The organism is Herbiconiux flava (assembly GCF_013409865.1).
GTDB classification, from domain to species: domain Bacteria; phylum Actinomycetota; class Actinomycetes; order Actinomycetales; family Microbacteriaceae; genus Herbiconiux; species Herbiconiux flava.
In genome coordinates, this window is record NZ_JACCBM010000001.1 from 2240172 (window position 1) to 2297842 (window position 57671).

Here is a 57671-nt window from a genome sequence, read left to right on the forward strand (position 1 = left end):
GTACGTACCGGCGTCCAGGCCCGCCCAGCAGCCATCGCCTATGCGGCCTACCTAGGGCACCTGGCCGGCGGTCGCGGCCTCGGTGTCCTCGATAGCCCGTGGTCGCGTATCCTCGGCATCGCGCCTAATTGTTCCCTGGATGCGCTGCGCAACGCGCATACGCAGGGACTGCTCGACCTGCTAGTAGCCGGCAACGTGGTTGACGTGTCGTTCCCTGCCGTGGGTGGTGTGGCATGAGCCGTATCTCCGATCTCGTCGACGCCTATAGAGCCGAGTTGTCTCTAACGTGGAAAGACAAAGTTTCCGGTGGCGAGCGCGTCTGGATGCTTGTCTACCCGCCGGACCTAGAGCGTCAAATACGGCACTCGCTGCCGAACTTGGGGCTGGCGACGACCCAGGCAGGTCATAACTGGATCGTGCTCGATGTGAGCGACGACTTCGGGCACTGGTTGTCGTCACACCGGCACGCGCGGGCGTTCTATGAGGAGCCGAGTGACCTCACACAGTCGATCCTCGATCAGTTCGAGACGAAACTTGTCGCGCGCATCCGCCAGACACTTCAAGCGGCTCCCGCGGGCGCCGTCGTATCGCTGGTCGGTATTGGCTCGATCTACCCGTTCTTGCGTGCGTCGAGCGTGATCAAGTCTGTCGATTCTGCTGTCGCCGGCCGCCTCCTCGTTCTCTTCCCGGGACTTCACGACCCGGAGACTCACTCATTCCGCTTGCTCGACGCGCGCGACGGGTTCAACTACCGTGCCCGCGTCATCGATCCTCTGAAGGACCTCACGTGACGATCAACAATGACCTGTTTATTCGGCCCCCGCTGAGCTTCGAGATTCCGAACGACGGTGTCACCAACGTCGATCGTCCAGAGGACTCCAACCAGTGGGATGTCCTCAAGTACGAGCTCGAGAGTTTCGTCTGGGAGGGTGAGTACGAGCACGGCCTTCAGCGCATCCTTGACTCGTACGTCGGCCACCGGGACAGGACGACGCAGCCTGCCGTGTGGGTCTCGGGATTCTACGGCAGCGGCAAGTCCCACCTCGTCCGTGTGCTTCAGCACTTGTGGGCAGACACTTGCTTCCCGAACGGTGCTACTGCGCGAGGCCTGACCTACATCCCGCGGGGCATACAGGACCAGCTGACCGAGCTGACCACGCTCGGCCGCCGGGATGGCGCCTCCCCCTGGGCAGCCGCAGGTGCGCTCGACCGGAGCGGCGACACACTCAATTCGGTGTTCCTCTCCATCATCCTCGGGGCGGCCGGGCTGCCTACGCGAGTCGCGCCCGCTCAAGTGGCTCTCTGGCTGGCGGGCAACGGGCATCTCGTCGCCGTCCGCGATCACATCACGGACAACGGTGGGGACCTCATCGAAGAACTTGGCGAGTACAACCTCAGCACGAAGCTTGCGAACGCCATCCTCGCCTCCGACACGGAGTTCGCCACATCAGCCAAGGATGTGCGTGCCGCGCTTCGGAGTCAGTTCCCGCCGGACACGCGGTCGTTCTCCACTGACGAGACCGTCGCGCTGCTCAAGAAGATTCTTGAATACGTCGGCGATGGTCATATCCCGCCGTCGTTGATCGTCCTCGACGAGGTGCAGCAGTACATCAGTGGGGACGGTGGCCGCGCGATGGAGGTGCAGAACCTCGTCGAGTCGGTGTCCCGTGAACTCGATGGTCGCGTGCTGCTCGTCGCCACGGGCCAGCAGGAGTTGACGGCGGACTCCACACTCCAGAAGATCCAGGACCGTTTCACCGTCAAAGTTGTGCTCAAGAATCAAGATGTCGACGCCGTCGTCCGTCGTGTGCTGCTGAGTAAGGAGCCTGCGAAGAAGCCGGGTCTCGAAGGCGCCCTCGCGTCGGTCGCTGGGCAGATTTCCCGGCAGCTCGTCGGAAGTAAGATTCAGCACACCGCGGAGGACGACAAGAACCTGACCGAGGACTATCCGCTGCTTCCTGTTCGGCGTCGATTCTGGGAGAGCGTGCTCCGCCAGGCCGACGCCGGCCGCGCCGGACAGCTGCGCTCCCAGCTCCGGATCGTGCATGAGGCGAACCGGAAGGTTGCGCCTGAGCCACTGGGCACCGTGGTTGGTGCGGACTTTCTTTACTCCCAGAAGAATGAGGACTTGAACGGCGCAGGGCTTCTCCTCAAGGAGACGCAGACTCTAATCCATGAACAGCGACAGAAGAACGCCCTGCGTGGTCGCGTCCTCGGCCTGATCCATCTCATCGGTCTTCTCCCGACCTCGGGGCACGGGGACATCGGCGTGCGCGCCTCGGCGGACCATCTCGTCGACCTGCTCGTCGAAAATCTCGCCCATGATGGCGACAGGCTTCGGCAAGAAGTGCCTGCCGTGCTCGAGGTGCTCGCATCAGAGGGCATTATCCAGCAGGACGGCGAGGAGTTCCGTCTTCAGACGAAGGCGGGCCGCGATTGGGACGAGGCGTTCCGCAGGCACCACGCCCAGGTCACCGACAGCGAGGTGAGCACCGAGCGCGATGCGCTGTTGCTCTCAGAGGTCGGTCGGTCTCTGCCCGCTTCGATCCAGCAGGGGCGCGCCAGAGAATCGCGCAAGCTTGCCCTGCACGCCGATGCGTCGCTCCCGCCCGACTCCGAGGCGATCCCGGTGTGGCTCCGCTCAGAGTGGGACGAAGGAATCACTGCTAAGCAGTTCGATGAGGCCGCCCGCAGCCTTGGCGTCGACTCGCCGATCATCCTCGTCCATGTTCCGCGGCTCCAGGCCCCCGCATTCGCAGCGGTGGTCCGCAACAAGCTCGCTGCACAGCGAGTGATTGACCAGCAGGGCATTCCTCAAGACGATGAGGGCAAGCAAGCCAGAAGTGCGATGCAGACCCGCCTCAATCGCGCGACGGACCAGGTGGACGCCCATGTCCGCAGCGTCACATCCAAAGCAAACGTTCTCCTCGGCGGCGGGACCGCACCCAGCGGAGTTAGCCTGCGCGAACGCATTGAAGCTGGCGCGCAGGACGCCGCGACGCGGCTCTTCCCGCGGTTCGCCGAGGCAGATGACAATCGCTGGCCGCAGGTGATCGCCAGGGTCAAGAGCGGGTCGGCGGCTGATGCACTTAAAGCCGTCCATCACGACGCCGACCCCGAGCAGCATCGCGTTATCAAAGAGGTGCTCAGCCGCATCGGCTCGGCTGGCACCTCCGCGAACGACGTCGAGAAGGCGGTCACTTCCAAACCGCTCGGCTGGCCGAGGGACGCGCTCATGGCTGCCCTCGGTGTGCTCCTTGACACCGGGGTGATTCGAGCGACGCTCAATGGCAGTGAAGCAACAACTACCGACGTACTGAAGCAGACCCGCCTCGGCAATGTGCAGCTCCGCCGTGAAGTAACAGTTCTCAAGCCTGCCGAGAAGATTCAGGCGCGCCAAGTGCTGAGCACCCTCGGGTTCCCGACCGACAACGATGGACTCGTCTCGGCGGTCGAGCAGGCCGTGAAGTCGCTCGATCAGCGCGCGAAGGATGTGAGCGGACCGGCGCCGCTCCCGGACATCAGCGTCCCGAGCAACATCCAGGTCATCATCAGCAGTTCCGGCAACGATCGAGTGCACGCTTTACTAGGCGCGAAAGATGAACTCACTAGTTTCAGCGACAGGCTCGGGGAGCTTGAGGACCGCAGCAAGAGCCGAACCACAGCCTTGGCGCTCGCTCGCTCGCTCGCTACCTCCTCTGCCGGATTAGAGACCGCGATGACCGTACGGGACCGCCTCGACGCACTGGTCTCAAGCCGTGATCTACTCGCCGACGCCGACCCTGTCGCCCCGATCGTCAAGGACCTGGCCGACGCGCTTCGTGACGCGATCCACTCAGCAGCGGGTGCGTTGAGGGACGCCCGCAAGCAGGCTGTCGAAAGCCTCGAAGCGCAGTCTGTATGGAAGCCGCTTGAACAGGAGCAACGCGCGTCGCTCCTCGCGGACCATCACCTCACTGCAGAGCCGGAGCCCAAATTGGCTGATCCATCGGCTGTACTGGCGGCGGCGCAGGCGCGACCTCTGCAAGGGTGGACCGCCGAACTGGACGCGATCCCGCAGCGTGCGTCTCGCGCTCTGGAAGCGGCCATGCGGCTGACGACCCCTGCGGCGAAGACCGTCACGGTCACCGTCTCGACTGCGAGCCTGAGCAGCTCGGACGAGGTCGAGCGGTACATCGACGAACTACGGTCGCAGCTTCTCGAAGCCCTGAGCAGCAATGACACCGTCGTGGTGAAGGGCTAATCATGACCGAAGCCACGATTACGGTCCTAAATTCCGACCAACGGCGCTTCCTCGATGCCCAGACGCAACGTGCCCGCGAGGCGGCACAGCGCGCAGCCGAGGATGCCTTGCGCGCACTCGCGGTCGGTGAGCCGAGCCGGCCTGCCTACCTGAGCGAGGAGCAGAACGGGCTTCGCCTGGCGCTTCGCGACAAGGGCCGGCAACTCGGCGACGACACGTCGCGAGCGGGCGCGCCCCTCACAAACCTTGTTCATGACGTCGCATATGAGCAATGGCACCGCTTGCTGTTTGCTCGCTTCCTGGAGGTCAACGGACTCCTGCGGCACGCCGAGTACCGCGACATCCCGCTGTCGTTGGAGGACTGCGCCGATTTCGCGCCCGACCTCGACGAGCCCGACGCGTGGGCCGTTGCCGCTCGCTTCGCCTCGGAGATCCTGCCCGGTGTTTTTCGCCTGACCGACCCTGCGGTACAGGTACGATTCGCGGCTGAGCATCGGAACGCGCTGGAGCGTTTGTTGTTAGAGATCCCCGCTGAGGTGTTCACGACTGAAGACGCGCTCGGCTGGGTGTATCAGTTTTGGCAGACGGCCGAGAAGAAGCGGGTGAACGACTCCGGGGTCAAGATTGGTGGCGCCGATTTGTCTCCAGTCACGCAATTGTTCACCGAGAATTACATGGTCCGATTCTTACTGGAGAACTCGCTCGGCGCTTGGTGGGTCGCACGGCACCCCGAGTCGCCCCTGGTCGCCTCGTGGGAGTATCTGCGTCATAACGACGACGGCACACCTGCCGCGGGCTCGTTCAGCGACTGGCCCGAGCGCGCCGCCGACGTGACCGTCATGGACCCTTGTTGCGGCTCCGGTCACTTCCTCATCGCCTTGTTCGGGATGCTCTGGCGCATGCGCGCCGAGGAGGAAGGGATCACCCCGGCCGAGGCACAAGACGCCGTCCTCCGTGACAACCTCCACGGCCTGGAACTAGACCCACGCTGCACCCAGATAGCGACGTTCAACATTGCACTCGAAGCGTGGAAGCAAGGCGGGTTCCGCGAGCTTCCAACACCCCAAGTGGCATGTTCGGGAGTACCCATTCGTGCTTCGCGTGCTGAATGGGAGTCTCTCGCCGGTGAAGACGATGAGCTTCGGAAGGTCATGACTCACCTTCACGGTTTGTTCCGGGATGCAGATTCGCTCGGCTCGCTAATCGACCCGCGACCGGCTATCGAGCGCGATGGTGGGCTCTTTGGCCGAGACCTCAGCGTTGGAGTCGAATGGGACAAAACACGCACACTCCTGTCAGAGGCGCTCCTGGCTGAGTCGGGTATTCCCGCCGTCCTGGGGAACGCGGCCGAAGATGTTGTGAACGCAGCGGGCATGCTGGGACGCGACTACGTACTTGTCGCAACGAACCCGCCCTTCCTATCAGCTAGTCGCCAATCTGAAGCACTCAAGGAGTTCACCAAGTCTGTAGACGGTCCGGCCAGCGGCAATCTCGCTTACACGATGTGGCGTCGGTGGAGTGGGTGCGGGACTGCGTTCGTCTTGCCGCAGAATTGGCGCTTCCAAGTCAGCTACTCCACTTTAAGGAAGGAGATTCTGAGGCGGGGTGCTCGTCATTTAGTGAGTGCTCTCGGCGTCAACGGTTTCTCGACGAGCATGTGGGATTTCAATACAGACCTAGTCATATCAACTCCTGCCCGCGTTCGTTCGCTGGCGGGAATTGATGCCGGTCGTGGGGCGAGCCCCACGGAGGTCGGTGACTTCCTGCGACAAGGTCCTCTGGTCTCGGTCTCGGCCGACAGCCAGATCGAGAACCCCGATCATCGAATCACGCTAACGTCGATCAATCGATCCGCTCTCTTGGCAGCACTCGCCACCTCCTCGCAAGGCGTGACTACGGGGGATAATTCTCAGTTCATTCGCAAGATGTGGGAAATTCAACTCCCTCACTCAGAGTTCCGCCCGATCCAGAGTTCGGTTAGCGGAACAGCTCACTTTGCTGGCCGAGATCAGCTCATCTGGTGGCAGCAAGAGGGCGCTGCGCTGATCGGAAACCCTCAGGCCCGAATTCAGGGGAGCGCAGTTTGGGGTAAGCGAGGAATAGCGGTCTCGCAGATGGGCAGTCTGCCAGTGACGCTCTACACGGGCGAGATATTTGACATGAACGCGGCGGTTGTAGTCCCACACGATGAATCCGATCTGCCGGCATTGTGGGCGTATCTATCCAGCGCGGAATACAAGCGCGACGTTCGAGCAGTGGATTCAAAGCTCAATGTGACCAACGCGACGCTCGTGAAAGTGGCATTCGATCGTGATCGTTGGCAGGGCGCGGCAACCCAGGCTGGGCCGCTACCGCAGGCCTACACGGATGACCCAACGCAGTGGTTATTCAATGGGCACCCTGTCGGTTCACCCCAGCCGCTCCAGGTCGCTGTTGCCCGCGTGCTCGGATATCGCTGGCCCAGGCAGAAACCAGATGAGCTTGATCAGTTCGCTGACAGTGACGGAATCGCCGCTTTGCAGTCGCTGCCCAACGAACCAGACCTCGCCACTCGCTTGCGCGAGCTGCTCCTAACTGCCCATGGCGCGGATTGGTCGAGCAAATTTGAAAGGAAGCTTGTCACTGACGCCGGGGGAAAAAGCGGACGGCTGGAGGATTGGCTCCGCGACTCGTTCTTCGCTCAGCATGTCAAGGTCTTCGGCAACCGGCCGTTTCTGTGGCACATCTGGGATGGACGCAAGGACGGGTTCTCTGCGTTCGTTAACTACCACAAGCTCGACCGGCGGACGCTGGAGAAGTTGACCTTTACTTCGCTCGGCGCGTGGATCGACCGGCAGAAGCACGAGGCTCGCGCAGAGCGTGCAGGTGCCGATGCACGCCTGGGCGCCGCTGAGGATCTTCAGCGCAGGCTGAAGCTCATCCTTGAAGGCGCGCCCCCGTATGACATCTATGTGCGGTGGAAGCCCATGGCCGAGCAATCGATTGGCTGGGAACCGGACTTTGACGATGGTGTGCGGCTCAACATCCGGCCGTTCGTGACCGCCGACGTGCTCCGGTCGAGGGTGAACGTTCATTGGCGAAAGGACCGCGGGACGAACCCCGACGGGTCCGAACGCCATAACGACCTGCACCCGACACTCGATGAGCGCCGTGTAGCCCGGAAAGCTGCGGAGGCAGCCGAATGACGCTCGTCCGTGCCGTGGTCGCCAAAGCCCTGCGTGATGTCGCAGTTTTCAACGCGGGTGCAAACTCCGCTCCTGCGACCGTGCTGTGGGCCGACCCCGAGCGCACATGGGAGCCGGTCATCCGCTGCCTCCAGGAGGCGGTGCCCATTCTCGTTCTCGGCGAGTATGACCCCGACTCTGCCGAGGGCCCGGCACTCTGGCTTCGAGCCGTTCTTGCCTCACCTGAGTCAGCGAAGCTACCGTCTCATCTTGCCGAACGCGATGAGCGCAACCCGTGGGTGATCTATCTGCCTGGTTTCAGCCGAAGTTCCGTGGCCGAGGCATCGGTTCTCAATGACTCACTCGCACCGCTCGCCGAGATCGTGATCCGCTCCAACTGGTGGCCCTCGGCCCACGGCCAGTCGCCGTGGACGCCGCACTCATTCCTCTCGTCAAAGCAGGGTGTCGGCCTAGACATTGCTGGTGACGCCGCGACAAAGGCGGCACTCACGCAGGTGCTGGACAAGTTCCTTCTCGAGGACATCGATGACCTCAAGCGCATGGGGCGTCTCGACTCGTCGCGCCTGCACCACCTCGTGCTCAATGACTCGGTGCGCACGCTCCTTGAATGGATGGATGATCCGAGCACCGTGCGAAGCTCACTCGAGGGCGCGCGATGGCAGGCGCTCATTGCCTCCTGCAAGTCCGTCTACGGCTTCAGCCCTGAGAAGGACGGCGCGCTCATTGCGGCCAGCAAGCTCGGAAGCCGGGCTGGCGAGTGGAGTGCGGTTTGGCAGCGGTTCGCGGAGAATTCCGCCCGCTATCCGAACATCGCCAAGCTCCTCGATCAGGCACGCCCCTCTGTCGTGCCGCTATTTGGAGACACCGACCCGCATCCTGACTCGTGGCCCTCATGGAATCGCGACCAGGAGGAGGCCTTGCGGACTGCACTCGGTGCGCTCGCGACTCACCCGAACCCGGGCGATCGGGTCAAGGGCCTCGCTGCGGCACATGCGGCGCGGGAAGACAACGTCTGGGCGGCCCTCGGGCAAGCGCCGCTCGCACGGGCCGTAGGCCACCTCGCCGAACTGGCAGACCGCGCTGCGACCGCTAAACCTGCGACAGACCTCAAGAGTCAGGTCGCCTGGTACGGCGATGAGGGCCACATGATTGACGACCTCGCTCTGCGAGCGATCGCGGCAGCAAAGACCGCGCAAGACCGCGCCGCAGTGACCACTGCGCTTGGCGCGCTCTACGACCCCTGGGTCGACGAGTCGGCGCGGGGCTTCCAGAAGGCGGCAGTGACCAACTATCACGGGCGAACCGGCCTCGACGTCGGAGCGGGAACTGCCGTCGTCTACGTCGACGCGCTCCGCTTCGACCTGGCTACACGCGTGGCTCGGCGGCTATCACCACTCGAGGCTGCCGTAGAGACTCGGTTGGCTGCGTTCCCCAGCGTGACTCCGACCGGGCAGCCGGCGGTAGCCCCCATCGCTATGACCATGGGCGGCGGCACCTCCTTCGACGCGGCCGACGACCAGGGCCGATCCCTTAAGGGCGCGGTCCTGCGCTCGGCACTCGCGAGTGCTGGTGTTCAGTTCCTCGATTGGGACGCCGCCGAGGTCGGAGATCCGACCGGAAAGGCGTGGACACAGACGAACTCGATCGACTCGCTCGGTCATTCTCAAGGACATGCGCTCGCGGACCTCGTCGATCGGCAGCTCGACCTCGTTGCAGAGCGCGTCCGCGGGCTGCTCGACGCGGGGTGGCGGAAGGTTGTCATGGTCACCGATCACGGGTTCCTATTGCCCGGCCGGGCAGCGCAGAAAGTCACCTTGCCGTTGCAAGTCACGGAAGGAGACGCGGCACGCAAGCCTCGTGTGGCGAGATTGAAGGCTGCAGCGGCGCGCCCGGACTTTCCCATTCTGACCTGGACCTGGGATTCGTCTGTCGATATGGTCAGCGCGCCGGGAACCTCAGCGTTCGAGGCGGGTCGCCTTTACGAGCATGGCGGCTTGAGCCTTCAAGAGTGTGTGATTCCTGTGGTGACAGTGACGACCGGCGAGGCGGCCGGTGCGCCCGTTCAGATCGATGCTGTCCGGTGGACCGGACAGCGATGCCGCCTGGACTACAGCCCTGCGGAGGCCGCCGTTGTCGCAGAGATCCGAATGCGCCCCGCCGAACCGTTGAGTCTGGTGGGCGGCCCAAAGTCGCCCGTGGAAGCGGGCGAGGTCAAAGTACTTGTCGATGAGGAGCTAGCCTCCGCGGGTGCTGTCGCGTGGATCATGCTTCTAGACCCAAACGGGAAGGTTCTGGCCCAAGCGCAAACCACGGTTGGAGGCGCAGGATGAGCGAGGCAATCACGCTGGATGAGATTGACGAAACCGCGGCATCTACCTTTGAAGGCTACGTCGTCCGCAAAGATCTCGCGCAGCAATTCAAAGGCGCTTACCCCGTGCCTACGTACGTGGGGGAATTTCTCATCGGGCGCTACTGCGCCACCACCGATCCCGAAGAGATCGAAGAGGGACTTCAGGTTGTGCGACGTCTGCTCGCCGACCGCACCGTGCGCGCAGGCGAGGAGGAGCTGTTCAAGTCGCGCGCTCGCGAGCGCATGACGATCAAACTCATCGACCTCGTAAAGGCTCGGCTCGACGCAAAGTCGAACGCCTACGTCGCCGAATTGCCGAGCCTTGGACTGCGCGACGTGCGCATCGACGACGCCGTCGTCCGCGACAACGAGCGAATGCTCACCGGTGGCTTTTACGCCGAGATTGACCTGTTCTACGACGCTGCGATCGCGGATGAGAAGAACGGCAAGCCCTTCGCTATCGGCTCACTGCGCCCTATTCAGCTCTCAACGCGCGACTCACTCTCGCGGCTGGCCGAAGGACGCTCGCGGTTCACGACTCAGCAGTGGAAGCACCTGCTGCTTCGATCGGTGGGATTCGAGCCCGCGCAGCTCAGCGACCGCGCGCAGGACGTGCTGCTACTTCGGATGGTTCCGTTCGTGCAAAGAAACTTCAACATGGTGGAGTTGGGACCGCGTGGCACTGGTAAGTCGCACCTCTTCCAGCAGGTATCCCCGTATGCGCATCTGATCTCAGGCGGCAAAGCGACCGTCGCCCGCATGTTCGTAAACAACGCGACTGGGCAGCGCGGACTCGTCGCGCAGTACGACGTGGTTTGCTTCGACGAGGTCTCCGGCGTCTCCTTCGATCAGAAGGACGGCGTCAACATTATGAAGGGTTACATGGAGTCGGGCGAGTTCTCCCGCGGCCGGGAGTCCATCCGTGCTGACGGCTCGATCGTGCTTGTCGGCAACTTCGATGTTGATGTCGCTCATCAGCAGCGCATCGGCCACCTGCTCTCGCCCCTGCCACCGGAAATGCGCGACGACACCGCGTTTATGGACCGCATCCACGCTTACCTGCCCGGCTGGGACGTACCTAAGCTCAATCCCACGTACTTCACCCACCACTTCGGACTGGTGAGCGACTTCCTCTCAGAGTGCTGGTCGCGACTCCGAGACCAATCGCGGCTTACGTCGGTCCAAGGGCGTGTGACCTACTCCGACGCACTGTCTGGCCGTGACCTCTCAGCGGTGAACAAGACCATCGACGGGTTGCTGAAGTTACTGTACCCCGACGCGGAATCTGCCATCTCAGACGAAGACCTCGAATGGGCAGTGCGAATAGCGCTGGAATCCCGTCGTCGAGTCAAAGAACAGCAGCGGCGTATCGGTGCCGCCGAGTTCCGAAACACCCAGTTCGGCTACCGCCTAGGCGAGGGCGTCGAGCGATTCGTCTCTACCCCCGAGCTGGCGAGTCCGGACTCGATCGGCATCGACCCGCTGCCCCCGGGTCAGGTCTGGGCGATCTCCGAAGGGAGCGGTGATGCGGGCCCTGGGCTTTACCGGATCGAAGCGGCCGACACGCCTGGATCGGGCGCACGTGGGCTCCTCAACCAGGCCGCGCCTGCCACGCTCCGCGAGAGCTTCAAGGTCGCCGAACAGAACATCGTCGCCCAGGCGAGACAACTCGTGGGCGACCGTGATCCCCGTGAGCACAACCTCACGGCTCAGGTCCGGGCCTTCGACGCCGCCAAGACCGGAGCTGGGCTTGGGCTACCGATTCTCCTCGCACTTGCCTCCGCGATGCTTCAACGGTCGGTGCGTGGTGGGCTAATTGCGGTCGGCAACTTGTCGCTCGGCGGCGGGGTCGAGACGGTGCTGAACGCCGCGGCGCTCGCCGAGCACGCCATGGAGAAGGGCGCCTCCGCACTGCTTCTGCCGGTGTCCGCACGTCGTCAGCTCCTGGATGTCAGTGACGAAGTCGCTACGAGAGTCTCGTTCATGTTTTACAACGACGCCCAACATGCGCTCCTCAAAGCCCTCGGTGAGTGATATGTCTTGTCCGGGCGCCTGCCGTCGGGGCTACCGACGTGCGTGGTCTTCGCGAGCGACTTTCCAAGCGTCATAGTGGGCGGACGTGTGCCATGCATCCTCGCCCTGCGCACCGGTTCGTTCTAGCATCATTCCCCCGCCATGTTGCTGCTTCGAGCACAGTGAAGTCCTTGGACACCCTTGTCTTGTAGGCATTTTGGGGCGCCACCCCTTTTAGTGTCGCCCGGCGCGCAGTGGCGCAAAGAGCGGGGTACATGTCGCTCGATAAGGATCCATGTCCGCTCGTCGCTAGGCTGCGAGTAGCTATCTCGATCCCAAGAATCACGGCAACGACTGCCCACAAGTCGGGCAGAGATCGTCGTCCGCGAGAGGCGTTCCCCAGCGTGGCGCATTGAGTTCAAACTCCGCGGCTAAAGCCGAGACATCTCGTTGAATCGAAATCCGGTACACATCCACTCGCGCCGCGTCATTCAGGTCGATTTGACCAAATGGATTGGCGGAAGCCAGCGTCGCAGCGATCGCTCGACTTATACCGGACGTGAGGTCGTAGATGTGCTTCAGCAGCGCCTGCGCTTTCGGTTCGAACGTTGAGTAAGGGCGCGTGATCTGTCGACCTGCTGCATCAGTGCCTCGCGCGATTAGTCGTCGGAGATCCTTCATCGTCGACAGCATGTCTGACCAATTGCCCTCGACTCCTCGAGAGTCATGTAAGGCCGGCCGATCGAAGTGGCGGAGGATCTCCTTGACCTCTTCCTTATCGTTGTGCAGATTCAGGCCCTCGACGGTTGTGAGTCCGTGAAAAACTCGCTCGACAGCGTCGAGTTGCCCGCTGGCGAGATTGCGTACGTCCAGTCCAAGGAGAAGCGAGTAAGTCTTCACCGTCACATCTTTGTCGAGCCGAAGCACTTGAGTTCCCATAGATGGTTTCGCGCATTCGAGACCAACGATGTGAAGTTCCGTGACGTTTTCGAGAGGACTCCCCGCTTTGGTGCGCTCAGATTTGAAGAGCGCGATGGTGCCTTCGACCTTCGCTTTACTAACTGCTCTCGTCGCCTGCACCGCAAGAGTCCGATTCGGGTTGAGGTGGTCAACAGCCTTGAGATTCGGGTAGTCGGCGTTAGCATTTCGCAGCGCCAAGCCGAAAGCCGCGTTCAGCGATTGCTGGATTACTGTCTCGCAATAGTCCGCCAACAGATGCCCATTCGCGTACATGGTCTTGGTTTGATATCGCAGTATGGATTCGTACCTGAAAATGCGGCTTCGCGTCTCGACGTCGTTCATCTCCTGAGCATATTGTCGGAAGTCCGCCCACGAGCTACGTGTGCAACGAGCTCTTCAATGTGCCGCTGAGCCGGCTGAACGTGTGATGCGCACTCCAACCGCCTCTTCGCGGCATCCAGCGGCGACGGGCTCGACTAGGTCGTCGACGATGCACCGACGTGCGTGAGGCGCGCTCACCAGAGTTCGCACCGGTGTCGCGCAAAAAATCGGTCGGGAGCGCATCCGCCTGGGCCGCCGAAGCCGCCTCGAAGCGGCGACGGATCTCGGCCACGATCGCCTCGGCCTCGGCCTCGGCCTCGGCCTCGGCCTTGATGCGGTTCGTGCGCAGCTCTTTGCCCCTGCCTGAGCGGTTGAAGGTGCCGTTCACCCGTGCCATCGTGAACCCGTAGCCGTCGCGTGACTCGAGTTCGGCCGACCTCAGCGGCGCCGGGAACGACGAGAGCCGGCTCTCGTAGTAGTGGTAATTGCTGAACGAGATGAGCGACTCGTCCTGACTGCGGTAGTGCCACGACAGCCACTTGCTCGGCTCCTGCGCCTGCACGCACTCCGAGAGGATCGACTCCTCGTCTTGCACCACGACGGCCTCGAGCTCGACCTCGTCGTCGGCATCGAGCGCCGTCTCGCCGAAGCTGGTGGGCGGCATCTGCTTGCAGTCACCGACCACCACGACCGAATCGGCGCGACCCATTGCACCCATGGCATCCGCCACCCGCGTCTGCGATTGAAGGTCACGGTGCGGTTCAGGTCATCAAAGTGTCGTTTGGAGCCCCCACCGTGATGCCGGCTTGAAAGCTACTCGAACTGATCTACCACGTAGACGTTGCGGAGGGGGATGATCGAGCGCCAGCGGTTCGCAAACTTCTCATAGTTGGCGAGAACGAGGTCGATGACCTCGTCGCCATCGATGAGGCGGAGGTCTTGACGGTTTCGTTCCAGTGCTTTTGCCTCTCGGCTGTAGGACCCGAGGCTGACAAACAAGCCGAGCTCCCCGCGAGCGAGCGTGCCCGTGAGCTGGTTCACCTCTGGGGAGCCAATCGTGCCTGTCAGGTGTTTGCATTGCACCTTGATGACGGGCGGTTCGAGACCGAAGGGATCACGGTGAGCGATCACGTCGACACCGCCGTCATTTGAGTATTGGGTGGTGCGTGCCTGGTACCCGACGGCGCGCAGGAGCTCGGCGACGAATTCTTCGAAATCTCTATGACTCATTCCACGCAGAATCCGATCAGTGACGAAGTCCCTGGTGTAGTTCTCGATGCGATCGGCGTCGGGCGTATCGTCCGCTCTGCGCACCGCCTGCTCTGGTTCCTCGCTTTGGCGAGTGACCAGTTGCTGTACCGCTTCCGCGGAATCAGATGCGACGAAAGTGCGGAACTCGTCTTCGTAGTTCCTCACGCGGAAGAGTGTGACGGCGGAGCCGATCTCGTAAAGAGCGTCCTTCGAGAACACGGAACGGGGCACGGCGTCCCTAATCCACCGCACGCCGACGCGGTGTTTGTGGTCTGAGGCAGATGCATCCCAGTAATACCCGGACGTAACTTCGCCGAACGCTAACGTGCGGTCAGCCTTGCGCGGCGCAATGATCAGGTCTCCAGGCGAAATCTCCTCAGCGAATCGGTGGAGTATGCCGGCCCAGATCGGTAGGGCGCCCTCTTTCGCCTCAGGGTAGGACTCTCGAAGTAGCGCCTTCAGGTCAGATCGTTCGAGCGAGATTGTTCGTAGATCTGGGATGAGATTCCAACCGATACTGACAAAACCGCCCGCGATGAGGTCCAGTGAAGTGTCATTGTGAATGCCCCAGGTCGCCGGCATGTGATGATTCCCTTCGCGCGAGCGGCTCGATTCTCGAGCGATCCTTTCGACATTAGTAGACCCACCCATCCCGACGGGCGAGAGTTGTCGGTGGTGACTAGCACATACCCAGAACGGGGCGGAGATGCGCGAGCAAGCTGAGAAGTGTTCCGCCTGGCGGGACGCAAGACGGAACTCGCGAGGTTTGCCTCCCGTTCGGAAACGAGAGTGAGACGACAATGCGTAGATCTGTTGGACCGAGGGCGACGGTTAGCGCGGTCTGAAGATCGCGCCGGATCGCGGGCTTCGCGCGTACCACCCGCGCGCAGCGTTGGGGCGGGCCGCCCGGCGTGCGTGGGCCTCCGCACAGTCGGCTCGGGCTCGGTCGGCCCGCTCGAGGAACGCGGCCTCTGCCGCGGTGTTCGTGGCCGGGTGCTCGCTGCGGAGCAGAGCGACCGCCTGAGGGTCTTCGAAGGAACGGTACTCGCCGGCGAAGAGAGGGCCGAGCTCTTCGGAGACCGCGCGGGCCAGTTCGAGGCCGCGCGCACTGAAGTCGTGCAGAGATGCCTCGGGGCGCCAGTGGAAGTCGGGTCGAGGGTGGCGTAGTACTGGCCCTCCCAGTCCTCGAGGAGCGCGATGAAATCCGGGGTCAGCCGGGTCGCGGCGTAGGCGAGTGGCTCGCTGAACCAGATGACTGAGCTGGCGTAGTCCGGTAACACGCGCACCATATCCGTCGCGTAGACATTGGGCGCCTCATTTCATGGCCCACACTCTGCGTCGTGCCCCACCTCGAGGGTCGGCGTGACCGCGACGACGCGGGCGCCGGCGTTGCGGGTCAGGGGTCACGCTAGGCGTCGTCTCGGCGGGCGGTACCGCGCACGCCGTGATCCTCATCGCGCGGCTCCGACGCGGCGGAGTCGATGTTCTGCACCGCCCAGTCGGCGAGGGCGATCGCGTGGGGGAGCAGGGTGCGGGCCTTCGGGGTGAGCTCGTACTCGACGCGGGGTGGCACCTCGGGGTAGGAGGTCCGGGTCACGAGGCCGTCTTCGGCGAGGTGGCCGAGGGTGCGGGTGAGCATCCGTTGCGAGATGCCCGGGACGGTCCGCTGGAGGTCGGTGAAGCGCAGGCGGGTGTCGTGGAGGGTGGCGATCACGAGCAGGGACCACTTGTCGGCGACGCGGTCGAGCAGGGCACGGATGGCTCGGCCCTGGTCGCCTCGGATCAGGCAGACCTTCTCGTAGTCCGACATCCGCTCGCCCCTTCGTTACACGCGTGTGCCTTTTGTAAGGCGGATCGAAAGCGCCCATGCTTGCGATGCTTACTGATCGTAACCATTGGAAGAGGTTCGCCATGTTTATCGCCTACTGGATCGTCGCCGGGCTGCTGGCCGTGTTCTACGTGTACTCCGGTGGGATCAAGGCGGTGCGGTCGAAGGAGGCATTGCGGCCGATGATGGGGTGGGTCGACGACATGCCGTTCGGTGTCGTGCGGGCTATCGGTGTTGTTGAGGTGCTCGGGGCAGTCGGGCTAATTGTGCCGCCACTTCTCGCGGTCGCGCCATGGCTCGCCTTTGCCGCAGCTGTCGGGCTCGTTCTCGTGCAGGTGGGGGCGGGGGTCGTGCACCTTCGGCGTGGGGAGAACGTGTGGATGAATGTGGCGCTCGCCGTGGTCGCGGGAGTAGTGGTGTGGCTGGCGACGGTCTGGCTCTGAGGCGCGGTCGTCGTTGATCGCTCCCTAACCGTTTGCCAAGCGATTTCGCGCAATGCTGTCAGGCGCGCTCGTATCGGGTACATTTCGGGCGATGACATGCCGTTTGGCGAGTGCGCGAACAGCGCGGCTAGGGCGCAGGATTGCCCGGATCATTGCCGTTCACGCCGACTTCACCACGTGCATCTAAGTGACGGGCCAGGACCGATGCGCCGATCAGAACCAGTCCGAGGGTCATGCAGATCTCGCGAACGATCAGGGCGATGGCGCCGGCGATCACGTTCGGGACTTCGGCCGATTGAAAGATCACCGTCAACCATCCGTCCGTGACGAGTGCAAGGGCAACGCCTATCGCTGCGAGCACGACGCCCGTGACGAAGATCTGACGAGATGTCAGCCGGGGAGGCATAAGCGATCCGTTCGGTTTGTATTGCTAGCTCCAAAGTCGCTACACAACGGCTCCAGCCCTCGGGCCACGGCTGAAAGACCAGATGCGATGGCCAGATCATGCGGACGCGGCGGGCGGGATTTGGTTGGTGTGGTCATCGTTGACTCTTCGGCTGGCTGGTAGCCGGTCTCCGCCGGCGAACAATGAGCAGGGTATGCGCCTGAGGAGTATTCAGCAAGAGGGAGATGGTGGCACCTTCGGGCTGGGTAGCAATTACTCACGTGGGGGTCGGCGGTCCCGGAGGCAGCCTGAAGGTACCCCTCGTTCGGGGGTGAAGTTATTGGTAAGAGTGAAGGGAACGAAGTCATGAAGTCCAAAATCCTCTCGATGACCGTCGTCGTCGTTACTGCCCTCGGTGCACCACTGGCGTTGACATCGACTGCTTCAGCCCAATTGATGCCCGATGAGAGTACGCAGCCTCTCAATGTCTGTGACGGCAACACACTCTCGACGGTCGATCACGACGGCGAGCAGCTGAGTGACGAGGCGCTTGACCTGGCGCTGCGGCAGGTCCGTCAGCTCTGCGATGCCGGTGTCGGATCGGCGATCTCGATCGACGAGTACATCGACTCGGTAGAACGCGATGCTCAACTCACCGACGACTACGCGAACGTGGTTGCGCAGATCAACACCAGGCCGGGCAACATGGGCATCAGTGCTTACGCGAATTCCATCCCGCTCGACAAATTGAGGAAGGAGCTGTCGTGTATCTACCGGATGCAACCGGTGACGGGGCCTTCTACGTCGTGGGAGAGCTGCGGGTCGGAGTCCACCAGCACCGGCACATATCTCACCACCCGCGGCAACGACTTCTGCCCGGTGCCGGGCACGCGCTGGGAGGCTGTCGCAGACCTGTACGTGAACGGATCGCTGAAGCAGAGCGACGGCGCGATCGCTGTGGCTCTGTGATGCTCGACCGTGTGGAGAGACGGCGATGAGGGGTGTGCCAGAGCTGATCGTGGTTCAGAGGAGAGCGGCTCTGCCCAGCGGCGCGGCCTATTTGCTGTCCTTCGTCGAACTGTGGCCCGGTCAGACCGTCGTGCGGTTCGTCGGTCTCGGCGCCGGCGCAGAACGCGAACTCAGAGGGCTGCGCTTGACGCTCACCGACGACACCGGCGCGGAGTACGCCTGGCGGGCGACCTCGTCGGGCGGCATGGTGCTGCCGGATGAGGTGAGCGTGGGGTTTCACGGCCCACTGGCCGAGGCCGCCGACTGGATCGTCATCAGTGATCCGGGTGGGGCCATTGATGAGCGCATAGCGCTCGACCGACGGCCTATCTAAACGAACTGATTTACCCCACCTCGTACGCCGGTGGCGCCTCGTCGCCCTCCGTTCAGGACGCCGACTGGATGATGCCTGCTTCGGCGCGGCGGAGGCGGCCGTTCTCGACGCCCCACTCGAGGGCTGCGTCAAGGCGGGTGCTGATCGCCTCGGTCATCCGGCGGCCGCCGAAGACTACGAAGGCCTCGCGCTTCAGGTCGGGCTCGGCCAGGCCCGCTGATGCTTCCGCGACGATTGCCATGGCGTTGGCGATCTCGATGAGGGAGACGTGGTCGGGGGAGCGGCCGTCGCCCTGCTGGGATGAGCGGGCGCCGCGCCAGGTCGTCGGGTCGATCTCGGTCGGCCAGGCGAAGGGCTCCGTCGAGTGGGTCGTCATCTCGGCGGGGACGTGGCGGAGGATTGCCGCGGCACGGGACTGGGCGACCTTGTTCAAGTCGAAGGCTGCCGCCACGAGTTTCGCGAGGCGCACCAGGTGCACCGGGCCCTCGGTCGTCACGATCTCGCGGATGACGGCCTCGACGGCTCGGGCGGCGTCCTGGCGGGGGAGCGCGTCGAGGACGGCGATCGAGCCGACGCGGCGCGGCACCCAGGGCGTGTAGTGGGAGAGGAGGTCGTCGGCGGTCGACGCCGGTGCCGCCGTCGCGATCGACCGGAGGAATAGGCCTCGCTCGGCGTCGGCGATCGGGGTCGACGGCGCGACGGAATCGGGCTCGGCGTCGTCGATCTCAAGGTCGTCCTCGAGCGCCTGCTCGACCATCGAGTCGACGCGGGCGACCTCTGCGTCGTCGTGAGCCGCAGACAAGGCGTCAGCGATCGCCAGCTCCAGGCGGTCGAGCACCGCCTCGCGGGCGTGCAGCCACTCCGGGAGCCAGACGCGTTCGACCGCCGGCCAGTGCATCAGGTTCTTCAGCACCTCCGTGGGGAGGCCGTCGCGGTCGGCGACCGTGCGGCGGGCCCTCCAGGAGTCGCCGTCGAGGAGGACCGCGAGGAGGGGGCGGTCGGGGGTCGCGGCCGGCGCGACGCTGAGGTCGACACGGAAGTCGGAGAGGCCGACGTCGGTCTTGACGGCCAGGCCGCGCATCCGCAATTCTGCAGCGATGTCGTCACGGTGGCGGTCGAAGATCGCCGTGCGGCGCGGGTCGGCCTCGAGGGCGTCGGAGCCGCGGGAGGCCATCTCGAGGTAGGACTTCAGGTGCTTCACGCCCACCGAGCTGGTCTGCTCGGCGCGGAGTTCGGAGGGATCGAAGCTCGCGAACAGGAGCACCTGGCGGCGGGCCCGGGTGACCGCCACGTTGAGGCGGCGCTCGCCGCCGGCGCGCTGCAGGGGGCCGAAGTTCAACGGCAGGAAGCCCTTGTCGTTCACGCTGAAGGCGATCGAGAAGAGGATGGCGTCGCGCTCGTCGCCCTGCACGTTCTCGAGGTTCTTCACGAACAGGCCCTCGCTGTCGTGGTCGAGCGCCTTCAGGATGCGCTCGTCGCCGGTGTCGCGCAGCAGGTTCTCGGTGAAGTCGCGCTGCTGGGCGTTGAACGTGACCACGCCGAGCGACGGGGCCTCGAACTCGGCCAGGGGCACGTCCGCCTGGGCGCGCGAGGCGGCGTCGAAGCGACGGCGGATCTCGGCCACGATCGCCTCGGCCTCGATGCGGTTGGTGCGCAGCTCCTTGCCCTTGCCGGCGCGGTTGAAGACGCCGTTCACGCGCACCATCGAGACACCGTAGCCATCGAGTGCGTCGCGCTCGGTCGAGCGGAGGGGCGCCGGGAACGACGAGAGGCGGCTCTCGTAGTAGTGGTGGTTGCTGAAGGTGATGAGCGACTCGTCCTGGCTGCGGTAGTGCCACGACAGCCACTTGCTCGGCACCTGCGACTGCACGCACTCCGAGAGGATCGACTCCTCGTCGGCCACGGCGACCGCCTCGGCCGAGAGCTCGAGCTCGTCGTCGGCGTCGATGGCCGCCTCGCCGAAGCTGGTCGGCGGCATCTGCTTGCTGTCGCCCACCACGACGACGGAGCCGGCGCGGCCCATGGCGCCCACCGCATCCGCCACCCGGATCTGCGAGGCCTCGTCGAAGACCACGATGTCGAACAGGCCCGGCTTCGCGGGGAAGAAGCGAGCGACCGACTCGGGCGACATCAGCGTGATCGGCAGGATCTGGGTGATCAGCTCGCCGAAGGTGTCGAGCAGGGTGCGCACGCTCATCCCGCCCCGCTGCCGCTCGAGCTGGCGACGCAGCAGGCCCACCTGGCCGGCCGGCGCGCTCGAATCGAAACGCCTCAGGGCCAGCACGTGCGCCGGGATGGCGTTCGGTAGCTCGGCGCGAATGGCCAGCGCACTCGTGGTGAAGCGCTCGATCGAGCGGTTGTGGGCGGTGGGGTCGAAGTCGGCCAGGCCGGTGCTCTGCTCGCGCTCGTCGACGGATGCCGCCGCGAGACCCTTCTCGAACGACAGGCGGGCGTCGTCGGCTGAGAGGTCGCCGGTTTCCAGAGCGCTTACCGCGTCGGTCAGGCTGCGGCGGCGGAGCGGTTCGAGGGCTCGGGAGAAGGCGAGCCAGCGGTCGAGGGCGACCGGGGTGGGGGAGTCGACGGCGCGGCCGGGGCGGGTGGCGGCCCAGGCATCGAAGAAGCCGCGGTGGGTGGGGGTGGCTGTCGGCTCGCTCGGCTCGTGTGCTGTCGCCCAAGCGGCGAGGCCGTTCGCCGTCGTGTGCGCTGCGGTGATGAGGTCGCCCCAGGCGGTGCTCAGTGCCGACAGGGCTGCTGAACGATTCGCTTCGGGTGCAGTGGTCTCGTAGAGACGGCGGCTCTCGGTGGTGAACGGGTCGGCCTGGTCGCCCGGGCGCACGCCGATGGTCGAGCCGACCCAGCGCAGCCAGGCGATCTGGGTGCGGGCCGCGTCGGCGTCGCTCGGGCGGAGCGGGTTCCAGTCGGTGGCGAGGTGCACGCCGGGCAGTTGCTGCACGGTGGCTCGGAGTGCGTTCAAGTGCTCGGCCGAGGCGGCGATCTGGCCGGTGAGAGTCGAGAGCTGCTTGAGGTCGACCGCATCCGGGGTCTTCAGCACCGGGGCGAGGCGGGCCGCGACCGCGCGGCGGCGCTTCTTGCGGCCGAAGAAGCCCGACTGGTCGGCGGCCAGCGCCTCGGCGTGGATGCCCGCCGCGTCGAGCGCGATCGCCTCGGGCTGCGCCTGCTGCAGCCAGGGCGGCGGGGTCTGCGCCAGGGTGGCGAGCTGGTCGAGGACGGACTGGGCGTGCTGATTCCAGGGGCTCGTCGTGTCCCGGGCGGCGTCGATCACAGCGAGCGGCTCGCGCTGGTAGCCGTCGATGCGCGACCAGTCGGCGAGCTGCTCGGGGGTCTGCGCCAGGTCGATGAACTCGGGGGCGTTTCCAGCGTTGACGGCCGCTGCGATCGCGCTGTCGAACGTCTTCGCCGCGGCGTGCGTGGCGGCCGCGTCGATCGGCGCCTCCGGCCGGTCGACCACGAAGCCCCACGGGTTCACCCGCTGCGGCCGCACGTAGTCGGCCGTCTCGGGCAGATCGCGCAGCGCGGTGCGGATCGCGTCGAAGTCCTCGGGCGAGCCGCTCGCGACCAGCGACGCCGGCACCGGCAGCGCGGGCACGAAGGCGTCGGCCGCCAGCTCGCTCGTGCGCGCCGAATAGAGGGAGAGCCCCGCCGGGTTGCTCTCATGCAGCCGGTCGGCGTAGCGGGAGAGCGTGCGGCGGTTCGAGTTCGCGATCTCGAGGTTCGTCGTGAGCGCGGCGCCGTCGGTCGTCACCCGGTGCTCGAGCGCCGACTTGATCTGCGCGCGCACCGCCGTGGGCCGCGCGCCCTTGTCGTGCAGGTCGAGTGAGAACGGGCCGAGGCCGATCTCCTCGAGGCGGCGCTGCACCACGCTGAGGGCCGCGCGCTTCTCGGCGACGAACAGCACGCGCTTGCCGTCAGTGAGCGCCTTCGCCAGCAGGTTCGTGATGGTCTGCGACTTGCCCGTTCCGGGAGGGCCCTCGAGCACGAAGGTGCGGCCCTGCGCGGCCTCGGCGACGGCCTCGAGCTGCGACGAGTCGGCCGGCACCGGGCACTGCGCGCTCAGGGCGTCGAGGTCGACGGTGCCCTCGGCCGCGGGCGGCACCGGGTCGGAGAAGGCCGCGGTCGGCGTCTCGATTAGGTGCTTCACGAGGGGGTTGGCGGCGAGCGACTCCCAGTTCTCGTCGAGGTCCTTCCAGAGCCGGAACTTCGCGAACTGGAGGATGCCCAGATTCACGGTGTCGTCGACCCGGAAGGGCAGTCCGGCATCCAGAACCGCCTGCCGCGTCGCGGTGAACGCGGCCTGCAAGTCGATGCCCGCGCCATCCTGAACAGGCTCGGCCAGCCCCGGGATGCTCAGATCGAACGCCTGGCCCAGCTTCTCGAGCAGGCAGTAGTTGGGGGTGGACGCGCCCGACTCGTCGAGCGTGAGCCGGTAGAGCGAGCCGCGGTTGGCCGTCGTCAGCGTGACCGGCACGAGGATGAGCGGCGACCGCAGCTCGCGGTCGTTGAACGTCCAGTGCAGCATGCCGAAGGCGAGGTAGAGGTTGTTGGCGCCGGTCTCCTCGACGATCGTCTTCGCCTTGTAGGCGAGGTAGCGCAGCTTCGTGGCGTACGACTCGTCGGTGATGTCGATGTACGCCTCCTTGCGGTCGGCGAGCAGCTGCGCGCGCGTCTCGTCGGGCAGCTCGCGCCCGTACTGGATCTTGCGCTCGCGATCGACGGCGCTGACCGTGTTCGAGGGTCGCAGAGACAGCTGCAGCCCCGAGCTGATCTGGTCCTCGAGCTGCGCGAGGGAGCCGCTCGGCACGGCGAGCGAGTAGCCGGCGCGGTCGGTGAAGTTGATCAGCCGGTTGCGCAGGCTCAGGTCGAGCAGCGAGTTCTTCCACTGCGCCACGCGGGGTGGGGCGGATGCTCGCCCCGCCCCCTCACCGCCGATCGCCGTCGTCGCGCGGCCGTCGCGCGTCGCCACCCGCGGGGCCACCCGGTACTCGGTGACGACTACGGCGCCGTCGGCGTCGACCGAGCGGGACGGCAGCGGGAAGATGCTCGCCGACCGTGCCGCGCCCACGTCGACGGCGCCGATGAACGTGCTCGGCGCGCCCTCGACGCGCGCTCTCGCGGCGCTCTTCGCGGCGCTCATGGCCGTCTCGGAGTCGCCGGCTCGCTGGTCGGTGACGGCCGTCGTCTCGATCAGGACGATCTGGCCGAGCGCCACGCGGTTGATCAGGTCGGCGGGCTCGAAGTCGACCACCGAGCCCAGCTCGCTGTTGTGGCGCCAGTAGCCGAGCAGGGCGTGGCCGTCGAAGATCCACAGCGTCGAGTTGATGCCCGCCTGCTCGAGGGCGGCGGCGAGCACCACCGTCGTGTCGAGGCAGGTGCCGACCCGGCCCTCGAGTACCTCGGCCGGGGTGCGCACCTTCTGACCGGTGCCCGCCCAGCTGGCGGGCGGTTCGGCGTAGCGGATGCCTCGTTCTCGCATGGCTTCGAAGATCGCCGCGACCGTCGCATCCACCCGGCTCGGATCATCGAGCTGGTAGCCGGTCATGCTGCGGTCGCCCGTGGCCTGCTCGAGCAGCTCACCGGCCTCGTGCAGGAGCGGCTGGATCACGGCGGCGTTCGGCTGCACGTAGGCGGGGAGCAGCTCCATGCCGAGCTGCACCGGGGTGGTGCGCCATTGGGAGGCGGCGAGGACGTCGACGTCTGCGGCTGCCTGGGCGATCAGGGTGCCGTCGGCGTCGCTCAGGCGGGCGGTGATGCGGCCGGGGCGTTGCTCGTCGACGGCGAGCATCCGGGCGGGGTCGAGGTGGAGGGTTCGCTCGTCGAGGGTGATGGTGGCGTGCTCGGCCAGGTCGATCAGCGTGGTGCTCGGGGCGCCGAGGGAGCCGAAGGCGTCGGTGGCCTCGATCTCGAGGGTGGCGCCGCGGCGGGCGGGGCCGTCGTTCGTGATGGTGACGGCTTCTAGCGCGGAGAGGCGGGCGTTGGCTTGGGCGTAGCTGACGACGCCGGCGGTCGTGAGTTCGAGCCTCGCTGTTGCTGCTGTTGCTGCTGCTGTTGCTGCTGTTGGCGTCACTGGCGCCGTCGCCGTCGTCTCGCGCTCGTCGGCGCCTTCGGGCGCACGGGTGACTTCAGGGTTGTTGCTGTCCATCGAGCTGCTCCCGGCGCTTCACGGCGATCGAGCGCGCAGCGCCCGCCCGCCTCGTCACTGCGTCAGACGAGCATACTTCCGGCCGCTGAATCGGCCGCACGGGGCGGGTCCGCTCAGGTCCTCTCCGAGGGTGCGATCGAGAGCCGCTTGATTTCGGTCATCGCCCGATCGCGCTCGTGCGCATCCGCTCGAGTGACCACCTTGTCGAACATCGCGACGAGGGGCTCGAGGTCGTCGTCGTCGGATCCCGCACGAGCGGCCGCGTGATTCTCCTCGCCGTGGACCGGTCGCCAGTCGAGCTGCCAGCCGGCTTCGAGGGCGATGCGGTTCCAGAAGATCCGTTGCGTCCTGCCGTTGCCCTCTCTAAACGCGTGGATGTAGTTGATCTTCTCGTAGTGGAACGCGAGCCGCTGTATGAAATCGTCGCGCCCAAGCCTTTTCAGGTGCTGCTCCTCCGCCAGTTCGCCGAAGCAGATCTCAGCAGCGCGCTCGATGTAGCCGACCGGTAGGAAGAACTGTGCGCCTGGCACGTCTTTTCGAACATCGACCGAGCGGACTTGGCCGGCCCAGTCGAAGACGTCCTGGAACAGGTGCCGATGAATCGCCTTGAACTCGCGGAGATCATTCGTGGGCCTGACCGGATTGTCCAGCAGCTCTACCGCGCGAGCGAACGAGAGATCGGCCTCGGCTTCGGCCAGGTCGGTAGCGGTGACAGCCCCGACGAGGTTGCAGAGGACGGTTGAGCCGGGTATCAGGTACGGGTCGATGAAGTCAGGAGAGGCCATAACGGGCACGGACACGGTCGACGAGTTCGCTCGAGTCGATCACGCCGGCTACATACGAATCAGCATCAGCCCGGGTGCTGTCACTCACTGTCAGGCCCTCGATCTCGGCGCTGTGAATCGCCGCTTCGACTTGCTGTGCTCGCGTTTCAGTGATGGTCATCGAGATCCTCCTGATGAGCGATTCTATGTGTCGCGTCCGACATCCGGCGTGAGCATGACCCCCGAACTGGTGGAAGCGGTGGCAAAGCGATCGGCGGCAGGGTTGTATCCCGCTCAATGGTGAACAGATGTAGGAAAGCCGCTCGTGCCAGAACGATATGTAGTCGATCCGAAATCAGGCGAAGAGATCCTTCTGGCAGACGGTGAGTCGCCGACGGCGGGCCTCCGCCGCCGGCAGATCGAGAAGATCGAGGAAGCTCGTTCGGACCTGGCGAGGCGAGCGGCGACAGCTCGCGCAAAGCCACTCGCGGCGCAACCTCCGGGCACAGGGTCGACCAAAGCTGGCAAGCCGGTACAGACAGCAGATGAGGCCGCCGCTCGCTCACGTCGGATCAGACTAGGGCTCATCGCGGGTGGCGTGGTGTTGGTCCTCGGCATCGCCGCGATCGCCACGACCTCGGCGGTTTCCGCCGGCATCCGGGAACAGGAAGCTGCCGCTGCCGAGCAAGTGAGGATTGAGCGGTTGGCAGAGCAGGAGGCCGAGGATGCCGCGGCAGACAAGAAGGCAGAGGAGCAGGCGCTGGCTGATGCCCTAGCCAGCGGGCGAGAGCAACTCGACTCCTCACGTGACTTCGCGACCGCGTCGGCTGCCTATGCAACTGACGCGCAGAAGGCTGACCTCGAAGCGAGTCGCGCAGGCCTCGAGGAAGCGATGGATGCGAAGGTGAGGGCCGATATCGTTGTCGCACTGGAGAGTGTGAAGGCCAGCGTCAAGCTCATCGGCACGGCCGAGGAAGCTGCAGCCCGCCAAGCTGCCGAAGCGCAGAAAGGGGTGGACGATCAGTACCTCTTGGCCGCTCAAGCGGCCGGTGCCAGCGTGACCGATCGCGAATCCGCCCTTCGCAGTGCCCATTCGTACTGCGATTCGCTCACGTCCGGCGATCAGACGTTCGAGGTGCTCGTCGCGACCATTCACAGCCGTCAGAGGAACGACGCGGCGATCTCGTCCTACTGCCCGCAATTCGCTGATGCTGCCGGGGTCGCATCTCAGGTGTTCAGCATCGGCTCGAAGGTGGTGGGAGCTGACATAGCCGAGGGGACCTACACCACGTTGAAGAAGGGTGTGAAGGACTGCTATTGGGAGCGATCTGACGGTGGGGGAGAGATCATTGACAACAGCTTCATCAGCTTCGCGCCCGACGGCGTCTCGGTGACCGTGCACAACGGTGAAGGCTTCACGACGAGTGGCTGCGGTCTCTGGATCCTGCAGTGACTCCTCTGGGACCACGGCGGCCGGCGGCGGAGGGCGCGAATCGTTCGGCCGCGAAGAGCGCGATGAGGAGCGCCACCACGCCGGCCAGCGCAGCGAGTGGCGCGAGCATCCCGAGCACTGGAACGACGGCGACGAAGAGCGTCGCGATCGCCAAGCGCGCGACGTTCCAGGTGCCGAGCAGACGGCGGGCGAAGGCCGCGGTGCCGGCGAGGTAGCAGGCTGCTCCTCCGCCGAGGGCGGCGGCGCCGAAGAGGCCGAGGGGGTCGGGGGTCTCGATGTGGGCCATCGCGACCTCGAGGCCGAGCGCGGCGAGCACGATGCCGGCGACCAGGAGGAGGTGGAGATAGGTGTACGCGGCCGTTGCCGTTCGTCCGCGGTCGGTGGCGGGGACGACCAGGAGGGCGTGCTCGGCCTCGCCGCTCAGGCGGGTGAAGTAGGCCCACCAGAGGGCGATGCAGATCAGCATCGACAGGATGACGCCGCCGAGGATGCCGACGCTGATCGGCTCGGTCGCCGCCCCGGTGCCGATGCCGAGGATCGACTCGCCGAGGGCGAGGATGACGATCAGGCCGTGCCGCTCGGTGAAGTGGGCCGTCGAGCGCACGGGCCAGGCGACGCCGACGCTGGTCTTGGCCGAGACGATGGGCTCGATCGCGACGGCGGCGATCGTGAGCCAGAGCTGCCAGGTCCCGCCGAGGAGGGCGCCGACGACGAGCAGCGCTCCCGACGGGATGACGGAGAGCGTGACCGTGAGGAGGGTGCGCCGACGCAGTGACGGCTCGGCGAGCCAGACGAAGACGATCGCGTGGGTCATCCGGGCGACGAGGTAGGCGCCGACGAAGACGAGGGGGCCGACGAGGCCGTCGGGCGGGTCGTCGTAGGCCTCCAGCACCACGAGGCCGGCGACGAACATCGCCGTCATGCCGACGATCATCGCCACGCGCACCACGCCCCGGTCGGCGTGGGCGATGTTGGTGAGCCAGCCGTACGACGTCCAGGCCCACCACAGCAGCGCGAGGATGACCAGCGCCTGCAGGATGCCGAGCGCGTCGTGCTGCTGCGCCATCAGCCGGCTGAGCTGGGTGAAGGCGAACACGAAGGCGAGGTCGAAGAAGAGCTCGAGGGTGGTGACGCGGTCGCCTTCGCGGCTGGTGACGGCGGCAGTTGCGAACCGGGCGCTCACAGCGCGTAGCCGCCGGTCGCGAGGATGTCCTCGCCGGTGATCCAGGCCGAGTCGTCGGAGACCAGGAACGCGATGACCTTCCCGATGTCGGCCGGCTCGCCGATGCGGCCGAACGCGGTCTTGGCGGCGAGCCCGTCGATCACCTCGGGGAATCGCTCGAAGGCGTTGTCGCCGAGACGGGTGCGGGTCGGGCCGGGCGAGACCGAGTTCACGCGGATCGCCCGGCCGCTCAGCTCCTTCGCGAGGTAGCGGGTGGCGGTGGCGAGCCCGCCCTTCATCGCCGCGTACCCCGAGTAGCCGGGTTCGGTGTCGCCCGGCCGCACCGCGCTGCTGGAGGTGTTCACGATCGCGCCGCCGTGCTCGATCAGGGGCAGGAGGGCCTGGGTGAGGAAGTACGGGCCGCGCAGCAGCACGCGGTAGTAGGCGTCGAGGGCGTCCTCGGTCATCTCCTCGAAGGCCAGGCCGCCGCCGAAGCCGGCGTTGTTCACCAGGGCGTGGATGCTCGTAGCGCCCCATTCGCTGCTCAGCACCCTCGTGAGGGCGGTCGTAAACGCGGGGAAGGTGTCGGTGCGGCCGATGTCGAGGGGGAGCGCGACGGCGGTGCCGCCGGCCTCGCGGATCTCCTCGACGGTTCGCTCGGCACCCTCGGGGCGGGCGTTGTAGGTGACGACGACGCCCATTCCGCGGGCGGCGATCTCGATGGCGGCGCCGCGTCCGATGCCGGAGCTCGCTCCGGTGACGACGACGATCTTCTGGTTGCTGGTCTGTTCGCTCATACCTTCAGCCAAGCGCCGGCGGCTCGCTGCGGGTTAGGGGATTCCGCTCGACTCCTTGCACAGAACTGCTGCGCACGCCACAAATGGATGCCCTGAGCCGCCGTTGCTGCTTCACTCGTCTCATGTCGTTCGACGAGTTCCGCAGCCTCGTGGCGCAGCATGCCCCTGGCGGCATCACCCCGACCGCCATCCCCGGCGTGCTCGTGTCTCGGATGGACGACGGGGGCGCGCAGGACGAGTCCACGACCGGCACTATCCTCGCGATCGTGGCGCAGGGCACCAAGCGCATCTCCGTCGGAGGGACGGTGCACGACTACGGCGCAGGCCAGTACCTCGTCGCCTCGGTCGACCTCCCCGTTTCGGGGCACTTCACCGACGCTTCGCCTGACCATCCGGCGCTGGGCTTCGGCCTCGAGCTGCGCCCTCAGGTCATCGCCGAGCTGATGCTCACCGCAGCTGCGGCTGACTTCCCCCGGACGTCTCGGGGGCCATCGCCGTCGGCGATCGCCGTGGGGGACACCTCGCCTCGGCTGCTCGACGCCGTGCTCCGGATGCTCCGGCTGCTCGATCATCCCCGCGACATCCCGGTGCTCGCCCCGCTGATCGAGCGCGAGATCCTCTGGCTGATCATGTCGGGCGAGCAGGGCGCGACCGTGCGCCAGCTCGGCCTCGCCGACAGCAGCCTCAGCCGCGTGCGCCACGTCGTCCGCTGGATGCGGGAGCACTTCGCGGAGTCGCTCCGGGTCGACGACCTCGCGTCGCTCGCGCGGATGAGCCCCTCGGCGTTCCACCGGGCGTTCCACGCGGTGACGTCGATGAGCCCGATCCAGTACCAGAAGAGCATCCGCCTGCAGGAGGCCCGCCTGCGCCTGATCGCGGGCTCCGGCTCCGGCTCCGGCTCCGGCGACATCGGCGCGACTGCCTACGCGGTCGGCTACGACAGCCCCTCCCAGTTCAGCCGCGAATACCGCCGCGCCTTCGGCGCGTCCCCCACCCAAGACGCCGCCGCCCTCCGCGCCCCCGCCCGACGCCAGTAGTCCTCCTGCCGGATCTCGTCCCGGGAGAATGGAACACCTGCGGGGCGAGCGGACAGTAGAGGGTATGGGGACGGAAAAGCAGGAGGCGGCGACGTGGACGGCCGCATGCGCGGGCGACTCCGCGGCGTTCGCCTCGATCTACGATCTGCATCGGGATCGGGTGTTCGGTCAGGCGCTGAGACTGATGCGGGAGCCGCACGACGCGGAGGACGTGACGGCGCTCGTGTTCCTCGAGGCGTGGCGCAAGCGTGCATCCGTGCGGGTCGTCGACGGGTCGGTCGTGGCCTGGCTGCTGGTGGCGACGAACAACGTGGTGCGGAACCTCGAGCGCAGCAAGCGGCGGTATCGCGCCGCGCTGTCCCGGTTGCCCAAGCCGTCGTGGCAGGACGAGCAGCCCGACCATGCGGACTCGGTGGGGGAGCGGATCGACCGGGAGCAGCGCGACGCCCGGGTGCGCCAGGCGTTCGCCCGGCTGTCGAAATCGGACCAGGACGTGATCACCCTCTGCGTGATCGAAGGGCTGACGCAGACGCAGGCCGCCGCGGCGCTCGGCGTGCCCGACGGCACCGTGAAGTCGCGGCTGTCCCGGGCGAAGAAGCGCCTGGCCGAGCTGAACGAGGACGAGGACCAGGCCATGAGCACCGCAGGAGGTGGGAAGTGAACGAGTCACGATTCGATCCGGAGCGCAGTGCGGCGATCCGCAGCATGCTCATCCAGACGGTCGACGCCGAACCCGAGCGAGCCCGCCGGGTGCGCCTCCGCGTCGCGCTCGCGACGGTGCTCGCGGCGATCGGGTTGACGTTCGGTGGAACGGCGGTGGCAGTGGCGCTCTCGGGCGGAGCGCTCTTCACCGTCGGGGCACCCGCGCCGGTCGAGACGACGTCGGCGCCGGTGGCATCGACGCCCACCCCCACCGAGGTGAGCCGGCCCGAGCCGACCGCCCCGGCGCATCCGCTCGTCGTCACGGGCGACCGCATCCTGCCCCATGACCTCGTCTCGGCACCGGCCTCGTCACCCGCCTGGTCGATCGATCTTCCGGTGATCGGCGGGGTTCCCGGATGCTCGTACGACACGATCACTGACGTCGCGGACGGGTATGCGCTCGTGCAGCAGACCCTGATCGTGGGCGACACGACCCCTGCGGTGTGCGACTCGTCGGTCAACCGGATGGCCGTGACACTCGTGGACACGGCCGTCGGCTCGGTCGTGTGGAGTCGGGAGTGGAGTTGGGACCACACCGGGGTCGATTCGACCACCGCGCGCCTGCTGGGGACATCGGGGCGAGTGCTGGTGTGGGATCCGGCAGCCGGTGCGGGGCCGGCCGAGGTGCTCGATCTCGCCACCGGAGAGACCCTCGGGCCGGTGACCGTGCCGGAGGGATACGGTGTGGGCAATCTGAGTCTGGTGACGGGGGACTCCGGCGATGTGGTCTACCCGGCGCAACGGCTGGACGCCGAGAGTCAGCGGACGACGGCCTGGTCGATCAGGCGGGCGGATCCTTTGGACCTGGGGAACCCTCGGTGGTCGCACGAATTGGAGGCCGAGGAGGTGCTGGGCTATAACGCTCCCGGCAACTCCAGCTCGATCGTCGACGTGCCGTTTCATCGGAGCGGCGGACCATGGATCGACGACGTGCTCGACCTCGACACCGGCGCCGTGATGGCGTCAGGGGTGCCCGACCGCTCATATCTCTCCTTCGACGGGTTCACCCTGCGGGCGAGCGGGTACACCGAGCACTTCGTCCCCTCGGCCGTCGCGGGTATCGACGACGCCGGGAACGAGGTCTGGACGCGGGAGGACGCGACAGGGATATCCATCGTGCCGATCGACCTGCCGGGGCAAAAGCCTGCGGCGGTCGGCCTGAACGATGGCAGCGAAGTCGCCCTGTACACCGGTGACGGCCGGCTAGAACTCGTCGACGGCATCACCGGCGAGACGAAATGGGCCGTGGATGCCCCCGGGTGCGTGATCGACCCCGGCGCCTTCGATCGGAGTGCAGTGGCTCTCGAGTTGCAGCCGGACGGGGTGCTGTTCGACCCACGGAGGGGCTGCGCGTTCGACCACGAGACGGGGGCGTCCGTCGATCCCGGTGGGCGGCGCGAGGCGGACCTGGGTTCGGCCGTGGTCTACGAGCTCCGCGGAGGAGCGGGAACGGGCGGACGGAGCACGATCGATGGGGTGGTGCCGGGTTCCGGAACGGCCACGACTCTCGACGCGGTGACCGGGGAGGAGTTGTGGACACTCCCGATCGCGTCCGACGAGCGGTGGTGGTCGGCTGGCGGGTACATCGTCGGCACCTCGAACGGCCGGATGTTCGGGATCGGGTGACGGGGTGCGGCGGCGCGTTCGTGCCGTCGACCCAGCTCGTCCGCTGAGCCCGACGTCGTCTTCGAGCGGCCCTGCGGTCAGCGGCGGACGCCGCCGCGACGGATGCCCAGCACGATCAGCACTATGCCGATGACCGCGAGCGCCAGGCCGATGTAGAGCCACGTAGGGTCGCCCGTCATCGAGCTGCCCGGGATCAGGTTCGCACCCTGACCGGCGAAGACGCCCCCGATCACGAGCGCGACCACACCGACGATGACGAACCCGAGGCTTCTCATGCTCGTCACGCTACTCGTCTTTACCGGCGGGGGAGTTGCGCGATCCACTCGGCGAAGGTCTGCGTCCCCCGGTCAGCCGCGGGGCCCGCCAGGATCGTGCCGTCGCGGAGCGCCGTGCCGAAGCCGCCGGGCAGCGGGACCTCCACGATCGGGCCGCGACCGCCTGTCGCCGAGGCGTAGGCGCGCACCATGTCGGCCATCCGCAGTTCTTCGCGGCCTGCCAGATCGGTCGCGTGGCCGGAGGGGCCGGCCTCGGCGAGGTCGACGAGGCGTGCGGCGACTTCTCGGGCCGCGACCGGCTCGGAGTGCATCCGCGGCACCAGATTGATCGGGCCGAGCTTCACCTGGCCATAGATCTGCTGGGCGAACTCGTGGAACTGGGTGGCGCGCAGGATCGTCCACGGGACGGGCCCGGCGATCACGAGCTGCTCCTGCAGCGCCTTCCCCGCGTAGTAGCCGAGCGGCGCCCGGTCGCTGCCGACGATCGACAGGGCGAGGTGGTGGCGCACGCCGGCGGCCCGGGACGCCGCGAGGAGGTTCGTGGTGACGGCGCCGAAGAAGGCCCGCGAGACCGTGGCCGACTGCGTGCCGACCGACGCGGCATCCACCACCACGTCGACCCCGGCCAGCGCGGGCGCGAGGCCGGCGCCCGACGTGAGGTCGACCCCGGTCGAGCGGGCGAGCACCACCACGTCGTGACCCCGGCCGCGGGCCGCGTCGACGATGTGGCGGCCGACGGTTCCGGTTCCTCCGGCGACGGCCATCATCATGAGGGTGATCCTTCCAGAGTGACGGCGTGCGAATCGGCAGGCGCGGTGCGGGTGTGCGCGCGAGAGCGAGGTCGGGAGCGCGCCGGAAACAGCAACGGCACGGGCAGCACCACCGTCAGCGCCAGCGAGATCGGCTCCACCACCGCGTCGACCGCGTCGAGCCCGTGCAGGTGCAGCAGGTGATAGAAGAGGTGCGGCGCCGAGAACACGATCCACGCGACGCCCACCGCCCGCATCGCCGTGACGCTCGTCGACAGAGCCGCGACGACTCCGGCACCGGCCAGCGCCAGGTACATCGCCCCCACGTCGCGGATGAGGTGCTCGTTGAAGGGCCCGTCCGCGAGGATCCACTGTCCGAGCATCCCGTCGGCCACCCCGTCGGGGAAGGTCGCGTACCACTGGGCGGGCCAGATCATCGACCAGCCACCGATCGCCGCAGCCAGCGCGGTCAGCACCCACAGGATTGCCCGGCGCATCCGGAATTTCGGTGATGGTGAACCGATGCCGATCGGCTCGGGTCTGTCGGGAGCGAGGATGTCCATGGTCCGCCTTTCGTGCGGGCAGCACCGTGTGCACCGCCCACCCAGTGAGACGAGACAGGGGGTGCGAATGTGATCAGGCGCGGGCGAAGGTGCGGAGCTTGTCGGGGGTCATGGTGAACCAGAGGTCGGTGATGACGCCGTCCTTCACGTCGAAGCTGACCACCCCTGCGACCACGGCGCCCTGCCGGAACACCATCGCCATGCGCCCGTTGACCGTGTCGAACGACCCCATCAGCCCGCTCGGCTTCGACAGGATGCCCAGCACGAACCGCGCCACGCGATCCGCGCCGTAGATCGGCCGCAGCGCCGCCCGCACCTTGCCGCCGCCGTCGACGCGCATCTCCACCGCCGGGTCGAGCAGGCGCAGCAGCTCGGCGAGCTCGCCCGTGCGGCAGGCCGCCCAGAACTCCTTCACCACCGCCGTGTGCGTCTCGACGGGTGCCTCGCGCCGCCGCCGCTCGGCCACGTGCTTCCGGGCGGTGGACGCGAGCTTCCGCGCCGCCTGCGGAGTGCGTCCGACGATCTCGGCGATCTCGTCGAACGGCACCGCGAACACGTCGTGCAGCACGAACGCCACCCGCTCGGCCGGCGAGAGCGACTCGAGCACGACCAGCAGCGCCATCGTCACCGAGTCGTCGAGCAGCACCTGGTCGAGCGGGTCGGATGCTCGGCCCACCGGCTCCGGCAGCCACTCCCCGGTGTACTGCTCCCGGCGGTGGCGCGCCGAACCGAGCACGTCGAGGCAGACGTTGCTCGCGACGCGGGTGAGCCAGGCCTGCGGCGAACGGATGCCCGTGCGCTCGTTCTCGGGGAGGCGGAACCAGCGAGCGTAGGTCTCCTGCACGGCGTCCTCGGCGTCGGCGGTGGTGCCGAGCATCCGGAAGGCCAGGTTGAGGAGGTGGCGGCGCTCGGCGAGGGCCGCGGTGTCAGCTGCGGTGTCGGGTGCGGCAGTATCGGCGGCTGCGGCCTCGTTGCTCACCGGGCTCCTTCGGTCGTCGTGGGGTCGGGCAGCGCCACGCTATCGCGGGTCGGGCGTCGTCGGTGGGGTTGCCGGTGTCGGTGTCGGTGTCGGTGTCGTTGCCGTCGCCGGTGCCGGTGCCGGTGCCGTTGCCGGCCTGCGCCTGCGCCCGCTCCAGGGAACGTGGATGCGCGTGCGGTAGTTTCGCTGATCGTGTCGGAGCGTGAGGGTCAGGAGCAGGTCGTGTCGCGGGCCGCGGGCATCCGCGTGCGCGAGGTCGATCTGGGTGGGCGCGCCCCGATCGGCAGCGGGGCCGCGACCGAGGTGCTCCGGCTCGACAGCTTCACCGTGCCCGGCCATCAGGGCGGTGTCGCGTTCGTGCGGGTGCGCGACGGGAAGGCTCCGGAGTGGGACTCGGCCGTGCTCTCGCGACTCGTCGCCCTGCGCTGGGCGCTCGACGCGCGCGAGCGCGGGATGCTCGACGCCGTCGCCGCGTGGCCGTTGGCCGTCGTCGAGGGGGACGGCGGCGGGGTGGTGGGGTGTCTCGTGCCGTTGGCCGCACATCCGTTCTATTACGTGCCCGCCGACGACCCCGAGCACCGCAAGGTCACGCAGAACGCGAAGTGGCTGATCAGCGCGCCGAAGCGGGCTCGGCGGGCGGGGGCCGCGGCCGTGCCCGAGCGGGACGTCGTCGCCCGCGCCACCGTGCTCGCCCGTGTCAGCCTGCTGCTCGAGGTGCTGCACCGGAACGGCGTCGTCTTCGGCGACCTGTCGGAGCGGTCGGTGCTGTTCGGGGCGGGCGAGGTCGCGTCGGCGTTCGTGGTGGGCTGCGAGGGCGCCGCGTTCGCGGGCGAGGGTGTGCTGCAGCGCAACAGCGCGGGGTGGGCGGCGCCGTCGGCTTCGTCTGACTTCGACCTGTCGCGGGAGCCGTCGGTGCAGAGCGTCGAGACCGACCGGTACAAGCTCGGCCTGCTCGTGCTGCGGGTGCTCGCCCCGGCCGGCGACGGGCTCGACCGCAGCCGTGACGCGTCGCGAGCCGCCGGTGTGCTCGACGAACCGGGCCAGCGGATGCTCGACCGCGCCCTCGGCGACGACCCCGCCGCCCGCCCCACCGCCGCCGACTGGTATGGCTACCTGCGCGGGCTGGTGGCTTCACAGCTCGCCGCGCCGGTGATCCGGGGCGTGTCGGTGAGCCCTTCCCTGGTGGCCGAGGGCGACGAGGTGCGGCTGACCGTCGAGGTCGACGGCGCGCGGGAGGTGGTGATCGAGATGCCCGGGCGGGCGGACATCCGCCGCGAGGTCGCAGGACGCCTCGTGACCGAGCGCTTCACGGCCCGCCAGAGCGGCCGCATCGGCGTGCGCGCCTCGAACGCGCACGGCTCGGCCGCGGCGCTGAACGACGTGGTGCGGGTGCTGCCCATCCCGACCCCGGCGCGCATCGCCGTCGCGTCGCCGTCGGTGCCGGCGGCCCTCGGCGTGCTCCCCGACCTCGCCTCCCTCGAGGCGGCCATGGGCATCTCCCTCCCGCCGGGCAACCCGCGCTCGTCCGCCGCCACTACCCGTTCTTCCGCCCGTGATGACTCCACCCGGCCCGTGGGTACCTCCACGGCCGACAGCTCTGCGACGACCGCGAGCGCCACTACCGCCGGATCCACCCCGCCCGACGTCTCCCCGTTCGACCGCGTCGCCGCGCTCCGCGCGCGCCTCGAGGCCGACGCCCTCCCGCTCCACGACATCCTCCGCATCGGCATCGAGGCCGAACGCGCCTCCCGCGAACCCCTCTTCCCCACCGTCGAGCACTTCCTGGCCGACGTCGACCTCCCGAACGCAACCGACATCGACCCTCAGAAGCTCCCGAACGACGAGCCCGAGCACCCACCGCAGGCCGAACGCCGAGAGCCCGCCCCGGATGAACACCGAGAGCCCGCCCCGGACGAACGGTAGTCGGAGCGCCGATGCCGGCGGTCAGCGCGCGAGCCGGATCATCTCTGCCGCCTGGAGGCGGACGCTCTCGCGGCTGTCGGTCAGCGTGACGCCGTCCTCGCCGAAGATCTCGAACGCGAGGTCGACGATCTCGTCGGGGTCGGTGATGCCGAGATGCCGGATGAGTGCGACGATGTCGTCGCGATCCTTCAGCCGCCCCGCCGCCATCTTCATCGCCAGCAGGAAACGCGGCGATGCGAGACGGATGCTCATCCCGTCGATCTCCAGCGAGCTCGCCTCGGCGTCCTCCATCTCGAAGTTCATGAAGGCGAACGCCCGCTGGTTGATCCAGTGCTCGGGCAGACCGTGATCGCGTGCCATGAGCCGGGCCTCCTCCTCGACCACGCCGGCGGGCCGGAAGACCCCGTCGATGTCCTCGGTGGAGCGACGCGAGCCGAGGCCGATCGCCATCGCTGCCCCACCGACGAGATAGGCGTCGACCGATTGCCCGCGCCGCTTGATGCGCTCGCCGAGCTCGTCCAGGAGGGCGCGGAGTTCATCTGCGGTGAACAGCCTCGACGCACTCATGCCGACGCCAGGTCGCGCGCCCTCACCACGATGCCCTTCTCCAGGAATGCGGGCTCCGCGGCGGCTCTGAGGTAGGCGATGTACTCATCCGAGTGCTCGGTGTCGGGCCCCGGTACCCAGTCGGAGGTGAGGGGTGGTCGATCGGTCCAGGTCGGCGGAGTGATCCCACGCTCGCCGGCGTCCCAGGCGACGGCCGTGGCGAGCAGCGTGTCCCAGCGCTCGTCACCGATCGGCTCGGGTTCTTCGAGGAAGTCGGCGATCTCGTTCTCCGACCGCGCCTGCCGGAAGTGATCGATCGCCTGCGACGTCAGGCGCAGTGCGGCCGACGGGTCCGCTGAGCGCAGCTCGGCACCGATGGCCTCGGCTGCCGACCGGGCGCTGAGCAGGTGGCGATCGGCCATCGTCGCCGGTGAGGTCGACGTCGTCAGTCGCTCGCCGAGGGCCTCGAGGGCCCGCTCGAGCGATGAAAGCTTGATCGTGCCGGCGCGCTCGGACCGCTCCAGCTGGGAGACGGCCCCCGCCGTGACCCCGAGGCGTTCGGCCAGCCCGTAGATGGACAGGCCGAGTCGTCGGCGGGCCGATCGGATCAGCTCGGACATGGATCCTCCTTGTATAGCTGCAACTATACATCCGCCGAGGGTTCAGGCGCGTGCCAGGGAACGCCGAGGCGGGTGGGGTAGTTTCGCTCCTCGTGTTCGGCGGCGGCCGGAGTGCCGTGCGTGCATCCGCTCGTCGTGGGGCACGTCACCCACCCGAAAGGTCGTCGCGCAATGGCTCGTCGTTACAACTCGAACCCCGTCTCGAACTTCATGTCGTGGCTGGGTGGCGCTCGGCTCGACGTGCTGCAGGATGCGCCGGGCGACCGCGCGCGGTTCGTCGCGATGGGCGGCGTGATCCTGAGCACGGCGTTCCTGTCGGCGGTGTCGGCGGCGTTCGCGCTGGTGATGGCCGTCGGGGCGCCGATCGTCGTGGCGGTGATCGTGGGGATCTTCTGGGGTCTGATCATCCTGAACCTCGACCGGCTGCTGATCATCGGCATGGCCAAGCAGAAGGGCGTCTGGCGCAACCTCGCGCTCGCGATGCCCCGTGTGGCGCTCGCGCTGATCATCGGCACGGTCATCTCGACGCCGCTGACACTGCAGATCTTCCAGGCGGAGATCAACTCGGAGATCCAGGTGATGCAGGCCGAGGACAAGTCCGCCTTCGAGGAGCGGATGGCGAACGACCCGCGATTCGCCGCCATCCCGTCGCTCGAGGAGTCGATCGCCGCGAACCAGGCGATCGTCGACAAGGGGCTGCAGACCGACCTCTCGTCCGACCCGAACTACGCCGCTGCCGTGGCGGCGACCGCGGCGGCGCAGGCCGCGTACGACCAGGCGCAGGCCGCGTACCTCGCCGAGATCGACGGCAGCGGGGGCACGGGCGTGCGCGGCGACGGGCCCGTGACGGCGTCGAAGCAGGCGGCGCTCGACGCCGCGTCGGCCCGGTTGCAGGCGGCTCAGGATGCTCAGGCCGCCGCCGAGACCGCGGCCTCGTCGAACCTCGAGGCGTCGGCGCAGAGCCGGCTCGAGGCGGCGACCTCGCAGCTCGCCGCGGACAAGGCGACCCTCGCGACGGCGCAGGACCAGCGCAGCGCCGAGCAGGCCGCCTATGACAACGCCGTCGACAACAGTGCGGGGCTGCTCTCGCGGCTCGAGGCGCTGTTCCGGCTGGGGGAGGCGAACCCGCTGCTGAACGTGGCGCACATCATGATCGCGCTGCTGTTCATCTGCATCGAGCTGCTGCCGGTGATCGTGAAGACGCTCGCGAACCTCGGCGGGCCGACGGCGTACGACCGGCTCGTGGACGTGCGCGAGGACGGCGAGGTCTCCGGCGGATCGGTCTGGGCGTCCAAGCGCGCCGAGGCGATCGAGGTCGAGGCCGGCGTGCAGGTGTCGGTCGCGGCCGACCGGGCCGAGCGGCAGGTCGAGTTCGGGCGGCGCGTGAACCAGGCGGTGCTCGAGCAGCAGGAGGCCGTGATCTCGCGGGCCCTCGAGGTGTGGGGGCGGTACGCGGGTGAGCGGGCCGAGGCTCGGATGGGGGAGTGGGAGCGATCGCTCGAGGCGTCGGAGGGTGCGGGCGCTGGTGGTACTGGTGCTGGCGTGCTCGGTGCAGGCGCGGCGACTTCCGCTGGAAGCGGTGCTCCCGGTGTGCTCGATGCCGGTGCGGCAGCGGCAGCGTCTGCTCAGGTGGCCGGCCGGCCCGAGGTCGGGTCTGCGGCTGCGGCGACCGGTCGCGACCAGCGGTCCCCGGTGGCGGATGCTCGGCGGAACGGCGCGTGGTGGCGCGGTCTCAGCGGCCGCGACTCCGCGGCGGCGAAGGTCGAGGCGGCCCGCGAGGCCGAGGCGCGTGATCTGGCCTTCGACGACGCCGCCGAGCTGGAGGCGCTGTTCGGCGACACCGGCGTCACCGAGCGGATCGACACCGGCCGTGACGCCGCCGAGCGCCTCGACACCGGGCGCCCGGATGCCGATCGGCTCGAGACCGAGCGCATCGACAGCTACGCCGGTCGCGCATCCGCTCGCGACGACACCGAGACGAAGCCCCTGCCGCAGAACAGCGACCGCGCCGCCTACCTGCGCCGCGCCGGCCTGCCCGAGGACTTCTAGGCCGAGGAGCCTGACCGGCGCGGCCGGCAGCCCGGGTGCGACCGGCAGAGCTAGGCCGACCCCGACCCCGACCCCGACCCCGAGCCCGCGCCCGTGCCCGCGCCCGGTGCGACCGACGCGTCGTAGATCGCCTGGATCGCCGCGTCGAGCGTGGTGTCGAACTCCGCGTCGCTCTGGCTGACCGACAGCCCCTCGGTCAGCGCCCGGCTGAAGCTCGCGATCTCGCCGACGTCCTCGGTGAGCAGCGCGTCGGCCTCCGCGCGCGAGTACCCGCCCGACAGCGCCACGACCCGCATGACCCGCGGATGCTCGACCAGCGGCCGATACAGATTCGGAACCGTCGGCAGCGAGAGCTTGACCATCACGCGCCGATCCGCGGGCAGCCGGTCGAGCTGCTCGACGAGCTGCGCCAGCAGCAGCTCCTCGGCGGCCGCCTTGTCGTCGATCGTGATCGTCACCTCCGGCTCGAGGATCGGCACCAGCCCGTGCGCCAGCACCTGCTCCGCGACTTCGAACTGCTGCGCCACGACCGCCGCGATCCCCGACGCCCACGCGGCTCCGATCACCGACCGCGCCTTCGTCCCGAAGATCCCGTGCCGCACCGCGCTCTCGAGCAGCGCATCCAGCCCGGAGATCGGCTTCATCAGCTGCACGCCGTCGGCGGCATCCGCGAGCCCCTGGTCGATCTTGAGGAACGGCACGACCCCTTTCACGTGCCACAGGTACGCCGCCGCCGGCCGGTCGCCGAACGACCGCTCCATCGTCTCCTCGAACAGGATCGCGGCGAGCACCCGGTCGCCCGTGAACGCCGGGGACATCACGATGCGCGTGCGCATCCGGTGGATCAGATCGAACATCTCGGCCTCGCCCGAGTACGAGCCCTCCTCGATGCCGTAGAGCGCGAGCGCCTTGGGTGTCGACCCGCCGCTCTGGTCGAGGGCGGTGATGAAGCCCTTGCCCGAGGTCATCCGTTCGGCCTGCACCTGCGTCACGTCGTCCACCATGCGCCGAGCCTATGTCTCCGGCCCGACGGTGCCTAGTGACAGAATGGGGCCGTGGAGCTCGAGGCCATCGACGTGATCGATCGCAAGATCATCGATCAGCTGCGCCTCGACGGCCGGCGCTCGTTCGGCCAGATCGCCCGCTACGTCGGGCTCACCGAGGGCAGCGTGCGGCAGCGCTACAACCGGCTGCTCGCCCTCGGCGTGGTGCAGGTCGTCGGCATGCCGAACAGTCCGCGCATGGGCTACGTCGAGGCGCACCTCTCGATCCGCGTGCGGGGCGCGACCGTCGAATCGGTGGCGAAGGCGCTGGCCGCGCTGCCGCAGGTGAAGTACGTCGGCGCCTGCATCGGCTCCTTCGACCTGAGTGCGGATGTGCGCTGCGCCGATCAGGCCGAGATGAACCGTCTGCTCACCGACACCGTGCGGTCGATCATGGGCATCGACGTGCTCGAGACGGCGGCCGTGCTCGAGGTGATCAAGGACGAGTACGTCTGGTCGGGCTTCCGGGAGCCGGTGGGGCGTCCGACCCGGCCGCATCCGGCCAGCGGCATCACGCGGGGGGCGTAGGAGCCGCGCCCACCGAGCCGCCGACGGCGCGTTCGCCCGACTGGTCGCGCAGCCCGTTCCAGGAGTAGTCCTTGAACAGCCGCGTCAGCACGAACTGATCGATCTTCGCGACGCCCGGCGTGCGGCGGATGTCGTCGAGCAGATCGGCCAGCTGCCCCAGGTCGCGCGGGGTCGCCTCGAGGTAGATGTCGTGCGCCCCCGAGGTGAGTGCCACGTGACCGATCATCGGCAGCGAGGTCAGCGACTTCGCGACGTTCCGTGGCGTCACACCGTGCACGCCGAGCAGCAGCCGCACCGACTGGTGACCGAGCGTGAGCGGGTTGCAGAGGGCGACGATGCGCAGCGTGCCGTTCGAGGTGAGCCGCTGGATGCGCGCCCGCACGGTCGCCTCCGAGACGCCGACGATGCCGGCGATGTCGGTGTAGGCGCGCCGGCCGTCCTCGCCGAGGAGCTCGACGAGCCGCCGATCCAGGTCATCCGCCGCCATGTGCCGATTATCCCCGAGGACGGCCCGCCGGTCGACTCAGACGCCGAGCGGCCGAGCCGAAGGAGCCGACGAGGCCGGCGAGGCCGACGAGAGCGACAGCGAGCCCTCCAGCGCGCGGGCGAGCGTCACCATCGCCGCGTTGTCGGGCGCCACCGACCCGTCGTCGAGCACGAGCATGTCCTCGAACCCCACGCGCACCTCGGCGCCGTCCTCGATCGCCGCCCGCACCACGGGCCAGGCCGTGCCGTCGTAGCCGTGGTACAGCAGCGGCGCGGTCACGCCACCGGCACGCAGAGCGGCCGCGATGGCGCGAGCGTGCGCCACGGCGTCGTCGGCCGACTCGTCCTCGGGCTCGATCAGGATGCGCACGTTCTCGCGCAGCGTCGGCGATGCCAGCAGGGCCGGAACCTCGTCGAGGTGCCACACCGCGCTCTCGAGCACCATCCCGCGCTCGACGACGAGCGCCGCGGCCTCGGCGGCGCCCTCCTCCGAGAAGGCGACCGAGGCGAAGTCGGGCAGCGCATCGGCCGGCCAGGCGGCGAGGTGGGCCATCCGCTCCTCATGCCCCGAGCAGGTCCAGAGCCCTGTCGTGGTGCCGACGACGATCGCCGGGTCGACGGCCCGCACGGCGCGCACCATCGAGGCCACCGCGTCGGGGGCGATGCTCTGCCCGCCGTCGGCCGTGCGCACGTGCGCGTGCACGACGTCGGCTCCGGCGGCCACCGCGGCGGCGGCGGCCGCGGCGATCTCGGTGTCGGTGAGGGGGATGGCGGGGTGCTCGTCGCGCCCGCGCCCTCCGTTGATGGCGGCCTTGATCAGCATGGTGCTCCGTGTCCAGATGGCAGAGGTGGCAGAGGTGACAGGGGTGTCAGCGGCGAGGGGGTCTGGGGCGGGGTCGGGCGGGTTCAGGATGCGCCGAAGCCGGCCACGGCCTCGCTCGCGCCCGTGAGGTCGCCGAGTCGCGCACCGCCGCGCAGCTCCGCCACGAGCTCGGGCTCCTCGGCGTCGTCGGCCAGCGCCGTGTCGACGATCGCCTCGACGACCGCGACGGACGCGAAGAAGACGCCGTTGCGGTCGGCGAGCACGACGTCGCCCGGGTTCACCGTGACCCCGCCGCAGACGACGGGCACGTTCATCCCGCCGGCATCCAGGGACAGCAGCTTCGTGGTGAGCACGCTCGAGCCGCGGGCGTAGACGGGCAGCCCGAACGGCTCGACCTCGTCGAGGTCGGTGACGACGCCGTCGACGATCACCCCGGCGGCCCCGCGGATGGACAGCGTCGCGGCGAGCACCTCCCCGACGGGCGCGTGGCGGGTGTCGCCACCGGTGTCGATGACGAACACGTCGCCCGGCTCGCACCAGCCTGCGGCGTGGTGCAGCACGGTGGAGTCCTGGCCGGTGATGCGCACGGTGACGGCGCGCCCGACGACTCGGGCGGTGCCGGTGAGGCGGCGGATGCCGAAGTCGGCGAACCCCTCCTCCAGGTAGTGGCCGAGCGTCGGAAATGACACTCGGGACAGCTTGGAGAGGAGCTCGGCGGGCAGCGGTGCGGGCGCGGGGCCGGCGATGAACGGCATGGGGCTACTCCTGGACGGTGACGGTCGAGACGAGGCGGCGGTTGGCCAGTGCGGGCAAAATCTCCCGCACCTCGGCGGTGCGGTCGAGCGAGATGCGCACCACGGCTACCCCGGCGGCGATCGGCCCGAGTCCGGCGCGCTCGACGCCGAGCGGGTCGAGCACCAGGCTGTTGCCGATGCACTCCGGCGACGACGAGGATGCCGCCAGCACCCAGCAGGTGTTCTCGATCGCGCGGGCCTTGAGCAGCGTCGACCAGTGCTCCTCCTTGCGCGCGCCCGCCACCCAGGCGGCCGAGACCGAGAGCACGTCGGCACCACGGGCCACGAGGTCGCGGCTCAGCTCGGGGAAGCGGATATCATAGCAGTTCACCAGGCCGATGGCGACGCCCTCGATCATCACTACGGGAGGCACCTCGGTGCCTCCGGTGACGTAGTCGCTCTCGCGGTACGAGAAGGCGTCGTAGAGGTGCAGCTTGCGGTAGCTCTCGACGAGCTCGCCGCGCGGGTTCACCACGACGAGGGTGTTGAACGGCCGGTCGGTGCCGGTCGGCTCGTAGCCGCCGGCGATGATCCACACCTCGTTCGAGACGGCCAGCAGCGACAGCTCGGCGAGGAAGCGGGGCCACTCGGCCTCGACGACCGCGCCGAGGGAGCCCGGCACGTCGCCCGCGAGCAGCATCGACTCCTCAGGCAGCACGACGAGCCGGGCGCCACCGGCCGCCGCCTCGGCGACGAGGGCGGCGATGGCCCCGCGGTTGGCGGCGGCGTCGACGGTGGGCGCCAGCTGCGCGACGGCGGCGACGAGGGACGGGTTCATGCGGAGACCTCGATGGGGGAGGGGACGGAGGAGACGGGGGTGCCGTCCGCGGGCAGCACCCGGGCATCCGAGGAGGCCCAGCTGAGCTGCACGGGGGAGCCGTCGGCGATCGCGCCGAGGGCGGCCGCGGTGGCCCCGCTCGGCACCGACACGGTCATCACCGCGTCGGAGGCGAGCCGCACGTGGAACGTCCACTCGTCGCCGAGGAAGACCCGCTCGACGAGGGTGCCCAGAAGGGCGCCCGCAGGCGCAGCGGCCGACCCGGGCGACATGGTCACGCGCTCGGGACGGATGGCGAGGGTCACGCCCGAGCCCGGTCGAGCATCCGCGGGCACCGAGGCCGGCAGCGCACCCAGGCCGGGCACGACGACGCCGGTGCCCGCCGCGTCCACGACCCCGTCGAGCACGTTGCAGCTGCCGATGAAGGTCGCGACGAAGCGCGAGGCGGGGGCGTCGTAGATCTCGGTGGGGCTCGCGACCTGCAGCACCCGGCCCTCGCTCATCACCGCGATGCGGTCGCTCATGGTGAGCGCCTCCTCCTGGTCATGCGTGACGTAGATGAAGGTGATGCCGACCTCGCGCTGCATGCGCTTGAGCTCGAACTGCATCTCCTTGCGGAGCTTCTGGTCGAGGGCGCCGAGCGGTTCGTCGAGCAGCACGACCGCGGGGCGTCCGACGACGGCGCGGGCGAGGGCGACGCGTTGACGCTGGCCTCCGGAGAGCTCGGCGGGCTTGCGCTCGGCGAAGGCCTCGAGGCGAACGAGGGCGAGAGCATCCTGGACCCGGCCGTCGATCTCGCGCTTCGGGGTGCGGCGCACCCGCAGCTCGAAGGCCACGTTCTCGTAGACCGAGAGGTGGGGGAACAGCGCGTAGCTCTGGAACAGCATGTTGAGGTCGCGCGACTTGGTCGGAACGCTGTCGACGTTCGTCCCGTCGAGCTCCACCGAGCCGCCGGTGGGCGTCTCGAAGCCGGTGATCATGCGCATCAGCGTGGTCTTGCCGCATCCGGACGGGCCGAGGATGCTGAAGAACTCGTTGCGGCCGATCTCGAGGTCGAGCGGCTCCACGACCTGATTGGCTCCGAAGCTCTTGGTGAGGCCGGTCAGCTTCACCGCCGGCGACTCGGTGGTCTCGTTCATGACTGCTGTTCCTTCGGGAGGGGTGCGGAGCCTAGGAGGCGCGGACGCGGGTCCAGCCGTCCTGGAAGAACGCCAGGGCGTCTCCCGGGTCGACGATGAACTCGGAGTTCTGCAGGGACTCGGCCGGTGCGTAGATGGCGGGGTTCTCCACCTGCGACTGGTCGGCGACGAGCGGGAGAGCGGCCTCGTTGGTGGAGGCGAGCGAGGCGTCGTCGGTCACGAGCGCGGCGACCTCGGGGCGGAGGGTGTAGTTCAGCCACTGGTAGGCGGCGTCCTCGTTCGCGGTGCCCTTGACGATCGAGAAGCTGTCGGTCCAGAGGGTGCCGCCCTCCTCGGGGATGATGTACTTCACGTCGGGGTTGTTCTCGACCGCGGTGGCCGAGGTGGTGCCCGAGTAGGCCTCCGCGATGCAGGCGTCACCGGTGCCGACGAGGTCGGCGTAGTTCGTGCTGTTGTAGCCGCCGAGGAGCGCCTTCTGCTCGAGCAGCGAGTCGGTCGCGGTCTCGATGTCGGCCTCGTCGGTCGTCGTGGCGCTCAGCCCGTTCACCTGGAGACCGGCGATGTAGGCCGAGAGCATGTTGTCGAGCATGTAGACCTTGCCCGAGTAGGCGGGGTTCCACATGTCCTTCCAGCCGGTCACGGGTGCACCGGTGCAGGCCTCGTTGTACAGGATGCCCGTGGTGCCCCAGGCCCACGGGATCGAGTGCTCGTTGCCGGGGTCGAACGAGGGGTCGACGAACTTCTCGGCCAGGTTGTCGAAGCCCTCGAGCTTCGACTGGTCGATCGGCGCGACCAGGTCGCGCTCGACCATCAGCTGCACGGCGTACTGGCTGGGCTCGACGACGTCGTAGCCCGAGTTGCCCGCGGCGAGCTTGGAGATCATCGTCTCGTTGCTGTCGAAGGTGTCGACGGTGACCGTGATGCCGGTCTCCTCCTCGAAGCCCGAGATGACCGAGTCGGGGATCTCGCCCGCCCAGGCGTAGATCGACAGCGAGCCGTCGCCGGCCGCTCCCGAGGAGGAGGCGTCGCCGCCGGCGGAACAGCCGGCGAGCACGGTGGCCGAGGCCAGCGTCAGGGCGCCGAGCGCCAGGACCTTCTTGTTCATGTGGGTGTCTTTTCGTGAGGGGTCGGATGGTGCAGGAGGGTGGGTGGTGCGGTGGTGCGGTCTGATGTGGGCCGGTCCGGCTCGGGGCCGCGCCGGCTCAAGGAGTGGTGGTGGGGCCCGCCAGGATGCGGCGCATCTGCGAGACGCCGACGGCGAGGATGACGCCGAGGGTGGCCACGACCAGCAGCGTGCCGAGCGCGTTCAGCTCGGGGGTGAGGCCGGTGCGCAGGGTCGAGTAGATGCGGAGCGGCAGCGTGGTGGTGCCGACGCCCGCGGTGAACGTCGAGATGACGATGTTCGAGAACGAGGTGGTGAAGCTGAGCAGGAAGGCCGCCAGGATGCTCGGCCTCAGCAGCGGGAACAGCACCCGCCGGAACGTCACCCACGGTGACGCGCCCAGATCGGTGGCCGCCTCGGAGAGGCTCGGGTCGAGCGAGCTCATCGCCCCCATCAGCACGAGCGTCGCGAGCGGCAGCGTGATCACGACGTGACCCAGCACCAGCGTCAGCAGTCCGGTCGGGATGCCCGCCGTGCTGAACACGGTCAGCAGCGACACCCCGAGCACGATCTCGGGCACGATCAGCGGGATCAGGATGGCGCCGACGAAGAACGCGCGGCCCTTCACCCGGAACCGCACTAGGGCGAAGGCGGTGAGGAAGCCGATCACGGTGGCGAGCAGCGCGGCGATCAGCCCCACGACCGCGCTCGTGCGGAGCGCCTCGAGCAGCATCCGGTCGGCGAACAGCTCGGCGTACCAGCGGAAGGTGAAGCCGTCGAAGCGGTAGCTGACCTCGGAGGAGTTGAAGGAGTAGACGATCAGCGCCGCGATCGGCAGGTAGAGGAAGACGAAGACCGCTCGGGCGATCCAGGAGGTGAGGCGATCCATCACGCGGCCTTTCGGGTGGCGGTGGTTCGGGCGGCGCCGGTCGCGGCGGCACCCGTGCGTGTGGCGCGGTTGCGGCGGGCGCCGTTCCGCAGCAGCAGCCCCGCCCCGGCGACCGAGGCGAGCATCAGGATGAGCACGACCATCGACAGCGCGGCCCCCAGCGGCTCGTTGCGGAACTCGGTGAACAGCGTGACGATCAGGTTGCCGACCAGAGGGTCCTTGCCGCCGCCGAGCAGCACCGGGATGACGAAGACGCCGAGCGTGGGAACGAAGGTCAGCATCACCGCCGAGGCGAGTCCCGAGGCCGACAGCGGCAGGAAGACGCGAGCGTGGGTCTGCCACCAGCCGGCGCCGAGGTCGGCCGCCGCCTCCTTCAGGCTCGGGTCGATCGAGCGCATCGAGGCGTAGATCGGGAACACCGCCACCGGGAGGAACGCGTAGAGGAGGGACAGGGTCACGGCCAGCTGCGAGGGCACGAGCGATTGCGCATCCACCCCGAACGCCCTGAGTAGCGAGATGAACGGGCCGCCCGAGCCGAGCAGCGTGATCCACGCGAAGGTGCGGACGAGGAAGTCGGTGAGGAACGGGATGATCACGAGCACGAGCAGCACCGGCTGCAGCGAGGCGCGGCGGGTGGCGATGTAGTAGGCCACGATGTAGCCGACGACGGTGCAGACGACCGCGTTCAGCAGCGCCATGCCGAGGCTGTAACCGAGCGTCTTCAGGTACACCGGGTCGATCAGCTTCGCGTAGTTGTCGAGGGTGAATCCACCGAGGTTGCCGCCCAGAGGGTCGCTGATCGCAAAGCTGTCGCGGGCGATGACGAGCATCGGCACGATCACGAGCAGCACGATCACGGCGAGGGCGGGCAGCAGCATGAGGCAGCCGGCGGCCGACGGCGCGATGCGGCCCCGGCGGGCTGATCTCGATGCGTTCACGGTTCGTTCCTCGGATGTTCGGCGGCAGTATCGACGGGACCGGCAGTCTCATCGTTTGACGTCCATCCTGCGATACCCGGCGAGCCGGTCTCGCGGGGAGTGCCTCGAAATCCGTCGGCGCCGTGTTTCGTGTCGACGCATTTCGCAGTGGCCGCCGAAACACGGGGGCTGCCGCCCCGGGATTCCGGGCCCCGTGATGGCGGAGATTCGCAGGCGGTCACGAATCGACGGCCGGGTGATGAGGAGTCAGCCGGTGGCGCGGCGTGCGGTCGGCCCGGCCAGAATCACGGAGACGCCCTGGTCCCGGATGCCCGCAGCCACCGGTTCGCTGAGGCCGGCGTCGGTGATGATCATGTCGACGTCGTCGAGACCGAAGATCCGGTATCGGCCGAAGCTGCCGTATTTGGAGGAACCCGCCACGAGCACCGACTCGGAGGACACGGCGATCGCTGTCTTCTTCAGCTCGACCTTCGACTCGGCGGGCGTGGTCACGCCACGGTGCAGATCCCACGAGCTCGAGGAGAGGAAGGCGATGTCGACCGACAGCTCTCGGAGCGCCAGCGCGGCGAGCCGACCGACGGTCGACTGGTTCGCCTTCTCGACGCGGCCGCCCAGAGCGATGATGTCGGCGGTCGGGTGGTCGAGGAACGACCCGACGACTGCGAGGTCGTTCGACACGACCGTGAGGTCGGCCAGCGAATCGAGGTATGGGCGCATGGCCTGAATGGTGGTGCCGGCGTCGAGGAACACCGTCATGCCGTCTTGCACGAGCCGGGCGGCCTCGGCGGCCATCGCATCCTTCTCGAGCAGGTCGCGCGTCGACTTCTCCAACCGCGACGGCTCGACGGACAGGCGTGAGGAGATCTTCGCGCCGCCGGGAGTGGCGAGCACGCGGCCGGCCGACTCGAGGGCGGCGATGTCGCGGCGGATGGTCATCTGGCTCACGCCGAGCAGCGCGGTGAGCTGGTGATAGCTCATCACCGACTCCCGGCGCAGGTGCTTCACGATCAGTTCGCGACGCTGCTCGGGGATCAGCGGCGTCTCATCCGGATCGGACACGTCACCTCCTCGACCCGACCAGCTTAGGGGGTCGACCGAACGGCGGCGGCGGTCCACGGAGTTCCCCACTTCCGGCTCAGCGCCGCGATGTCGGCCTCGGGCAGCAGGCGACGGGCACGCCCGTCGGTGAGCAGGGCGATCCGGCACGCCTCCTCGAGTTCGATGGCGGCTTCGACGGCCCGATCCGGGTCGAGGGCGCTGACGATCTGTCCGTGGTTGGCGAGAACCGCCGCGTGGAAGGGCAGGTCGCGCTCGAGCACCAGTTCTCCGAGCTCGGGGCTGCCGGGCACCCGGAACGGGATGAGCGGCGCCTGGCCGACGCGCATGACGAAGTAGGGCGTCAGCGGGGGCACCGCGGAGTTGTCGCTCCAGGGCTCGAGGCAGGAGAGCGCGACGGCGTTGGGGGAATGCACGTGCACCACAGCGGTGTGCTCGGGGTTCTTGGCGTAGAACGCGAGGTGCAGCGACGTCTCCTTCGACGCCCGGGGCCCGTCGAGGTGGCGGCCGGAGCGATCGAGCACGGCCACGTCGTCGCGCGTGAGGCGGCCGAGGTCGGTGCCGGTGCCGGTCGCGTAGATCAGATCTTCGTGCACGATGCTCACGTTGCCGCTCGAGCCCGGGCTGACGCCGGCCGCCGAGATGCGGGCGCCCATGGTCATCACCACGTCGACCGGGGCCCGGCGGCCGATGGTCGGGGGAGTGGAGAGCGCGGATGCGTCGGTCACGAGAGAACCTTCCAGGCGGTGGTGAAGAGGTCGTCGGCGCCGAAGTTCCCCGACTTGAGGGCGAGGGCGACGGTCGGGGGGTGCGCGCGGGCGGCAGCGCCCGCGGCAGACCGAGCGGACACGTCCTCGGTGTCCGCGAGCGCCCAGCAGACGCCCGGGGCGAGCTGGGGACCGATCAGCAGGCGGCGACATCCGAGCGCGGTGGCGACGGCGCCCGAGGTCTCGCCCCCCGCCACCACGATGCGCCGCACACCGAGACGGTGCACCGCCTCGTGCGCGATGCGGGCGAGGACGCGCTCGACGGCGGCGGCCGGGTCGGCCGTGGAACGCGCATCCGTCGCCCTGATGTCGTCGAGCGTCGCCACCGAGTAGATCACCGGGAGGGAGTCGTCGGCGAGACCCGCGAGCCAGGAGAGGGTGTCGGTGAGCAGACCATCCGGGTCGGCCAGGGCGCGGTCGATGTCGAGCTTGAAGCCCTGGGCGCCGGCCGCGAGGGCGTTCGCTATTTGAGCGCGGGTCTTCGCCGAGGCGCTGCCGCACAGCACGAGGCGACGGCCGTCCGGTGCCTCGAAGGGCTGGGCGGCGGGATCGTGGTCGCCCTGCATCCCGAAGGCGAGCCCGGCGCTGCCCGAGAGCACTCGCCAGTCGGCGGTGGCCGCATGGATCGTCGCCAGGTCGTCGTCGGTGACGGCGTCGACCACCGCGTAGGCGGACGCCGACTCCTCGAGCGCCGAACGAACCTGCTCGGGCCCCTGTCGCACGATCTCGAGCGAAACCTCGCTGATCGAACGAGGCGTCTGAGGGGCCAGGATGTCGGCCACCCTCGACTCGGTCATGGGAGTGAGCGGGTGGTGCCGCATGGGGGAGTCGCTCAGCAGCTCGCCCTCGACGAAGAGTCGCCCTTGGCGCACGGTTCGCCCGTTGTCGGGGAACGAGGGGACGACGACGGTTCGGGTGGCACCGACCTCGTCGAGCACCGCGTCGAGGATCGGGCCGATGTTGCCGGTGCGGGTGGAGTCGAAGGTGGAGCAGTACTTGACGAAGTACTGCTCGGGCTGGAGCTCCGACAACTTCTGGATGGCTGCGAGTGACCGGTCGACGGCCTCGCGAACGGGCGCGGTGCGGGTCTTGAGGGCGACGATGACGGCGTCGAGTCCGTCGGCTTCTCCGGCTCGGGGCACCGCGTCGGGGTCGAGTGCCACCGCCACGCGGAAGCCCCTCTCTCTCAGCGATGTCGCGAGGTCGGTGGCGCCGGTGAAGTCGTCGGCGATGGCACCCAGGCGCAGCACGGCGTCCTCCTCTTCGAGCTGTCTGAACACGATGCCGTCATTCCATCACATGTGAATCGGTGTTGCAAAGTTTGAAAATTTGATCACGCAATGTGTATGGTTGGCGAATCGTCGACGGCTCCTACCGGCCACGACGCACGATCTCGACCAACGAACGCGCGGAACGAACCGTGCAGACGGGACCAATGGTGAATTCCCCCGAGCTCCACCCGCCCATCGGAGCGGACGTGCGCGTGGCCCTCACCGGGGCGCGCGGCGGATTCGGCCGCACGTTCCTCGCCCAGCTGAGGGCGGTGCCACGACTTGTCGCCACCCAGCTCATCGACCCCGACACCGCGGGCGTCCGCGCCATGCTCGACGAACTCGGATTCGACGCCGCCCGCGCTGCGCCGGCGCTCGTGCCCGACGCCGAGCACATCGACTGGAGCGCGATCGACGTGCTGGTCGAGGCCACCGGTCGCATCGACGCCGGCTACGACTACGCGTCCACCGCGATCGCGCACGGCGTGCACGTCGTGATGGTGAGCAAGGAGGTGGAATCCCTCGCCGGAGTCACCCTGGCCGAGGCGGCCCGAGTGGCCGGGGTGCGCTACCTTCCGGGCGACGGCGATCAGCCCGCCAATCTCGTGCGGCTCGTCGACTGGGTCGAGCGCACCGGCCTCGAGGTCGTGGCGCTCGGCAAGTCGGGGGAGTACGACCTCGTCTACGACCCGCGCGCCGCGATCGTGGCACAGCTCGAGCAGGAGATCGACGGTTCGGCGCTGGCCGATCTGCTCGACCTCGGCGATGACATCGCCGGCCGCCTCGACGCCCGGGCCGCGGTGGTGTCGTCGCTGAAGCGCTCGGCCGCCGCCGACGCCTGCGAAATGGCGGTCGTGTCGCTCTACACGGGTGCCGTCGCCGACGTCGACACTCTGCACTACCCGGTCGCCCGGCCCGACGAGCTCGCCGACATCTACTCCCATGTCTCCGAAGGCGGCATCCGGATGCGCGAGCGCTCGCTCGACGTCTTCTCGATGCTGCGGCTGCCGGGCGAGGCGAGCTTCGCGGGCGGCGTGTTCGCCGTGGTCCGCACCAACGATCCCGTCACCTGGGATCTGCTCCGCGGGAAGGGACACGTCGTCTCCCGTTCCGGTGCGTACGCCTGCCTCTACTGGCCGTACCACGCCATGGGGGTAGAGACCGTGCTCACGGTCCTCGACGCCGCCGATGGAACGGCTCCCGAGCGCCGGCCCCGCCAGCACACCGTGCTCGCCGCCCGGGCCACCGCGCCGCTTGCGGCCGGCACCCGCTTCCGCGTCGAGGGCCACCATCACGAGATCGCCGGTGTCGCTCCGGTCATCCTCGACCGCGATGTCGCCGCGCACCTCGACGACCCGGCGACGCCGCAGCTCGCTCCCTACTACCTACTGAGCGGCGCGGTGCTTCTGCGCGACGTCGCCGAGGGTGAGCAGATCGCCCTGGCCGACCTCGACGAGATGCCCGAGCGGGCACTCGCCGCCTTCTCCTCGGGCTTCGCGCTGTGAACGCCGCCGTGCTCGAGGGCCGCGACCTGCCCGAGGGGTGGACACCGCGCATCCTCGACGCGCACCACCACTTCTGGGATCTCGAGGGCGACGGCAGCTGGCCCTGGATCCAGGACGAGTACAACCCCGACTTCTTCCTCGGCGACTACAACGCCATGCGGCGCACGTTCCTGCACGAGCAGTACCTCGAGGCCACGCGGGGCTGGGACGTGATCGGCACGGTGCACTGCGAGGCCGAGCGAAGTCGCGACGAGGAGGTGGCCGAAGACGACTTCCTCGAAGGCTTGCACGGCGTCGACCGCCGCTTCCCCGCCGCCGCCGTGGCGCACGCCTCGTTCCTCCGGGACGACCTCGACGAGGTGCTCGCCGCCCACGCGGAGCGCCCGCTGGTGCGGGGCATCCGCTCGAAGCCCGTCATCGCCCGCTCCGCTTCCGAATCGGTGGTCGGGCAGTCCGGAACCCTGCAGGATCCACGGTGGATCGCCGGACTCCACCGTCTGGCCGACCACGGCTTCTCCTGGGACCTGCGGGTGCCCTTCTACCACCTCGCCGAGGCAGCCGACCTGGTCGCCGAACTGGATGGCATCCCCGTCGTCGTGAACCACTGCGGGCTGCCGCTGGATCGCAGCGACGAAGGCTTGGCCATCTGGCGCAACGGAATGCATCGGCTCGCCGCCCTGCCCGGCACCACGGTCAAGGTCTCCGAACTGGGCCTGTACCCGAACGTCTGGAACCCGGAGTCGAACGTCTCGGTCGTGCGCGAGACGCTGCAGATCTTCGGCCACGACCGTGCGATGTTCGCCTCGAACCTGCCGGTCGCGACGCTCACCGCGGCCACCTTCGACGACGTCATGGACGTGGTGCTCCGCGGAGCGGCTGGTTCCACCGACGCCCAGCTCGACGCCCTCTTCCACACCACCGCGGCGCGCGTCTACCGCGTCGACCTCACCCCCCTCCTCACCACAGAAAGCTGACCCATGACCACCGTCAACGACGACAAGCTCTTCCGGAAGGTGATGCTCCGCGTCCTTCCCCTCGCCATGCTCGGCTTCTTCCTCTCCTACCTCGACCGGGTCAACATCGGCTACGCGCAGGAGACGATGAGTGCCGACCTCGGGTTCTCCTACGCCGTGTACGGTCTCGGCGCCGGACTCTTCTTCGTGGGCTACTTCATTTTCGAGATCCCCTCGAACCTCATTCTCGCCAAGGTCGGAGCCCGGAAGTGGATCGCCCGCATCATGATCTCGTGGGGCATCATCTCGGGCCTGATGTTCTTCGTGAACAGCGAGTGGATGTTCTACGCGCTCCGGTTCATCCTCGGTGTCGCGGAGGCCGGGTTCATCCCGGGAATCCTCTTCTACATGGCGTCGTGGTTCCCGCCGAGCCGCCGCGGGCGCGCCTGGGGCATCTTCTACATCGCACTTGCGTCGTCGGGACTGATCGGCGGACCGGTGTCGGGCGTCATCCTCGCCGGGATGGACGGCGTGGCCGGTCACGCGGGCTGGCAGTGGCTGTTCTTCATCGAGGCCATCCCCACCGTCGTGCTCGGTGTCGTCATCCTGTTCGCACTCCAGGAGGACTTCCGCACGGTGAAGTGGCTGAACGGAGCCGAGAAGGACCGGCTCGGCGCGCTGCTGGCCGCCGAGGCGCCGAGCGGAGGGCATACGCCGCTCCGCGAGGTGTTCAAGAGCAAGCTCATCTGGATGCTCACGGCGGTCTACTTCTCCTACAACTTCGCGCTCTACGGCATCAGCTTCTGGCTGCCGAACCTGGTCGGTGAACTCGGCTTCGCCGGGCCCATCGCGATCGGCTTCATCTCGGCCATACCGAGTCTCGCGGCCATCGTCTCCATGGTGACGTTCGGGTTCCTCTCCGACCGCGTCGGCGAACGCAAGAAGTTCATCGCGGCGGCCTTCGTGCTGTCGGCGCTCGGATTCGCCCTCTGCATCGTCGCCGGCACCGACAACCCGATCCTCGGTGTGATCGGCCTGAGCCTGGCCAACGCGGGTGCTCTGTCGATCCCGGCGATCTTCTGGAGCTTCCAGACCTCGATGCTCGCCGGCACCGCCCTGGCCGGTGGCATCGCGCTGATCAACTCGACCGGCAACCTCGCCGGCTTCGCGGCGCCCTACCTGATCGGGGCCGTCAAGGACTCGCTCGGGTCGGCCACGGTCGCCCTGTACGTCACGGGAGCGATCATGCTCGTGGGTGCGGTGCTCGTGCTCACGATCAAGCGGAGCGGCCGCGTACCCCGCGAGGGCGATGCTCCGGCCGAGATGCGGAAGGTCGCCGAGCAGAACTCGATCTGAGCGCCGGCGAACGGCGACTGACGGTCTGCTGGGAGGTCGGGCCGGGGCCTGCCGGAGGGTGTCGGTGAGGCATATCGTTGAGTATCGTTCGCGATCACAACGGAGGTCATCATGAGCAACTCGTTTCCCACCGGCGGTTTCGGCGCCGGCATGAACGCCGACAGCATCTGGCAGGCCATGGAGCAGTTCCGCGCCCGCTTCGAGAAGAAGACCGGCACCCGTGTCGGCAAGGGCGACGTGCGCGCCGCCGTGCTGGCCCTGCTGGCCGAGCAGCCGATGCACGGCTACCAGATCATCCACGAGATCGAGGAGCGCTCGGGCGGCAGCTGGAAGCCCAGCGCCGGCTCGGTCTACCCGACCCTGCAGCTGCTCGCCGACGAGGGTCTCGTCAGCGCCGAGGAGTCCAACGGACGCAAGACCTACGCGCTCACCGAGGCCGGCCACGTCGTAGCCGCCAACGAGGGCGTGAAGTCGACCTTCAGCGGTGACGACGAGTCGCCCGGCGAGAGCAAGCGCGACCACGGCGCCCTGCCCAAGGCCGGCTTCGAGCTGGCCCAGGCCGCCGCGCAGGTGGGCCGCACCGGCACGCCGGCTCAGGTCGAGCAGGCCGTCAAAGAGCTCGAGGACGCGCGCCGCCGGCTGTACGCGATCCTCGCCCAGGACTGACCCGGGTGAGCACGGTCCGGCCCGACCGCGGAGACGAGGTTCCCGCGGCGCGGGTCGCCCGCGCGCGCTACAACCGCATCCTGCGCTTCGCCGGCTGGAACCTCGCGGTGACGTGGTTCTTCGAGCTGGCGCTGCCGCGGATCGGGCTGGTGAAGATCGCCGAGCGCACGCGCACGCGGCGCATGCAGAAGTTCGCGCGCAAGTTCCACGTGCTGGCCGTCGATCTCGGCGGGCTGATGATCAAGGTGGGACAGTTCATGTCGTCGCGCCTGGATGTGCTGCCCCCGGAGATCACGAAGGAGCTCGAGGGGCTGCAGGACGAGGTGCCGGCGGTGCCGTTCGAGCTGATCCGACGGCTAGCCGAGGCCGAGCTGGGCGTGCCGCTCGCCGAGGCCTTCGCCTGGGTCGACGAGACACCGGTCGCCGCCGCCTCGCTCGGGCAGGCGCACCGGGCCCGGCTCGGGCCGCTCGACGCCGCCGACACGGGGCTGGATGCGGTGGTGCTGAAGGTGCAGCGCCCCGGCATCGACGAGATCGTGCGGGTCGACCTCGCCGCGCTGCGGAAGGTCGGCGGGTGGCTCAGCCACGTGCGGCTCGTCTACTCCCGTGTCGACGCTCCGGCGCTGGTCGAGGAGTTCGCCGCGACCTCGCTGGAGGAGATCGACTACCTGCACGAGGCGCGCAGCTCGGTGCAGTTCGCGGAGATCTTCGCGAACGACGCCCGGGTGAACGTGCCCGAGATCGTCTGGGAGCGGAGCACCCGGCGGGTGCTGACGCTCGAGGACGTCACCGCGATCAAGATCACCGACCACGAGGGGCTGCTGGCCGCGGGGATCGACCCGGCCGAGGTCGCGCCGGTGTTCGCCGCGGTGATGTTCGATCAGCTGTTCACGACAGGGTTCTTCCACGCCGACCCGCACCCGGGGAACATCTTCGTGACGCCTCGGGTGGTCGGGGCTGCGCTGGTCGCCGGGGCCGTGCCGGTCGCCGGGGCCGCGCCGGTCGCCGGTGCGGCGGGTGCGGCGTCGGGCGCGCAGGGTGATGCGACGGATGCAGCGGTCGAGCATCCGTTCACCCTCACCTTCATCGACTTCGGCATGATGGGCATGGTGCCGCCGTCGACGCGCGCCGGCCTCCGCAAGATGCTCATCGCCGCCGCCTCGCGCGACGGCAAGGGGCTCGTGGATGCGGCCCGCAACCTCGGCGTGCTGCTTCCCTCGGCCGACACCAGCGAGCTCGAGCGGGCGATGACGCAGCTGTTCGCGCGGTTCGGCGGGATGGGGTTCGCGGAGCTGCGCGAGGTCGACCCGCGGGAGTTTCGCGAGTTCGCGGTGCAGTTCGGCGACGTCGTGCGGGCGCTGCCGTTCCAGCTGCCGGAGAACTTCCTGCTGATCATCCGGGCGATGTCGCTGACGTCGGGGGTGGCGAGTGCGCTCGACCCCGCGTTCAACCTGTGGGACTCGGTCGAGCCCTACGCGCAGCGGCTGATCCGCGAGGAGCGCGGCAACGTGGTGCAGGACGTCGCGCGCCAGGCCGCGGAGAGCGCCCGCGTCGCGCTGCGACTGCCGGGGCGGCTCGACTCGCTCGCCACGCAGTTCGAGGAGGGCACCCTCTCGGTGCAGAGCCCCGCGATCGAGAAGCGGGTCGCGCGGCTCGAACGCTCGATCGGGCGGGTGGTCTCGGCGATCGTGTTCGCGGCGCTGCTCGTGGCGGGCACGGTGCTGCGGGGCGACGACGTCGTCTTCGGCACGGTGGTGATGGCGGTCTCGGCCCTGCCGCTGCTGCACGCGCTCTTCTCGGGGCGCCGCGGGCGCTAGGCGAGTGCTGACCAGTCGCAGCCGCTCGGCTACGACG

50 protein-coding genes (2 of these 50 cut by a window edge) are annotated in these 57671 nt (G+C 68.1%); 21 read left to right on the forward strand and 29 right to left on the reverse strand.

Features of this window, described 5'->3' with window-relative positions; translation table 11 throughout:
* The 6 genes in view from BJ984_RS10870 to brxL are tightly spaced (at most 2 nt apart) and all read left to right on the forward strand, a layout consistent with a single transcriptional unit that may run on beyond the window.
* A protein-coding gene (locus tag BJ984_RS10870; protein WP_179548030.1) for a hypothetical protein crosses the window boundary here: on the forward strand, positions 1 to 237 show its end. Its footprint begins 519 nt before the window's first position; only the last 237 of its 756 coding nucleotides appear in the window; its start codon lies off the left edge, out of view; it ends in the stop codon at positions 235 to 237.
* Positions 234 to 791, forward strand: coding sequence for a BREX protein BrxB domain-containing protein (locus tag BJ984_RS10875; protein ID WP_179548031.1), 558 nt, complete (start codon positions 234 to 236; stop codon positions 789 to 791). The genes BJ984_RS10870 and BJ984_RS10875 overlap by 4 nt, the downstream gene beginning before the upstream one ends.
* Positions 788 to 4243, forward strand: coding sequence for a BREX system P-loop protein BrxC (gene brxC, locus BJ984_RS10880; RefSeq protein WP_179548032.1), 3456 nt, complete (start codon positions 788 to 790; stop codon positions 4241 to 4243). The genes BJ984_RS10875 and brxC overlap by 4 nt, the downstream gene beginning before the upstream one ends.
* 2 nt (positions 4244 to 4245) lie before the next feature.
* The gene (locus tag BJ984_RS10885) at positions 4246 to 7428 is read left to right on the forward strand and encodes a BREX-1 system adenine-specific DNA-methyltransferase PglX (RefSeq protein ID WP_179548033.1); all 3183 of its coding nucleotides are present in this window, start codon (positions 4246 to 4248) and stop codon (positions 7426 to 7428) included.
* Entirely contained in the window at positions 7425 to 9758 is a 2334-nt protein-coding gene (pglZ, locus tag BJ984_RS10890) for a BREX-1 system phosphatase PglZ type B (RefSeq protein ID WP_179548034.1), read from the forward strand. The genes BJ984_RS10885 and pglZ overlap by 4 nt, the downstream gene beginning before the upstream one ends.
* Positions 9755 to 11812, forward strand: a complete 2058-nt coding sequence (gene brxL, locus BJ984_RS10895) for a protease Lon-related BREX system protein BrxL (protein ID WP_218870038.1) — start codon at positions 9755 to 9757, stop codon at positions 11810 to 11812. Before pglZ ends, brxL begins: the two co-directional genes overlap by 4 nt.
* Positions 11813 to 12133: 321 nt before the next feature.
* On the opposite strand, the gene BJ984_RS10900 is transcribed toward brxL, so the two are convergent.
* The 4 genes from BJ984_RS10900 to BJ984_RS10915 form a co-directional block, all read right to left on the reverse strand.
* Entirely contained in the window at positions 12134 to 13093 is a 960-nt protein-coding gene (locus BJ984_RS10900; RefSeq protein WP_179548035.1) for an SMEK domain-containing protein, read from the reverse strand.
* Between the two features lie 34 nt (positions 13094 to 13127).
* Positions 13128 to 13781, reverse strand: a complete 654-nt coding sequence (locus BJ984_RS10905) for a DNA2/NAM7 family helicase (RefSeq protein ID WP_179548036.1) — start codon at positions 13779 to 13781, stop codon at positions 13128 to 13130.
* Positions 13782 to 13885: 104 nt separating this feature from the next.
* On the reverse strand, positions 13886 to 14905 hold the full coding sequence (locus BJ984_RS10910; protein ID WP_179548037.1) for a restriction endonuclease: 1020 nt from the start codon (positions 14903 to 14905) through the stop codon (positions 13886 to 13888).
* A gap of 826 nt (positions 14906 to 15731) precedes the next feature.
* Positions 15732 to 16133, reverse strand: coding sequence for a winged helix-turn-helix transcriptional regulator (locus BJ984_RS10915; protein ID WP_179548038.1), 402 nt, complete (start codon positions 16131 to 16133; stop codon positions 15732 to 15734).
* A 101-nt stretch (positions 16134 to 16234) separates the two neighbouring features.
* Between BJ984_RS10915 and BJ984_RS10920 the strand changes: the two genes are divergently transcribed.
* On the forward strand, positions 16235 to 16594 hold the full coding sequence (locus BJ984_RS10920) for a DoxX family protein (RefSeq protein ID WP_179548039.1): 360 nt from the start codon (positions 16235 to 16237) through the stop codon (positions 16592 to 16594).
* Between the two features lie 127 nt (positions 16595 to 16721).
* Here BJ984_RS10920 and BJ984_RS10925 read toward each other — a convergent pair whose 3' ends face one another.
* A complete protein-coding gene (locus BJ984_RS10925; protein WP_179548040.1) occupies positions 16722 to 17000 on the reverse strand; it encodes a hypothetical protein in 279 nt (92 codons plus the stop codon).
* Between the two features lie 366 nt (positions 17001 to 17366).
* Here BJ984_RS10925 and BJ984_RS10930 point away from each other — a divergent pair, with 366 nt between their 5' ends.
* Together BJ984_RS10930 and BJ984_RS10935 are read left to right on the forward strand one after the other, a co-directional pair.
* Positions 17367 to 17948, forward strand: a complete 582-nt coding sequence (locus BJ984_RS10930; protein ID WP_179548041.1) for a hypothetical protein — start codon at positions 17367 to 17369, stop codon at positions 17946 to 17948.
* A 34-nt stretch (positions 17949 to 17982) separates the two neighbouring features.
* Positions 17983 to 18321: a hypothetical protein gene (locus BJ984_RS10935; RefSeq protein WP_179548042.1), complete on the forward strand. Its 339-nt coding sequence runs from the start codon at positions 17983 to 17985 to the stop codon at positions 18319 to 18321.
* Between the two features lie 52 nt (positions 18322 to 18373).
* On the opposite strand, the gene BJ984_RS10940 is transcribed toward BJ984_RS10935, so the two are convergent.
* From BJ984_RS10940 to BJ984_RS10950, 3 genes are all read right to left on the reverse strand, one after another.
* A complete protein-coding gene (locus tag BJ984_RS10940) occupies positions 18374 to 24478 on the reverse strand; it encodes a DUF4011 domain-containing protein (RefSeq protein WP_179548043.1) in 6105 nt (2034 codons plus the stop codon).
* Positions 24479 to 24591: 113 nt separating this feature from the next.
* Positions 24592 to 25263, reverse strand: coding sequence for a Fic/DOC family protein (locus BJ984_RS10945; protein WP_179548044.1), 672 nt, complete (start codon positions 25261 to 25263; stop codon positions 24592 to 24594).
* Positions 25250 to 25423, reverse strand: coding sequence for an antitoxin VbhA family protein (locus BJ984_RS10950; protein ID WP_179548045.1), 174 nt, complete (start codon positions 25421 to 25423; stop codon positions 25250 to 25252). Before BJ984_RS10950 ends, BJ984_RS10945 begins: the two co-directional genes overlap by 14 nt.
* Before the next feature lie 144 nt (positions 25424 to 25567).
* Between BJ984_RS10950 and BJ984_RS19105 the strand changes: the two genes are divergently transcribed.
* Complete coding sequence (locus tag BJ984_RS19105) at positions 25568 to 26695, forward strand: DUF732 domain-containing protein (RefSeq protein ID WP_179548046.1); 1128 nt, start codon at positions 25568 to 25570, stop codon at positions 26693 to 26695.
* Here BJ984_RS19105 and BJ984_RS10960 read toward each other — a convergent pair.
* Both BJ984_RS10960 and BJ984_RS10965 read right to left on the reverse strand, forming a co-directional pair.
* On the reverse strand, positions 26658 to 27878 hold the full coding sequence (locus BJ984_RS10960) for a low temperature requirement protein A (RefSeq protein WP_179548047.1): 1221 nt from the start codon (positions 27876 to 27878) through the stop codon (positions 26658 to 26660). The genes BJ984_RS19105 and BJ984_RS10960 overlap by 38 nt on opposite strands.
* Positions 27875 to 28654 carry an SDR family NAD(P)-dependent oxidoreductase gene (locus tag BJ984_RS10965; protein ID WP_179548048.1) on the reverse strand — a complete coding sequence of 260 codons (780 nt, stop codon included), beginning with the start codon at positions 28652 to 28654 and terminating at the stop codon, positions 27875 to 27877. Before BJ984_RS10965 ends, BJ984_RS10960 begins: the two co-directional genes overlap by 4 nt.
* 122 nt (positions 28655 to 28776) lie before the next feature.
* Here BJ984_RS10965 and BJ984_RS10970 point away from each other — a divergent pair, with 122 nt between their 5' ends.
* The 3 genes from BJ984_RS10970 (at position 28777) to BJ984_RS10980 (ending at position 32019) form a co-directional block, all read left to right on the forward strand.
* Positions 28777 to 29691, forward strand: a complete 915-nt coding sequence (locus BJ984_RS10970; RefSeq protein ID WP_179548049.1) for an AraC family transcriptional regulator — start codon at positions 28777 to 28779, stop codon at positions 29689 to 29691.
* 64 nt (positions 29692 to 29755) lie between these two features.
* Entirely contained in the window at positions 29756 to 30352 is a 597-nt protein-coding gene (locus tag BJ984_RS10975) for an RNA polymerase sigma factor (protein ID WP_179548050.1), read from the forward strand.
* The gene (locus BJ984_RS10980; RefSeq protein WP_179548051.1) at positions 30349 to 32019 is read left to right on the forward strand and encodes a PQQ-binding-like beta-propeller repeat protein; all 1671 of its coding nucleotides are present in this window, start codon (positions 30349 to 30351) and stop codon (positions 32017 to 32019) included. Before BJ984_RS10975 ends, BJ984_RS10980 begins: the two co-directional genes overlap by 4 nt.
* A 77-nt stretch (positions 32020 to 32096) precedes the next feature.
* On the opposite strand, the gene BJ984_RS10985 is transcribed toward BJ984_RS10980, so the two are convergent.
* The 4 genes from BJ984_RS10985 to sigJ form a co-directional block, all read right to left on the reverse strand.
* Positions 32097 to 32294: a hypothetical protein gene (locus BJ984_RS10985; RefSeq protein WP_179548052.1), complete on the reverse strand. Its 198-nt coding sequence runs from the start codon at positions 32292 to 32294 to the stop codon at positions 32097 to 32099.
* Positions 32295 to 32314: 20 nt separating this feature from the next.
* Complete coding sequence (locus BJ984_RS10990; protein WP_179548053.1) at positions 32315 to 33064, reverse strand: SDR family oxidoreductase; 750 nt, start codon at positions 33062 to 33064, stop codon at positions 32315 to 32317.
* The gene (locus tag BJ984_RS10995) at positions 33061 to 33540 is read right to left on the reverse strand and encodes a hypothetical protein (RefSeq protein WP_179548054.1); all 480 of its coding nucleotides are present in this window, start codon (positions 33538 to 33540) and stop codon (positions 33061 to 33063) included. Before BJ984_RS10995 ends, BJ984_RS10990 begins: the two co-directional genes overlap by 4 nt.
* Before the next feature lie 139 nt (positions 33541 to 33679).
* A complete protein-coding gene (gene sigJ / locus BJ984_RS11000; protein ID WP_271206598.1) occupies positions 33680 to 34585 on the reverse strand; it encodes an RNA polymerase sigma factor SigJ in 906 nt (301 codons plus the stop codon).
* 192 nt (positions 34586 to 34777) lie between these two features.
* On the opposite strand from sigJ, the gene BJ984_RS11005 reads away from it, so the two are divergent.
* The gene (locus BJ984_RS11005) at positions 34778 to 36508 is read left to right on the forward strand and encodes a hypothetical protein (protein ID WP_179548055.1); all 1731 of its coding nucleotides are present in this window, start codon (positions 34778 to 34780) and stop codon (positions 36506 to 36508) included.
* Positions 36509 to 36529: 21 nt separating this feature from the next.
* On the opposite strand, the gene BJ984_RS11010 is transcribed toward BJ984_RS11005, so the two are convergent.
* A complete protein-coding gene (locus BJ984_RS11010; RefSeq protein WP_179548056.1) occupies positions 36530 to 37075 on the reverse strand; it encodes a DUF6036 family nucleotidyltransferase in 546 nt (181 codons plus the stop codon).
* Complete coding sequence (locus BJ984_RS11015) at positions 37072 to 37674, reverse strand: helix-turn-helix domain-containing protein (RefSeq protein WP_179548057.1); 603 nt, start codon at positions 37672 to 37674, stop codon at positions 37072 to 37074. The genes BJ984_RS11010 and BJ984_RS11015 overlap by 4 nt, the downstream gene beginning before the upstream one ends.
* 171 nt (positions 37675 to 37845) lie before the next feature.
* On the opposite strand from BJ984_RS11015, the gene BJ984_RS11020 reads away from it, so the two are divergent.
* Positions 37846 to 39723 carry a DUF4407 domain-containing protein gene (locus tag BJ984_RS11020; protein WP_179548058.1) on the forward strand — a complete coding sequence of 626 codons (1878 nt, stop codon included), beginning with the start codon at positions 37846 to 37848 and terminating at the stop codon, positions 39721 to 39723.
* Positions 39724 to 39773: 50 nt separating this feature from the next.
* Here the strand turns inward: BJ984_RS11020 and BJ984_RS11025 are convergent, their stop codons facing one another.
* Positions 39774 to 40727 carry a fructose bisphosphate aldolase gene (locus tag BJ984_RS11025; RefSeq protein WP_179548059.1) on the reverse strand — a complete coding sequence of 318 codons (954 nt, stop codon included), beginning with the start codon at positions 40725 to 40727 and terminating at the stop codon, positions 39774 to 39776.
* A gap of 51 nt (positions 40728 to 40778) precedes the next feature.
* On the opposite strand from BJ984_RS11025, the gene BJ984_RS19110 reads away from it, so the two are divergent.
* Positions 40779 to 41294, forward strand: coding sequence for an Lrp/AsnC family transcriptional regulator (locus BJ984_RS19110; RefSeq protein WP_218870040.1), 516 nt, complete (start codon positions 40779 to 40781; stop codon positions 41292 to 41294).
* Here BJ984_RS19110 and BJ984_RS11035 read toward each other — a convergent pair.
* The 11 genes from BJ984_RS11035 to otnK form a co-directional block, all read right to left on the reverse strand.
* Positions 41278 to 41781, reverse strand: a complete 504-nt coding sequence (locus tag BJ984_RS11035; RefSeq protein WP_173180618.1) for an Lrp/AsnC family transcriptional regulator — start codon at positions 41779 to 41781, stop codon at positions 41278 to 41280. The two genes, BJ984_RS19110 and BJ984_RS11035, sit on opposite strands and share 17 nt — an antisense overlap.
* Before the next feature lie 36 nt (positions 41782 to 41817).
* Positions 41818 to 42603 (reverse strand): 3-keto-5-aminohexanoate cleavage protein, encoded by a 786-nt coding sequence (locus BJ984_RS11040; RefSeq protein ID WP_179548060.1) that lies wholly within the window; start codon positions 42601 to 42603, stop codon positions 41818 to 41820.
* 83 nt (positions 42604 to 42686) lie between these two features.
* Entirely contained in the window at positions 42687 to 43358 is a 672-nt protein-coding gene (locus BJ984_RS11045; RefSeq protein ID WP_179548061.1) for an RraA family protein, read from the reverse strand.
* 4 nt (positions 43359 to 43362) lie between these two features.
* Positions 43363 to 44175, reverse strand: coding sequence for a carbon-nitrogen hydrolase family protein (locus BJ984_RS11050; protein WP_179548062.1), 813 nt, complete (start codon positions 44173 to 44175; stop codon positions 43363 to 43365).
* Positions 44172 to 45314, reverse strand: a complete 1143-nt coding sequence (locus BJ984_RS11055; protein WP_179548063.1) for an ABC transporter ATP-binding protein — start codon at positions 45312 to 45314, stop codon at positions 44172 to 44174. Before BJ984_RS11055 ends, BJ984_RS11050 begins: the two co-directional genes overlap by 4 nt.
* Before the next feature lie 31 nt (positions 45315 to 45345).
* Positions 45346 to 46419 carry an ABC transporter substrate-binding protein gene (locus BJ984_RS11060; protein WP_179548064.1) on the reverse strand — a complete coding sequence of 358 codons (1074 nt, stop codon included), beginning with the start codon at positions 46417 to 46419 and terminating at the stop codon, positions 45346 to 45348.
* A gap of 97 nt (positions 46420 to 46516) precedes the next feature.
* Positions 46517 to 47305, reverse strand: a complete 789-nt coding sequence (locus tag BJ984_RS11065) for an ABC transporter permease (RefSeq protein WP_179548065.1) — start codon at positions 47303 to 47305, stop codon at positions 46517 to 46519.
* Entirely contained in the window at positions 47305 to 48243 is a 939-nt protein-coding gene (locus tag BJ984_RS11070) for an ABC transporter permease (protein ID WP_271206597.1), read from the reverse strand. Before BJ984_RS11070 ends, BJ984_RS11065 begins: the two co-directional genes overlap by 1 nt.
* A 246-nt stretch (positions 48244 to 48489) precedes the next feature.
* Positions 48490 to 49302 (reverse strand): DeoR/GlpR family DNA-binding transcription regulator, encoded by an 813-nt coding sequence (locus BJ984_RS11075; RefSeq protein ID WP_179548066.1) that lies wholly within the window; start codon positions 49300 to 49302, stop codon positions 48490 to 48492.
* A 23-nt stretch (positions 49303 to 49325) separates the two neighbouring features.
* Complete coding sequence (locus BJ984_RS11080; RefSeq protein ID WP_271206596.1) at positions 49326 to 50027, reverse strand: class II aldolase/adducin family protein; 702 nt, start codon at positions 50025 to 50027, stop codon at positions 49326 to 49328.
* Positions 50024 to 51346 carry a 3-oxo-tetronate kinase gene (gene otnK / locus BJ984_RS11085; RefSeq protein ID WP_271206595.1) on the reverse strand — a complete coding sequence of 441 codons (1323 nt, stop codon included), beginning with the start codon at positions 51344 to 51346 and terminating at the stop codon, positions 50024 to 50026. The genes BJ984_RS11080 and otnK overlap by 4 nt, the downstream gene beginning before the upstream one ends.
* A 155-nt stretch (positions 51347 to 51501) precedes the next feature.
* On the opposite strand from otnK, the gene BJ984_RS11090 reads away from it, so the two are divergent.
* From BJ984_RS11090 to BJ984_RS11110, 5 genes are all read left to right on the forward strand, one after another.
* Positions 51502 to 52842 (forward strand): homoserine dehydrogenase, encoded by a 1341-nt coding sequence (locus BJ984_RS11090; RefSeq protein WP_179548067.1) that lies wholly within the window; start codon positions 51502 to 51504, stop codon positions 52840 to 52842.
* The gene (locus BJ984_RS11095) at positions 52839 to 53816 is read left to right on the forward strand and encodes an amidohydrolase family protein (RefSeq protein WP_179548068.1); all 978 of its coding nucleotides are present in this window, start codon (positions 52839 to 52841) and stop codon (positions 53814 to 53816) included. Before BJ984_RS11090 ends, BJ984_RS11095 begins: the two co-directional genes overlap by 4 nt.
* Positions 53817 to 53819: 3 nt before the next feature.
* Complete coding sequence (locus tag BJ984_RS11100; protein WP_179548069.1) at positions 53820 to 55151, forward strand: MFS transporter; 1332 nt, start codon at positions 53820 to 53822, stop codon at positions 55149 to 55151.
* Between the two features lie 111 nt (positions 55152 to 55262).
* A complete protein-coding gene (locus tag BJ984_RS11105) occupies positions 55263 to 55817 on the forward strand; it encodes a PadR family transcriptional regulator (protein ID WP_179548070.1) in 555 nt (184 codons plus the stop codon).
* Positions 55818 to 55822: 5 nt separating this feature from the next.
* Complete coding sequence (locus BJ984_RS11110) at positions 55823 to 57634, forward strand: ABC1 kinase family protein (protein ID WP_179548071.1); 1812 nt, start codon at positions 55823 to 55825, stop codon at positions 57632 to 57634.
* A 29-nt stretch (positions 57635 to 57663) separates the two neighbouring features.
* On the opposite strand, the gene BJ984_RS11115 is transcribed toward BJ984_RS11110, so the two are convergent.
* A protein-coding gene (locus BJ984_RS11115) for a DUF6199 family natural product biosynthesis protein (RefSeq protein WP_179548072.1) crosses the window boundary here: on the reverse strand, positions 57664 to 57671 show its final stretch. Its footprint extends 742 nt past the window's final position; the window shows 8 of its 750 coding nt (coding positions 743-750); its start codon lies beyond the right edge, outside the window; it ends in the stop codon at positions 57664 to 57666.

Bases quoted from the DNA above. Each gene is read 5' to 3' on its own strand.
- BJ984_RS10875 (WP_179548031.1), top strand. From the start codon at position 234: ATGAGCCGTATCTCCGATCTCGTCGACGCCTATAGAGCCGAGTTGTCT.
- BJ984_RS10965 (WP_179548048.1), bottom strand. From the start codon at position 28,654: ATGAGCGAACAGACCAGCAACCAGAAGATCGTCGTCGTCACCGGAGCG.
- BJ984_RS11010 (WP_179548056.1), bottom strand. From the start codon at position 37,075: ATGAGTGCGTCGAGGCTGTTCACCGCAGATGAACTCCGCGCCCTCCTG.
- BJ984_RS11100 (WP_179548069.1), top strand. From the start codon at position 53,820: ATGACCACCGTCAACGACGACAAGCTCTTCCGGAAGGTGATGCTCCGC.
- BJ984_RS10995 (WP_179548054.1), bottom strand. From the start codon at position 33,540: ATGCGCCGGGCAATCCTGTGGGTGCTGACCGCGCTGGCTGCGGCGATC.
- pglZ (WP_179548034.1), top strand. From the start codon at position 7,425: ATGACGCTCGTCCGTGCCGTGGTCGCCAAAGCCCTGCGTGATGTCGCA.
- BJ984_RS11105 (WP_179548070.1), top strand. From the start codon at position 55,263: ATGAGCAACTCGTTTCCCACCGGCGGTTTCGGCGCCGGCATGAACGCC.
- BJ984_RS11060 (WP_179548064.1), bottom strand. From the start codon at position 46,419: ATGAACAAGAAGGTCCTGGCGCTCGGCGCCCTGACGCTGGCCTCGGCC.
- BJ984_RS11035 (WP_173180618.1), bottom strand. From the start codon at position 41,781: ATGGCGGCGGATGACCTGGATCGGCGGCTCGTCGAGCTCCTCGGCGAG.
- BJ984_RS10970 (WP_179548049.1), top strand. From the start codon at position 28,777: ATGTCGTTCGACGAGTTCCGCAGCCTCGTGGCGCAGCATGCCCCTGGC.
- BJ984_RS10945 (WP_179548044.1), bottom strand. From the start codon at position 25,263: ATGGCCTCTCCTGACTTCATCGACCCGTACCTGATACCCGGCTCAACC.
- BJ984_RS11020 (WP_179548058.1), top strand. From the start codon at position 37,846: ATGGCTCGTCGTTACAACTCGAACCCCGTCTCGAACTTCATGTCGTGG.
- BJ984_RS10930 (WP_179548041.1), top strand. From the start codon at position 17,367: ATGACCGTCGTCGTCGTTACTGCCCTCGGTGCACCACTGGCGTTGACA.
- BJ984_RS10940 (WP_179548043.1), bottom strand. From the start codon at position 24,478: ATGGACAGCAACAACCCTGAAGTCACCCGTGCGCCCGAAGGCGCCGAC.
- BJ984_RS10925 (WP_179548040.1), bottom strand. From the start codon at position 17,000: ATGCCTCCCCGGCTGACATCTCGTCAGATCTTCGTCACGGGCGTCGTG.
- BJ984_RS10950 (WP_179548045.1), bottom strand. From the start codon at position 25,423: ATGACCATCACTGAAACGCGAGCACAGCAAGTCGAAGCGGCGATTCAC.
- BJ984_RS11050 (WP_179548062.1), bottom strand. From the start codon at position 44,175: ATGAACCCGTCCCTCGTCGCCGCCGTCGCGCAGCTGGCGCCCACCGTC.
- BJ984_RS10885 (WP_179548033.1), top strand. From the start codon at position 4,246: ATGACCGAAGCCACGATTACGGTCCTAAATTCCGACCAACGGCGCTTC.
- brxL (WP_218870038.1), top strand. From the start codon at position 9,755: ATGAGCGAGGCAATCACGCTGGATGAGATTGACGAAACCGCGGCATCT.
- BJ984_RS10910 (WP_179548037.1), bottom strand. From the start codon at position 14,905: ATGCCGGCGACCTGGGGCATTCACAATGACACTTCACTGGACCTCATC.
- BJ984_RS10900 (WP_179548035.1), bottom strand. From the start codon at position 13,093: ATGAACGACGTCGAGACGCGAAGCCGCATTTTCAGGTACGAATCCATA.
- BJ984_RS11025 (WP_179548059.1), bottom strand. From the start codon at position 40,727: ATGGTGGACGACGTGACGCAGGTGCAGGCCGAACGGATGACCTCGGGC.
- BJ984_RS10905 (WP_179548036.1), bottom strand. From the start codon at position 13,781: ATGGGTCGCGCCGATTCGGTCGTGGTGGTCGGTGACTGCAAGCAGATG.
- BJ984_RS11065 (WP_179548065.1), bottom strand. From the start codon at position 47,305: ATGGATCGCCTCACCTCCTGGATCGCCCGAGCGGTCTTCGTCTTCCTC.
- BJ984_RS10920 (WP_179548039.1), top strand. From the start codon at position 16,235: ATGTTTATCGCCTACTGGATCGTCGCCGGGCTGCTGGCCGTGTTCTAC.
- BJ984_RS10975 (WP_179548050.1), top strand. From the start codon at position 29,756: ATGGGGACGGAAAAGCAGGAGGCGGCGACGTGGACGGCCGCATGCGCG.
- BJ984_RS10915 (WP_179548038.1), bottom strand. From the start codon at position 16,133: ATGTCGGACTACGAGAAGGTCTGCCTGATCCGAGGCGACCAGGGCCGA.
- BJ984_RS11045 (WP_179548061.1), bottom strand. From the start codon at position 43,358: ATGCCGTTCATCGCCGGCCCCGCGCCCGCACCGCTGCCCGCCGAGCTC.
- BJ984_RS11015 (WP_179548057.1), bottom strand. From the start codon at position 37,674: ATGTCCGAGCTGATCCGATCGGCCCGCCGACGACTCGGCCTGTCCATC.
- BJ984_RS10990 (WP_179548053.1), bottom strand. From the start codon at position 33,064: ATGATGATGGCCGTCGCCGGAGGAACCGGAACCGTCGGCCGCCACATC.
- BJ984_RS10985 (WP_179548052.1), bottom strand. From the start codon at position 32,294: ATGAGAAGCCTCGGGTTCGTCATCGTCGGTGTGGTCGCGCTCGTGATC.
- BJ984_RS11055 (WP_179548063.1), bottom strand. From the start codon at position 45,314: ATGAACGAGACCACCGAGTCGCCGGCGGTGAAGCTGACCGGCCTCACC.
- BJ984_RS11040 (WP_179548060.1), bottom strand. From the start codon at position 42,603: ATGCTGATCAAGGCCGCCATCAACGGAGGGCGCGGGCGCGACGAGCAC.
- BJ984_RS11090 (WP_179548067.1), top strand. From the start codon at position 51,502: ATGGTGAATTCCCCCGAGCTCCACCCGCCCATCGGAGCGGACGTGCGC.